Raw genomic sequence first — 57,671 nt, 5'->3', positions numbered from 1 at the left:
TCCGCTTCTGGAATCCAGAAGCGGATTTTTTTTTCTACTTAGGTTCAAAGAAGTAAAGGCGCAAAAAGTCAAAGTTTTTTTGGAACAAATAGCCTTGTAACCCAATAACTCTACCCCTTTGCACCTCAGAACCTCAAAACCTTTAAAAAACCTATTTTTCGGACTGTATCGTGATTGGCAGACGATATTGCACCCTAACTGCTTTACCTTGTTGAGTTGCTGCTGTCCATTTTGGTGAAAGCTTCAAGACTCTGGTCACCTCATTCCCTATTCCATAGCCAACATCTTTAATTGTTTTAATATCCGAAAGACTACCATCTTTTTCAATAGTGAATTCCATATACGTTTTTCCTTCAATTTTATTTTTCCCAACTGCCGCCGGCATTTTGAAATTCTTTCCTATAAACTTATAAAATGCTGTCATACCCCCTGGATATTCAGGCAATTTCTCGACATCTTCCAGAACATAAAGGTCTTTCTCTTTGATATCGCCTTTGATTGGCGGTTTTTGAGCCATTGTTTTAGTACTAAAAACAAATAATAACAAGGCATAAATTGCACCTACAGTAAATACTTTAAACACAATTTTAATCGGAGATTCTTTTTTGGTCATCATAAGTAAACGTTTTTTAGTTATTAAATAGTTGATGTTGCTCGCCAAAGCAACCGTATTTTTATTGGAAGCAAAATCAAGCAATAAATATTGATAGCTTTTAACCGACTCAAACTGCACATTTACAGCTTCATCAGCCAGAAATTCATGATTCAGTTTAATCGCTTTTTTATACAGAAAAAGCAACGGATTGAACCAAAAAACAATCTGCAGCAGCTCAATAAAAAGAACATCCAAAGTATGCCTTTGTCTTAAATGCGCATTCTCGTGTGCTATTAATTCTGACGGAATCTTACCATTTTCGAGTTCTGTTTTATTGACAAAAATTGATTTCCAGAAAGAGTATGGCAAGCCCGGTTCCTGAACCAGCACTATCTTTTGTCCATTTACAAACTGTACCTCATTGCTCTGTGTTTTCTTAAAAAATGAAATAAGATTCCATATAAAGCGAGCCATCAACATACAAAACACAGCACCATAAAGCACTACAATCAAAACCAACAGGAAGTCATTGGCTGAGATTGTGTTAAGCCGTTCAGTACTTCGCTTGAGTACAATTTCATTCAATTGAACCAACCCAATTCCATCTGTAACAAAAGATCCAATCGAGATAATTTGCAGCGGAATTACAAAGCTAAAAACCAAACTCACCAGCAAATAAGCGCGATTAAAACGAAACATTTTTTCGTTTTCTAATACCATTTTATATACTGCATAAAAAATCAAAAGCAGCATTCCCGATTTTAAAAGATAGCTTATCATTTTTTCTTTTTTTGAATCTGTGAATCAATTATTTTTCTGAGTTCTTCTAATTCCGATGTTGACAAATCGGTTTCCGTTGTAAAAAACGAAGCAAATTGAGAAGCCGAATTATTAAAAAAATTACTAATTAACCCGTTGACATGTTTAGAAAAATAAGCTGTTTTTTTCACTAACGGATAGTATTCTCTTGAATTTCCGAATTCATTATAGGCTACGAATTTTTTGTCGATCATTCGTTTCAAAAGCGTCGCAACAGTTGTTGTTGCCGGTTTTGGCTCCGGATACGCTTCGAGCAAATCTTTCATAAAAGCCTTTTCAAGCTTCCAGAGATGCTCCATTAATTGTTCTTCTGAGTTTGATAATTGCATTTTTTTCTTTTTAAGGTTCTGAGTTACTAAGATTCTAAGTTGCTGAGTTTTTTTTTTGCCACAGATTGAAATGATTTCAATGATTCCCCTGTATGCCACACTAATTCTATATTCTATAATCTTTATTCTATTCTCTTTACTCTATTCTCTTTGTTCTTTGTTCTTTGTTCTTTGTTCTTCTGCCTACTCCACCATCCGTTCCGAAATCAACTGACCGCTATCGTATTTCTTAACTTCGACTAATTTCCCTTTATCCGAATAAAACTTCCAATCACCGAAATAAAACCAGTGCGTTTCTACCGAATTGACTTCGATTTTTGTTTTTCCTTTGGATTGTACTTTTCCGTTTTCGTAATAATATTTTACAAGGCAGATTCCGTTTTTATATTTCTCTGTTTTATAAATTTTTCCGTTGATATATGATTTCCACTTTTTTGTGGGTTCTCCGTGTTTGTAATACTCAAACGATTTATAATCCGTACTGTCCTCTTTGTAATTGTCAATCCAGGCACCTTCCCTTTTCTTATCCACAATCTGATTGATCGGTTTGCTTTTGCATCCAAAAAGCATTACTCCACAAAATAACAAGAATACCAGTTGCTTCATCTGACTATTTTTATTCTACAATTATAGATGTTATTCTACAAATGTAGAGTTATTTTTTTAATATGCAAGATTTTTTTTTGAAAGGTGATGAGATTCTAAGGCACTAAGGTTCTGAGGGTTTATCTTTTGAGGTTCAAAGCGGCAAAGGTTCAGAGGTGCAGAGAGACAAAATCTGAATTGCCTCCAGCTTCAGCTGGAGATTGGAGAAATACAGGCATTTATTGGCTTTAGCCTAATTTTACACAACGATTTTAAAATACAAATCTGAAATTTATTTGGCTAAAGCCAATTATCTCATCCCACTAAACCTAAACTACAGCTGAAGCTGTAGGCTAATTATTACATCTATATTTATGACGATCTGAGCTTTAAAACAAAAAAAAATCCGCTCATTTCTGAACGGATTTATATAAAAACTTTGTGCCTCTGAACCTCTGTCCCTTTGCACCTTTTTAGACAACTACTTCGAAAGCTCTACAAAATATTTGTAAAACAACGGAATAGTTTCGATTCCTTTTAAGTAATTAAAGATTCCGAAATGCTCGTTTGGCGAGTGAATGGCATCACTGTCTAATCCGAAGCCCATTAAAATGGTTTTACTTTTTAGTTCTTTTTCAAACAAAGCTACAATCGGAATACTACCTCCTGAACGAACCGGAATTGCAGGCACTCCAAAAGTTTCTGTATAGGCTTTGTTGGCCGCCTGGTATCCAATACTGTCAATTGGCGTTACATAACCCTGACCTCCGTGGTGCGGCGTTACTTTTACCGTAACTCCGGCCGGAGCGATGTTTGTAAAATGCTTAGTGAAAAGTTCTGTGATTTCTTCCCAGTCCTGACCCGGAACCAAACGCATCGAGATTTTAGCAAAAGCCTTACTCGCGATAACCGTTTTAGCACCTTCACCGGTATATCCGCCCCAGATTCCGTTTACATCTAAAGTTGGACGAATAGAATTGCGCTCGTTCGTTACATATCCTTTTTCACCGTAAACATCGTTTAGATTTAAGGCTTTTTTATATTTTTCTAAGCTGAAAGGCGCTTTTGCCATTTCGGCTCTTTCTTCAAGAGATAATTCCTGTACTTTATCATAGAACCCAGGAATCGTAATATGATTGTCTTCGTCGTGAAGCGCAGCAATCATTTTGGCCAGAATATTAATTGGGTTCGCTACAGCTCCACCATATAAACCGGAATGCAAATCACGGTTTGGTCCTGTAACTTCAACCTCAACATAACTCAAACCTCTTAAACCTGTCGTGATCGATGGCTGTTGATTCGAAATCATTCCCGTATCTGAAATTAAGATCACGTCGTTTTTCAGTTTTTCCTGATTGCGTTCTACAAACCACGCTAAACTTGCTGAACCTACTTCTTCTTCCCCTTCGATCATGAATTTTACGTTACAAGGCAATACATTGTTCTGAACCATGTATTCCAACGCTTTTACGTGCATGTACATCTGACCTTTGTCGTCACACGCACCACGAGCGAAGATCGCACCCTCAGGATGAATCTCTGTCGTTTTGATCACAGGCTCAAAAGGTGGTGAAGTCCATAATTCTAATGGATCTGGCGGTTGAACATCATAATGTCCGTAAACCAGGACCGTTGGTAAATTTGGATCGATTATTTTCTCTCCATAGATAATTGGGTACCCCGGAGTGTCGCAAGTTTCGACAAAATCGCAGCCTGCTTTCGATAAACTTTCTTTTACTGCTTCGGCAGTATCAATAACATCTTGGGAGTATGCAGTGTCGGCACTTACCGACGGAATCTTTAATAATTCGATCAATTCATTGATAAACCGATCTTTATGTTGTTGAACGTAGGACTTAATATTTTCCATTTAAATTATTTTTATAGAAATCCAAAAGTACAAAAAAGAGAATTAATATTTTTTTCGAAATTTTTCATTTTTTTTCTTTGAATATTCGAAAGTATGTCTATCTTTGCACCCACAATAGCCGCGGATATGGTGAAATTGGTAGACATGCCAGACTTAGGATCTGGTGCCGCAAGGCGTGTAGGTTCGAGTCCTATTATCCGCACCGAAAAAAAGCTTCTGAGAAATCAGAAGCTTTTTTGTTTTAGTAAATATCTTCCTTCTAAAAGCGATCAGGTGCAAAAATACCTATCAATAACAAAGTAATTTCTATCCGAAAACTTTACGACTTTACTTTATCAAAATAAATATCAAGCTTCCTATTTTAATACACAAACCGATGTAAAACACGCAAACACATCATTATCTTTGTTTTAACATTTTTTAATTAGAAAAAAACTTACTTTTACATGTGTTTATTAACCTTGACTTTAAGCCTTTTTTTATGAATAAAAATCCAAACCGAATAAGATTATTCCTGAGAATAATCGGCACATTATCAATAATGATCTTTTTTGTTTCAAAAGCACTTGAAATTGACAACAAATTCACTAACTGCCTATTGATTTTAAGCGTACTATGCTTTTCAATAATTATAGCATACGCCTTAATAAAGTATTTAAAAAACAATTACTTTGTTAAATAAATCAAATCATAATACTCTCTATGTCATTCTAAATTTACGCCCCAAATTAATCTCAATGACAAAGAATCTTGGAGCAGGAAAGAATTCTTAAATACTCTCAAAAATGCGAAAGTCTCTACATTATGAGATTTTCGCATTTTTTTTTAGTTTATCTCTTCATAAAAAATGAAGACACCTAAAGCATCACTTTCTTTTCACTCCGCATCCAAATAAGGATCTAAAATCTCTGCCAATTTATTCAGCCAATAAAAATTATCATCAATATAAGGTAATTCAGATTCTATGGTTTCGCACCCTCGCATTGAAGAGACCGACAGCGCGTAATTTACCTGTCGTAACATTCTCGCCATATCTTTAGGTTCGATAAAATCCTTAAAAAAATCTCTTAATCTAGTTTCAACATCATTCGAAATACTTTCTGTAGCCATAATCTTATTTTTTATTTGAGGCAAATATAATAATTTGTAGGCGAATTAGCCTACGTGAACAAAATAAATCTTTTCACTTTTGGAATATGAATATTTCAGAAGAAACTTTTCTCGTTAATCTTGGTATTCACGTCAGACAATTACGTGAAAAGAAAGGCTTATCCCAACAAGGTTTAGCTGACGACTGTAATATTAACAAATCTCAAATAGCAAGATTAGAAATAGCTAAAGTAAATACCGGCATAAAAACCCTTATAAAAATCGCCAATGCTTTAGATATTGAACCTAAAGAATTACTTGATTTTCCTATTAAGTAAATACAAAAATCATTTATAAAAATGCCATTATCAAAACAAAGAAAAACAGAAATCCTAATTTTTATTTTTTTGATATTAATTGGCTCCTCTTTTTATCTAAACTTTAAAAACATACACATCAAGTTCTATAATAAAACCGGAGAAAACATTGATTCATTGGTTATAGGTAAAAATTTAATCGGAAATCTTAAAAACAACAATTCTACAAAACATATTGATTTTAAAGAATTTGCCTTTGATGGTAACATACCGTATGAACAAATCAGCGGAAGAATAAATAATAAAAACATAAATCAACTTTATTGGAGTTGGTGCGGCACCAACCATAATAAAAAATCTGAAGGCTCTTATATTTTTGATATAAAAAAAGGGCTAGACGAAAAAGGCAATCCTTGTTTATACCTAACAAATCATAATGAAAAAATGTTTTGGGAATAAAACAATAACACACACAAAAGCCCGTGTAATCAGTACGGGCTTTCATCATCATCAATCGAAAAAAAGTCAGGATCATCACTCCCTGACTATGAGGTTATTTTAAAGACATTCTCAACCAATCCAAATCTTCTTTTCACACACTTACAATTCGACAAAGATTGACGACATTTGGAACGGAGTTTCTTGTGCGATTCCTCCTTCGTCGGAATGACAAGATTGCGTAGAAACTTTGCGCAAAAAAACTCACTTCTTACATCTCAGAATTTACATCTCACAACTCAGAACTCAAAACCCTTAGCCTATCCAGATTTTACTTTTCACCAAAGTCATGGTTTGTCTCAAATGCTGATTGCAGGCAATGAGGAAGATCAAAACCAAAAGACTATAACCCATAATGGTATAAATCTCCATATCAGCCAGTAAAGTAGCTTGTTTGGTAACGGTTCCGAAGATCTTTTTCATGGCTAAAACATTGGCATTGTCTGCCGAATATCCTTTGGCGATAAAACTTTGTGTTGTTGCGGCAATCGTTTGCTGCGCTTGAGGGTTATCACCTGTTACAAACTGACTGAGTTTTAAAAAGTGTTTTTTGTTTAAAAATACGGTCGCATTCTGCATCACGCAAAAGCCAATGGTACTTCCCCAAAAACGTCCCGAAACCCCCACAATTCCAGATGAAGCCGCCATTTTTGAAGGAACCGAAGAAGTCGTAAACAATATTAACGGAACAAATAAAAATCCCACTCCAATGCCTTGTAAAACATACGGAATGATAATATCCGACAACGCCACATCGGGCACAAAAAGAAACGTAAACCAAAAATGAAACAACGCAATAAGCGAAAAGCCAATTATAAAAATGATTTTAGTCGAAACGGACCTCATCAGAAAAAAAGCCGCTAAAACAAGTCCGATTACATTTCCTAATCCGTTAATGTATTGCACGCCCGCCACACGCGACGGATCCCAATTCCAAATTGAATACATCGCCGAATGGCACAGACTCAGCGTTGCCCTGCTGATGTAAAAAAGAAAAAACAGCAAAAATCCGATGCGCAGATTGGCATATTTAAAGACTTCAAAATTAAAAGTGGGTCTTTTTACCAAAAGCTCCTTAAAGACAAACAACCCTCCAGAAATCAGTGCCATGATAAGCGTTAGCACCATTTGAGAAGAATCGAACCAATATTTTTTCTCGGCATAGACAAAAAAGTAAGCACCGCAAAGAATTGCAGTTAAAACCAAAAAATAACTCATCCAGTCGATTTGATACAACGGGATTTTCTTTGTGATTCGGTGCCCACGAAAAGTAACTAAGATTAAAAAAACATTCAAAACCTGCAATCCGCCCGAGACATACAGCATGTATTTCCAGTCGTAATGATCCAGAAACCAAACGGCAATATTCATTATAAAAGGTGTCGACAACAACAACGCTCCATAATAAAACGAAAAACCTATGATGATGGCACTTTTAGAATTGAACTGTTCAATCAACAATTGCCTGATGGTAATAACGGGAAGCGCCATCAGGATTCCTTCGGCAATTCTCATAATTAAAAAAAGCGAAAAATTGGTAATATAGGCCGAAGAAACAATCGTAATTCCAATCAAGGAATACACCGCCATGAGGTAATTTTTAGCAGGGAAAAAGCTCGAAAACCTCGCTTCGATTAAAATGGTCGCGAGCAGCGTCCCGTAAGTAACACACATGGCGAACTGCAGGTCTTCGGGTTCAATATCGAGAAAACTTGCCGCATAGGTCACATTTGACGTATAAACCCCCAATAAAATCATAGAATGCAGAAGACAGACAAACAAAATAATAATGATTGCCCACTTTGGAACCCAGGATTTAAAAATACTTTTATCTTCCATTTTAGTGTGCTGCAATCACAGTAATATTCATTCCCGCTCTTAAAAAATCGATTTGTTTGTCGTTATCCTTTAACTGAATTCGAACCGGAATTCTTTGTTCGATTTTCACGAAGTTTCCGGTTGCATTATCCGGAGGAAGCAATGAAAATCTTGCTCCACTCGCAGGCGATAATGACGCAATTGTTCCTATAAATGTTTTATCACTTACCGCATCGGCTTTGATTTCGACATTCTGCCCAACGGTTAAATACTGCAATTGCGTTTCTTTAAAATTGGCCGTAATCCATTTTTCCTTACTTACAATCGAAAGCAGGGACTGGCCTTCTTTTACCAATTGTCCTGGCTGCAAAGTTCGTTTCCCGATCCAGCCATCGTAAGGTGCTGTAATTATGGTATACGAAAGAAATAAAGCCGCATTATCTGCCGTGGCTTGTCTTGAAGCGATATTGGTTTGTGTGGTTGGCACATTTGCCTCAGCCACCGAAGTACTTAAAGCCGAAGTATGGATTCTGTTTTTCATCTCCTGAAAATGCGCTTGTGCCGACTCGTAATCTGCCTTCACTTTTTCTAATTGCTGAGAAGTTGCCGCTTCTTCACTTACCAAAGCTTTGTACCTTTCGTACTCTAATTTGGTTTTCCAAAGATTCGATTTTGCAACCTCTAATTGCGCTTCATTAATAGCTGTCGCACTTGCCGTGTTAACCGCATTTTTCTCGGCAACCAGGCTGTTTTGCTTTGCGTTCTGAACATCGGCAAGAGCCACATTCAATTTCGATTGATATTCTCTGTTATCAATAACAACCAAAGTATCTCCCTTGTGCACAAACTGATTTTCATTAAAACGAACTTCCTGCACATAACCCGTAATTCTCGACATAATTGGCGTTACATATTGCTCGACCTGAGCGTCATTAGTTTCCTCGTGATTCCTGTTGAAAACATAAAACCAAATTCCCAAAATAATACCGCTTACCACCAATACACTTGCGATAATTGTTATTAACACATGAAACGTTCTGTTTCTTCTAGTCTCATTTTTAATCTTAACCATATTTTTGTCTATTCTCTATATTCTATTTTCTATTTTCCAACATCTAACATTTAACATCTAACCCTACGGAAGCATTCCCGCCGTACGCAAGAGTTCGTAATGTTTTAAAATCGCATCCAGTCGTGTGGCAACTTTATTGTATTTTGCCTGAAGCAAAGCATTATCAGCATCGACCATTTCGGTTATTAAAACCAGTTGGTTCATATATTTCAACTTTACAATACGGTAATTTTCATCGGCCAAATCCAAAGCTTTATCCACTACAACAAACTTTTCAAGAATCTCCTGATACTGTGTATGCTCTTTAAAAAGTTTGTCCTGAATTTCGTCTTTCAGAATCTCAGATTGCATTTCCTGCCATTTGATTTTGGTATTTGCCTGATCCATTTTGGTCTTGTTTTTATACAGAGACGAAAGATCGAAAGCGGCTTCAACCCCTACTTGCCCCAGTGTGTACAAATATGGATTGGGCGGAAAGAATTTGTAGTTCGGATAATAAAAACCATAATTCCCAAAAAAATGAACCGTTGGCAGATAATTCCCTTTAACCAGCTTCAACTCTGTTTTGCTAATATTCAGCTCCTGACTGGCAATTCGCATCTCCTCATTATTCAAAGCCTTATTCAGATAAAAATCATACGGATCTAAACCGTTCATTTCATCCAAACTGGCCGCCGTATCGATGGCTATTTCTTCGTTTTCCGGAAGTTGAATTAGAGTTTTCAGATCGTGAAGCGCAATTTTTATGTTTTTGGAATTTGTAAGCGCATTTAATTCACGATCCGAAAGCTGTAATTCGGCCCTGATAACTTCATTTTTAGTCACTGCCCCATGTTTTCGAAGTGATTGTACTTCTCTCAATCGGCTTTTCTCTTCTTTGATGTTTTCTTCAAAAATCTTTTGCAGCTCCATCATCTTGTAAATCGCCAGATAGTTTGCCACCACTTCGAGTTCGACATCATTTTCGACCTTTTCTGTTTTTATCTTGGCAATTTCACTCTCCTGATTGGCAATTTTGATGGCGTTATTTATTTTATTTCCGGCGTAGATTGGCATTTTAAAACTCGAATTCACCTCATAGAGTTCCGGAATCGCCTTTGTAACTTCTTTTCCGTTTAAAAACCCGTTTCCTTTGAATTCGGTAATATTGGTAATTCTGGAATACATTCCACTTAGTTGCACATCAGGCAATCGGAGTTCTTTTCTTTCTTTGATATTTTGCTCTGAGAGCGTAACCTCAAGTTGAGATCTGAGGATTTTTTTGTTGTTTTCTTTGGCCAGCTTCAAAGCTTCTTTCAGTGAAACCGAATGAACTTCCTGCGCTTTTATGCCGTTAAATGCTAATACAAGTAAAAATAAGAGCAGGATTTTAGGAAAACAATCGTTCGTAGAATTTGTTGTTTTAAGGAACATGAATACATAAATAATTTAAGCTGCAAAGTTCCTTCATTTTTCTCATTGACTGATAATTCTAAAAAGTCAAAAACATATTCATTTCGGACAAATGTTAAAATCGGATTTTTCGAAAACGTTATATTAAAATACTGAAAAACAATTTATTACAAAACAGATTTGGATTGTGATTTTTCACGCAGATTTTAAAGGATTTAAGCTGATGAAGCTGATTTTTATTTTTCCCTCTTGCAGATTCCGCAGATTGAGCAGATTATTAAAGAGTTAAAAAAAATCTGCGGAATCTGCGAGAGAAAAATTTTTAGCGTGAAATAACGAAATCTGCCAAATCAGCCTAAATCTGTCAAATCAGCGTGAAACAAAATTTTTACTTTTGCTCCAAAATCTCCTCACCGTTTAAGTAATCGGAAGGTCTTTGTCCTAAAATCTTAAAAAAAGTATTACTGAAAGTTGGGACACTATTATATCCAACTTCTTCGGCGACCTCTTTCACCGAAAGCTTTCTTTCTAATAATAATTCGATTGCCTTTAAAATTCTTCGAATAGTATAATATTGAATGAAGGACATTCCAAGATCTTTTTGAAACAAGCGATACAAAGAGCGTTCGCTATATCCGAATTCATGCGCTACATCAGCAAATAAAATCGTTTCTCCCAGATTATTCTCGATATGACGTAAAATCTTTCCAAGTCGTTTGTCTTTTGGCTGCGGTAATCCCAAAGGCAAATTCGTAGTACATATTTGAGGCAGAATCGCTTTTATAGCTTTGGCGATGGTAAAGTTTGGAGTTCCTTTCTCAAGATCGCCATTCCATCGATTCGTAAAAAGCATCATTTGAAGCAGCAAATTATTGACTGGATAAATTCCCTCGTTCTTGTAAAACTCATTTTCGTCTTTTTCAACCGGAAAATACAGGTTTCGCATCGTAACATTTTCCGACTTTGGTTCAATGCTGTGCTCCACCCCGCTCGGAATCCAGATAAAATGACGTGCCGGCAAAAAATAGGTTTTGGTTTCGGTCGTTACAAAAACAACATCTCCTTCGGCATACAACAACTGTGCTTTGTCGTGTTTATGTGTAGGCACAAACAACTCCCCCATCAAATCGTGGTGACAGTAAATGCTTTTTTTATCGGCATCTACTTTTTTGATGTAATACTTATCTAATTTCTGACCTGAATATTCCATTGGAGTTTAACGCAATGTTTTCGTAACTTTAAATATAAGAAAATTAAATTCCAATTGTTTGAAATATCAAATTCCAAAGCTGAACCATTAAGACTTAACCGCAAAGTCCTCAAAGAAAAAAACGCAAAGTTCGCAAAGCTAAATTAAAACTTTGCGAACCTTGCGTAAATCTTAGCACTCTTTGCGATTAAATACAAAAAACAAAAAAGCCTTTCCGTTAAGAAAGGCTTCTTCCAATATTGCGGTCTGGACGGGACTCGAACCCGCGACCCCATGCGTGACAGGCATGTATTCTAACCAACTGAACTACCAAACCGTGCGTTATTGCGAGTGCAAAAATACAACAGAATTTCGTTTCTGCAAGCATTTTTTACGAATAAATTTCAATTAATTTTTAATCAATTAAATTCCAATATTTTAAAATTTGACCATAAAACCAAAAAAGAAGAATTTACTTTCTTTTCAACCTCAAAGACTACGGACCTCAAAGCACAAAGTCTACAAAACCTATAAAAAACTTTATGAACTTTCCGTAAATCTTAGCGCATCTTACGGTTAAACCAAACAAATAAAAACCAAAAAAATCCACAAAGCTCATAAAAAACTTTGTGGACTCAGCGTAAATCTTAGCGTATCTTACGGTTAAACCAAACAAGTAAAAACAAAAAAGTCCACAAAGCTTATAAAAAACTTTGCGGACTTTGCGTAAACCTTAGCGAACCTTGCGGTTAAAATCAGAATAGCCTTAAATCAAAAAAGCCATCCACAAAAGTGGAAAGCTTTTCATTGGTCTAACTACTAAACCAGCTACGAGTTACAAAGTCGTAGCAAAACAACACAACTAATCTTAGATACCGTATTTGGGCAAAAAAGCCTTTCCGTTAAGAAAGGCTTTTCCCAATATTGCGGTCTGGACGGGACTCGAACCCGCGACCCCATGCGTGACAGGCATGTATTCTAACCAACTGAACTACCAAACCTCTGCGTTATTGCGGTTGCAAAGATAGTACAGAATTTCGTTTCTGCAAGTGTTTTTGTAAAAAAAATTAAATAAATTTTAAATTATTTAGCCAAAGTTTTGTTTTTCAACTAAATATGTCGTCAATATTTTTTCAAAATTGTCGCCTACATTTACCGGAACGTACTTAATATGGTTCTTTGCACAAGTTAAAGCCAGATTTTTAAAATAGCCTTCTACCCTTTTTTCATATTCCGCTTTTACATTATCCGCAAAAATCGATACTTCTTCACCTGATTCCAGGTCAATAAATTTGCGCGGCGTGTTATCAAAGTCAAATTTCAATTCGGTTTGATCGTCAACTACGTGAAACAGTACTACTTTATGTTTGTTGTGTTTCAGATGCTGTAAGGCGTTAAAAAGCTTCTCATCCTCTTCGGCCTGAAACATATCTGTAAAAAGAATAATCATCGAACGACGATGCATTTTCTCTGCAATCTGATGCAAATACGTAATTGTATCTGTACTTTTTTTGCTTTTTGGCTGTTCCAGTAACTGTTCTAATTTATTGAGCAGCATTCTGTGATGGCGATCACTTCCTTTCTCGGGAGCATAATATTCATAACTGTCCGAGAACACGCTCAAACCAACAGCATCACGTTGTTTTTTAAGGATATTCATCAATACAGCAGACGCCAGAACAGAAAACCCAATTTTCTTTTCGTAAAAGGGCTGATTTGATTTTAGTTCAGGATAATGCATAGACGATGAATTATCGACAATAATATGACACCTCAAATTGGTCTCCTCCTCAAAACGTTTGGTATACAAACGATCTGTTTTGGCAAACAGCTTCCAGTCGATGTGTTTGGTACTTTCTCCGGCATTATACACTTTATGCTCCGCAAATTCGGCCGAAAACCCATGAAACGGACTTTTATGCATCCCCGAAATGAACCCTTCTACCACCTGATTCGCCAGCATTTCGAGATGTTGAAAACTAGAGACTTTTTCTATTTCCGATTCAATTTTCATTCGGTTTCTTTTTTAATATTTTGTGCGCGGTACAAACCGTCGGTTGCCTGCATTAATTTTCTTTTCAGAATGGGACTAAAATTAGGATTCTCTTTTAAAAATCGCTGTACCTCATCAAAAGCATATTTCGACGAATATTTCCCAATGGTATTGTTCAGCCAGTCTTTTGGGAAAAAGATATCTCCCGTTCTCTGAATTTCATCAACCAAATCTAGTGAAAATCTAATATACCTCTGAGCACTTTCCTGACGTAATGGATGATTTATATTCGCTAAACCAACAGAAACCCATGCTTCTTTTTCTCTGTTGGCATCGTCTTTTAAAGATTGTACAAAAGCATCACGTACCCCTTCGTCTTTGGATAATGAAGGAAGCAGAAATTCAAATCGTTTTTGCTTGTCGGGATTACTAATCGAAGTTTTGGTCTTATTCAGAATCTCATCTGCTTTTTCATGCTTAAAAATTGCCAGATTCATGGCCATGTTCGTATAATCGTCTTCGTTTAATTTCAAACCTGAAATTACCGTTTCTTTACTCCAAATCGCATATAGTTTTACCTTTCCTGAATCTGAATAAGCAATCGAACTGAACAAATTAAACAATGTTTTCTTGATATTGCTAGGCAAATTGGTCTTCAAACGATCGAAAACTACTTCTTCAAGCTGTTTTTGTGCTCTATTTTGCTGTTTTTGCGTGAGATATTTCCAAAAAACAGCACTGGTTTGATTCGTAATTATTTTCAGCACCAATTCGTTTTGCTCCTGCTGAATTCCTTTCACAAAACAATCGAAAGCTTTTGCCGGAGCCACATTTCCCGTTAAGGTATTTTCATAAATATTAATGTAAGTCGAAGCTCTTGCCACCTCATCCTTTAGACTTAAAACAGAATCTAAATTACTCCCGTCAAGCGGAAAAACACCATACCCAAAACCATTATAATTGTAAATAACAGCTATTGGTTTTTCGAGTCCAATTGCTTCTTTCAGTGACAGACTTTTGTCTTTTATAGTAGCACTGATCACTTTTACGCTGTTAGGATAAATCAAACCAATATCAAAAATCTGAGGCCATACGTTAGCCGAACGATCTTCTGCCTGCTGTGTAATTTCAAAGCTCGAAATTCGGTTTTGAGCATCGTAGGCAATCTTATCCGTAAAAATGGCTCTCCCTGATTTATTTACCCAGACTTCGCTCCATTTTTTCATATCCAAAGGTGTTTCGGCATCCAGAATTTCTACCAGATTGTTCCAGTCAGCATTGTCGTTAGCGTACTTTTTAATATACTTTTCGATCCCTTTCTGAAAAGCTGTTTTGCCCATCGAAGCTTCTAACTGACGCATCATAATAGGTGCTTTATTGTAAATAATGGCTCCGTAAAGTGATCCTGCATTTTTAAGATTGGCAAGATTTTGTTTGATTGGATGCGTACCCAACGAACGATCCTCGCCATACGCATTAGGATAGTGTGCCGTTAAAAACTGTAAATTATGGTTGACTTTAGGAAAAATCGGATTCATGATTTTGTCGGCCATGAAATTGGCAAAAACCTCTTTCATCCAGACATCGTCAAACCATTTCATGGTAACCAAATCTCCAAACCACATGTGTGAAGTTTCATGCGCAATTAATTTGGCACGATCGAGTTTCTCACTGTCTGTAGCACTATTATCCAGAAACAAAGTTGATTCTTTATATTGTATCGCTCCAACATGCTCCATTCCGCCATACTGAAAAACGGGAATCGAAGCAAAATCTAACTTCTGAAACGGAAATTTATAATGCGTATATTTTTCTAAAAAATCTAAGGATTGCTGATTCAGTTTAAAGATAGTATCAGTGCTGCTTTTTAGTTTTTCTGCATTGTTTTCGCGGTACAACATGGTCATTTCTAAACCTGGTTTCTCCGTGATGCTTTTAAACTTTCCTGCTACAAAAGAGAACAAATAAGTACTCATTTTATCGGATTCTCCAAAGGTGTAACTTGTAAAATCATCTTTTTCAAACTTCTCCTCTACATATGCCCCTGCCAGAACCGACCAGTCTTTTGGAACCGTTAGCTTCAATTTATAAGTTGCTTTAATATCCGGCTGATCCAAACACGGAAATAAAGTGCTGGCACGATCGGGAACCAGTAAAGTATACAAGAAATCATCGTTTCGGTTTAAAGACAAGTCACCTGCAATAAAAGAAATTGCAATCGTATTTTTTCCTTTTACCAAACCCTCTGCAGGAATTATAATATGCCCTTTTTGATGCACAATTGGGATATTTTTCCCGTTTGCTGTAACTGATTTAATATTTTGAGTCTTCTCTTTAAAATCGAGATACAAAGGCTCGCTACCGTCAGCAAGAACAAGATCCAGCACCAATTCGGCATTAATGGATTGCGCTTTTTTCTCCGGAATTTCAAAAGACAAGCCATAAGTGAGTTTAGAAATCTGCTTTTTTCGAAAATGTGCTAACTGCTCTGAAACACCGTCCTCTAAAATTAATTTTTCTTTTTGTTTCGACTGGGAAAAACCAATTGTAGTAAACACAAAAAAGCAGAGTAAGCTATAGGAAATTTTCATTTTTAAAGGAATATAAGATTCGTTAAAAATAAAAAAAGTTTGCCACTAATCTCACGAATTAGCATGAATTAAAATTCTTTTGCCACAGATTACACAGATTAAAATGATTTTCCAATCTGTGAGAATCATTCTAATCTGTGGCAACCTTTTATAAACACTATTAAAATAAATAATTCGTACTAATTCGTGAAATCACTTCGCCAGTTTGCTATCGCTCAGGTCGTGACAAAAAAACAAATAAAAAAGGTCCGACTTTCGCCGAACCTTCTTTATATAAATTATAATCTTTCGATTACAACAAAGCGTCTAAACTATCTGCGTAGGTTTGTTTAGGAGCAACTCCTACTTGTTTTCCTACTACTTCACCGTTATGAAAAACCAAAACAGTTGGTATATTACGAACACCGTATTTTGCAGCAAATTCCTGGTTAGCATCTACATCTACTTTACCTACTACAACTTTACCTGCGTATTCGTCGCTTAATTGGTCAATGATTGGACCAACCATTCTACAAGGACCGCACCATGCTGCCCAAAAATCTACCATTACCGGTTTATCTGACTTCAAAACTACTTCATCAAAAGTAGCATCTGTAATTGCTAATGCCATAATTTTTTGTCTTTTAAAATTATTGTCTGAATTGTTTCGTTTCAAACTAGACCACAAATTTAAAAATTAAATACAAATGAAACACCATAACCAAATTAGTTTTCATTATAAATGTATTGTCATTAATTATATTCATTCAAAAAACAAAAATTATAAGTTTTAACCTACTCAAGTCTGAATTGTATCTTTTAAAAAAACCTCCATATTTTACCTTATCTTTAAGGATTCAGAAAATTCTTCCCGATGAAAGCCGCTTTACTCCACATCAAAAACTTTTTTCAATCGCTTCATTTAAAAAAATATGCCAGACGTTTTTGCTTTTTCATATTAGGAATCATTGCTTTACTCCTTCTTGCTTGTGGCGGATTGTCTATTTATTTTAATCGGAATAAAGCCGAAATCATTACCAAGATCAACACTAAAATCAATGAAAACATCAACGGGAAATTTCATATTGAAGATTTTCATTATAAGTTTCTGACTGGTTTTCCCAACTTTACCCTGGCTTTAAAAGAAGTTGAAGTCAAAGACAATCAATGGGCCACGCACCAACACACTTTACTGAAAGCACAGGAAATAGAAGTACGCCTGAACGTTTGGAGTTTAATTCAAAACGAAATCAATATTCACAAAATCCTCATCAACGAAGCGGCTATCTATGTGTATAAAGCACCTAACGGTTATTCGAATGCCAATATTTTTAAGCCGAAAAAGAAAAAAGCACCGGAAGACCAATCAGATACCGAAACTACAATTGACCAGATTGAACTAAACGGAGTTCACTTTACTTTAAACAATTTGCTTGGGCATAAATTGTTTGATTTTGATGTCGATCGCTTACAATCGAAAGTAGAGCATGACGGCGACAACTGGCAAACCGATGTTTATCTAAACACCCAAATTAAAAGTCTTGCCTTTAATACGGTACACGGAAGTTTTGCAAAACAAAAAGAACTCAAAGGTACTTTTGCAGTAGCTTACTCCGCTCCAAAAGAAAGAATTGACGTGGTAACTAAGGACCTAAAAATTGGAACAGACGCTTTTGATATCATCGCTTTTTTTAATCTGGCTAAAGGAAATGCACTTTTCGGAATCAATATCAGCACAGCTATTTTGTGGCAAAATGCGTCGAATTTATTATCGGCAAACATCAGTTCTAAGCTTAACCGATTTAATCTGAAAAAAGAAATTGAGGTAAATTGCGACATCAAAGGCGACTTTAATGCCGAAGGTGATCCCAGAATTGTTGTTCAGGCGATTGCCAAAAACAACGAACTTTCTATACCAGACGGATTGATTAAAGACTGCCATTTTAAAGGCATTTTTACCAATAATTTTAAACCAGCGGCCGGTTATAACGATGCCAATTCGGCTATTATTTTAACGAAATTTACGGGGGAATACGAAAACATTCCGCTTACCATTCCGCAATTGTCGATCAATAATCTCGAGAAACCGCTGGCCACCGGAAATCTAAGTTCTGATTTCGACATTGAAAGACTCAACCAAATAAGCAACGACAAGTGGATTCAGTTTACAAGCGGTCATGCCAAAGCCAACCTGGCGTTTCAGTTTGACATTGTTGACCTGTACATTACCAAACCGCGTTTTATTGGTAAAGTAGATGTTGACAACGCCTCGTTTCATTATATTCCGAAGAATGTTCGTGCCGTAAAAACCAACATTCATCTTGACTTTACCGAGAAAGCTCTACTGATCAAACAAATTGCTTACAAACACAATAAGAATACGATTTTCATCGAAGGGGAAATTGACAATTTCCTGAACCTCTATTATAATGCTCCCGAAAAAATGATTGTCAACTGGAAAATCTATTGCCCGAATATCGATCTCAAACAATTTCTGGGCGTTCTGGCCAGTTCACAAAAAGTAAAAGGCCCGGCCAAGACTGCCAAAAGCCCCACGATTTCGAATCATCTGAGAAGTGTAATCGACAAATGCTCGGTGGTGATCGATATCAAAGCCGACAAAATCAATTACAACAAACTCGTTGCCACCAATACCACCGCCCGAATTCAGATGCTGGACTCGAAACTGGTCATCAAAAACGGTTCGCTGCAAACGTCCGGAGGCACTATTACTTTTGACAGTGAAGTGGTGCCCAACGGAAAAAACTATGCTTTCAGTTCGAATGCTCAAGTAAACAAGGTCGAAATTGCAAGCTTTCTGAAATCGTTTAACAACTTCGGGATTCAGTCATTTAGTCCCAACAACATCAAAGGAAAACTAACGAGTAAAGCCAGCGTAAACGGTTTTATCAATAGCCGTGGCGAATTGATTAGCAACTCGATGCGCGGAAAACTGGGGTTTAAAGTCAATCAGGGCGCTTTGGTTAACTTTGAGCCTATTGTGAAAATCGGCAAGTTTGCCTTTCCGTTTCGCGATGTCGAGAACATCACCTTTAGCGATTTGTCCGGTCAGCTCAATATGCGCGGAGAGCAGATCGACATTAACAATCTCACTATAAGTTCTAACGTGTTAAACATCGATGTCAACGGAATCTACTCTTTTGGCCAAGGCACCAATCTCGCCCTCACCATCCCCCTCCGAAACTCCAAAAACGACGCCAAACTCGCCACCCAAGCCGAACGCGACGCCGTCCGCGAACGTGGGATCGTCCTTCATCTACTTGCCGTTGACGATAACGGAAAAATGAAAATTAAATGGGGGAAGAGGGAGAAGTAATCTGTAAACCTTTATACAATTATAAAACGTCAATCAGGAAACGATTGGCGTTTTTTTATGGATAGAATTTAGTTAATATCAAGTTGAAAACTTTAAACGCTACGAGGCCAATTGTCCTCGGGTCAATTGTATGCACAAAACTATTTTTATACACTATGAATATCAAAGAAAAATTCGGACTTAAAGTCAAAGAACTCCGAGAACAAAAAGGCCACTCAATCGAGTATTTAGCCAATATTTCCAACGTTGACCGCAACTATATTTCAGACATCGAAAAAGGTCAACGCAATGTTTCCATAGAAATAATAGAAAAAATAATTACTGCTCTCGATACTGATTTTGGAGCTTTTTTTAATGATAATAATTTTAAGAAATGAAAATGAAAGAGCAAATTTCAATTGAAGAATTTGATGGGAAAAAATTCAAAATTAGAACTGTAGAAGAGAACGATAATAAAAAAGCCGTTGTAACACATTATCTGCATAATTATCATAATGGAGTAAAAAAACATTACGAAAAAGAAGCCGTAAAATATCTAAACGAAATTGTTGAATATAAAAATGAAGAAGAAAATCTAAATATGGTTTCTGATTCTGCATTACAACAATTACTGTTTGAAGTTGAGAATGTCCCTTTTCCGACTCCGGAAAATTATACTTTTCAATTTATCGATCTTTTTGCAGGAATCGGAGGATTTAGATTAGCTCTACAAAATTTAGGCGGAAAATGCGTCTTTACATCAGAATGGGATCTCAATGCAAAAAAGACTTACAGAGCAAATTTTGGAGAAATTCCATTTGGGGACATAACAAAAGAAAAAACTAAAAATTATATCCCTGAAAATTTCGATATTCTATGCGCAGGTTTTCCTTGTCAAGCATTCTCAATCGCTGGAAAAAGAGGTGGTTTTGAAGATACAAGAGGAACATTATTTTTTGATGTTGCTAAAATCATCAAAGACAAAAAACCAAAAGCAATTTTCTTAGAGAATGTAAAGGGCCTAAAAAGTCACGATAAAGGAAAAACTTTAGAAACAATTCTAAATGTTCTTAGAAATGATTTAGGATATTATGTTCCTGAACCCGAAATTATGAACGCAAAAGAATTTGGAGTTCCTCAAAACAGAGAGCGTATTTACATTGTTGGATTTAGAAAAAACTTAAATATTGATTCATTTCAGTACCCTGAACCTTTTGAAGAAAAAGTAACATTCAAAAGTGTAAAAGAGAAAAAAGTTGTTCCTACAAAATATTATTTATCAACTCAATATTTACAAACTCTAAAAGACCATAAAGAAAGACACGCCAATAAAGGAAACGGATTTGGATATTCAATTATTAAAGATGATGAAATTTCAAATTCAATCTTAGTTGGAGGAATGGGTCGTGAAAGAAATCTAGTGGTTGACAACAGAATAAAAGATTTTACTCCAACGACACATATAAAAGGAGAAGTAAATCGTGAAGGAATTAGAAAAATGACGCCTCGCGAATGGGCTAGATTACAAGGCTTTCCTGATAATTTCATAATTCCTGTTGCGGATGCTTCAGCTTACAAACAATTTGGAAATTCTGTTGCCGTCCCTGCCATTCAAGCTACAGCAGAAAAAATTATTGATTTGATAAAGGATAAATTATGATTAAAGGAAATCGTGGAGAATGGAGTGAACCATACGTCTTACTAAAATTATTAGTGGATGGAGAACTATACTTAGGAGATGAAAATTTCAACAAAATAAAAGGTGTATTTTACCCAATTATACAGGTTATACGTCATGAAAAAAATCGAAATGTAAATTTTAACATTGATGGAAATATTATAGTTATTTCTGATGGTCTTTTATTATTCAACATTCCCATTATTGATTTTATTAATAATACAAAGCTCTGTTTTGATAAAATAAAATCCTCTAAAAAAGGAAAAGGTTCATTCGAAATACCTCAGATAGAAAACTTTTTATCATCATTCTCAATAACTAGCCTTAAGGCAAAATCTAAATTGAAGAATGATATTACCATACAAATACAAGATTCAAAATCTTTAATCACACCGACCTTAGGCTTTAGTGTAAAATCTCAATTAGGGGGGCCTTCAACTCTTGTAAACGGGAGCGGAGCAACTAACTTTACATATTTGGTAGAAAATAAAATTCTTTCAGACAAGGAGATAGTAGAAATAAATAATAAAAAAGAATTTTCAGAAAAGATGAAACTTCTTACAAATTATGGAGCTACGCTTTCTTTTGAAAAAGTTGACAACCGTATATTTGCTTCAAATCTGCAAACAATAGATTATCATTTTGATAAAATTTTATCTGAGGTTCTATTACATTTTTATACTAATAGTATTGCTAAAGAAAATACAGTAGCTAAATTTATCGAAAAAGTTACTTTTACTAATTCGATTGGGTATGACTTAACCATAAATCCAAGCATGTATGAGATGATAATGAAAAAATTCTTAACTGATTATGCCTTAGGAATGAGAGCCGCGGAAGTTTGGAAAAGAAATTATCAAGCAACTGGCGGTTATTTAATCGTAAAAGATGACGGAGAACTAATCTGTTACCATTTTTATTTCGCCAAAAATTTTGAAGACTATTTATACAACAATACAAAACTCGATACTGCTTCATCACGAAATAATTTTGGACAGATATATGAGGAAGGAGGCCAGCAAAAAATAAAACTAAATTTACAAATACGATTTATTAAATAATTCTTATTCATAAAAAATACATAGTTACTAAACATGGATCGTATAACACCACAACAACGTTCCAGGAACATGCAGGCCGTTCGCAGTACTAATACCAAAGAAGAAGTTCGTTTAGCAAAAACATTATGGCATCTGGGTTACAGATATCGAAAAAACAACAAAACAGTTTTCGGCAAACCCGATTTTACTTTTAAAAAACTAAAAATTGCCATTTTTGTAGATTCAGAGTTCTTTCATGGAAAAGATTGGGAAACGCGAAAAAAACCACAAACCAATCCTGAATTCTGGATCAAAAAAATCGAACGAAATATGCAACGAGATATTGAAGTTAATACGCACTTAAAATCTCAAAACTGGAAGGTTTTACGTTTCTGGAGTAATGATATCAAAAAGAATTTAGACGCTTGCATTTTTGAAATTCAAAAGGCAATTGCAGAAAGACCGGTTTGATAATTGATACGGGACTTCGACTTCGCTCAGTCTAACAACATTGTGTGATTTCTCATTCTTCGAAACAACAAATTAAGCGGAACAAAAGGAACGGAAATAAAAAAAGCCACTTTCACAGTGGCTTTTCTCTTTTAAATTATTCAACATCCAGATACGGATTTAAGATTTCGGCTAATTGATTGAGCCAGTAAAAACCATTTTGGAGGTTTGTTTTCTCGGATTGTAGGGATTCGTGTTCCTGCATTACGCTTAAGGCAAGCGCATAGTTTACCTGACGAATGGTTTTTGCCATCGTTGAAGGATCAATCGAATTGCTGAAAAAATCAGTTAACCTTAATTCGGTTTCTTTGGAAAGGGTGTTTGTACTCATAATCTTTGTGTTTAGGAAATATAAAACCCGAATGGGTTAGGTGTCCTACGCCACAAAGAGCGTTGCAGTTGTTTCCAATACCGCCACCGTACCACGCGGGCAAAAGTTTTTCTGAGTTCATGATCTTTGTGTTTAGGACTGCGAAGATATAAAAAGCAAAAAAGTTATGGAGGGTTTTCTTAGTTTTTAACTTAATGGCTGGGGCTTCGACTTCGCTCAGCCTGACACTGGGTGTGACACTCTACATGTCGCTCAGCCTGACATTTCTAAATTTAATAGCCACAGATTGCACAGATTTTTGTAATCATTTTAATCTTATAATCTGTGGCATTTTTTCTAAATTGAGAGTGAGGGCTTCGACTTCGCTCAGCCTGACGCTTGGTGTGACACTCTGCATGCTGCTCAGCTTGACGCTCAACTTGATATTCGGTATTACAAACTAGGCGGAGTTTCTGGTGTGATTCCTCGTGCCTCGGAATGACAAACTGAGCGTAAAAAAAGCATAATTTATTTCTTAATGTTTTATTAACCTACTTGTGTTTTTGTCTAAAAAAAGATAGCTTTGAGAGACAATCATTAAATACAAACCAATTATGAAAATTCAGATCAATACCGACAAGAACATCGAAGGACACGAAAGATTAGAAGCTTATTTCTCTGGTGAATTAGAAAAAGGCCTGAAGCGTTTTGAAGATAAAATTACCCGCGTTGAAGTTCATTTTGGAGACGAAAACGGGGAGAAATTTAGCCTGCACGACAAAAAATGTGTGATTGAAGTTCGTACTGCAAAATTACAACCAGTAACCGTTACAGACCATGCCGATACGCTTGAAAAAGCTTTTATTGGTGCATTGGCGAAGGCAAAAAAATCTTTAACGACTACTTTCGAAAAAATGAAAGCGTATTAATTTATATCCCATCCATAAAAAGGACCTTATCTCTAATCCGGATAAGGTCCTTTTTTATTTTAACAAAGTCGTCATTTCTTCCCAATGCAGTATTTTTACTTTCTGATCTAATTGCTCTGCACTTTTTACCATTGCTTTGGCGATATCTTCGGCCTCTATTCCTCTATATTTATTTAGCCCTCCCACAAACAACGGATTGATCAATTTGAATATTCCAATGAATACTTTTTCCATAGGTCGGCTTTCTTTTCGGTCTCCCAAAATCATCGAAGGACGAAAGATATAAGTATGCTCTAAATTCAGACTGATAATACCCTGCTCGGTTTCTCCTTTTAATTTGGTATAAAATATCGACGATTTCGCATTTGCACCAAGAGCCGAAACCAGAAAAACTGCTTTTGCTCCGTTTTCTTTCGCCACTTTTGCTGCCAGAATTGGGTAATCGTGATCGATTTGATAATATAACTTTTTGTCCGGTGTTTTCTTCTGTGTGGTACCAAGAGCTATAAAGACTTCATCAACCTGAATGCCTTTTATTACTTTGGATAAGGAGTTAAAATCACCTATCAGCATTTTTAGTTTGGGATGCTGGATGTTTAAACCTCTCCTTACTACAATTATTACTTGCTCATAAGTAGCGTTGTTCAACAAATTTTCGAGAATAAAGGAACCTACTAGTCCGCTTGCTCCGTACACAATTGCTTTTTTCATAAGTAAGGCGATTTGTTTCCTCGAAGTTACTTTTTTTGCCACAGATTTCACAGATTAGAATGATTACTTTTTTTGTTTCTCGCAGATTAGGCAGATTTTTTCTGTGCCTTTTTTTTGAACACATAGAGACATCGAATTTATTTCTTTAGAAAAAGTGAAAAAAAATCGCCACGAATTCACGAATTATTATAACCCAATAATTCGTGAATTCGTGGCGAAAAACAACTCTATTCTCCCGTAGATTGAGCAGATTGCTTCACCTGCTCATTATCGTTTGAGCAAGCAGATTATTCCTGAATCTTTTTAATCTTTGAAATCTGTGGCAAAAAACAACACTACAACTTCTAATCTATGTTTCAATGTGTTTAAATAAAAATACGATTAACATAATAATAACGCTTTTTGGAATTGTAAGAAGTAATTTTGCAATCCCAAAAATGAAGCTTTGAAACAAACGCATAACTGGGATTATTTACTATAAATTATTAAAAATTACCCTCATGAAAAAGCAACTACTTGTATTATTAATAGCCGTTTTTATAGGTCTTGGTTCAAATGCACAAGTAAAATCAGCTGAAACAAATGTGCTGGTTTTGATCTATTCTCAAAACGGCGGAACTTATAAAATGGCCAAGTCTATTGCTGAAGGAATTCGGGAATATCCCAATGCAAAAGCAATTATAAAACGTGTTCCTTCGATCAATTCAAAAGAAAAATTGAATGCTGATGTAGAAAAATTACCCATTGCAACTATCGAAGAATTGGCCAATTATGACGGAATCGCATTTGGAAGTCCTGTTCATTTTGCCAATATTAGTGCCGATATGAGTTCCTTCTTCAGCCAGAGTATTCCGCTTTGGACTTCAAGAGCTTTAGAAGGAAAACCAGCCACTGTATTTATGTCGGCAGGATCTGGAGCAGGAAAAGAAGCTGCGATTTTATCGTTCTGGAATATCCTTGCGTCTCACGGAATGGTGATCGTGCCTACCGGGATTATGGGAACGGCCACTTTAGACAAAACAGTTCCACAAGGAAATACTCCGTTTGGAGCTACTTCATTGGCAGGATCTGTTGGAACACGTCCGTCACAAAGCGAATTGAATTTGGCTAAAGAACAAGGAAAAGCGTTGGCAAGAGTGGCATCGGGATTGAAAAATACTGAAACGATTAAAGCCGTAAAAACAACTGCCATTGAAGCTAAAAGCGATATCAACAAAACCTTAAAAGACAATAATATTGTTCTTCCTGAAGCTCCTAAACCGGTTGGAAATTATGTTCCGTTTACGATTTCAGATCATAAAGTGTACATTAATCAGGTGGCTTTAAAAGATGGTAAGATTCTGAACCCGGGTAAAGTTGGAGCGACAGTTACCGAAGATCAGGCAAAAGAAGCTACCTACCAAACGATGCTAAATGTAATTGCGGTTTTGAAAGAGGCTTGCGGTGGCGATTTGAACAAAGTAAAACAATGTGTACAGTTGACCGGATATTTTAATACAACACCGGAATATACACAACATGCAGCACTTATGAATTCGGCTTCAAATTTAACGGCTTTGGTTTTTGGAGAAAAAGGAAAACATGCCAGAGCAACTATTGGAGCGGCTTCGTTACCAATAAATTCGGCTGTAGAAATTCAGGCGATTTTTGAAATTGAATAAAACAATCTTTTATACATTGTCACCCTTCGACTACACTCAGGACGACAAAATTAGAGTAAAAACTGAGACTGAAACTGAAAACCGTCTCGCGTGAGGGATAGAGCTAAGCTACCGAAGTAGCAGCGAAAGCCCGACAGCAATATAAAAAGGGGCGACTAAGCGATTGCAATAGTCAGCCCCTTTTTATATTGGTGGCACGCCCAAATTATTATTTATACAATTCTTAGCTTCCTTATGATTTCGGTAATGGTGCACCCACTGCAATATCGCAGCGATGCCCCGGTTTTCCATGTGCGGGATTTTTTCCATCGGCTACAGTTGCTGTTTCTGTACTTAACAAAGCCGGAACAGCATTGTCTGTCGCCGGAGGTGTTACAGTAAAGGTTTGCGAAGTAGTTCCGCTTTGTGCTGTATTGGCAGCAACAGGCTGTTTGGCAGCAGCCGGAGAATTTAAAGGAGCTCCCACCGGAATATCGCAGCGGTGTCCGGGTTGTCCGTGGGCAGGGTTCATGCCTTTAGCCACTTTTGTTGGCGTAACAGTTGTTGTAGTCACTACATTTTGCTGACCTGGTTTTACCTGAACGGTTTGTGCAGGCTGTGTCGTTGTGGTTTGTCCTTGTGTAGGAGCCGAATTTAAAGGCGCCCCAACAGCAATATCGCAACGATGTCCGGGTTGTCCGTGTGCAGGATTCATTCCGCCATTCGCACTCAAAACTGTATTTGGATTTGCGGCAGTAGGAGCCTGAACAACAGGGGCTGCTTTTGTCGTATCTTTTGCCAATCCCAGTTTTACCAATTCAGAATTTGGTGTGTTTTCCTGAGGTTCTAATTCCTTTTTGCAGGAAGTTAAAAAGATAGAGGAAAGTACTAATGAGGTAATGAGTATTTTTGGATTCATGATGTATCGATTTTAAAGCTATCAAATATACTAAATCCTATTATACCATATAAGTGATGTAAGATAATTTAAGTTTTACTTGGCTATTTAGGCTCGCAATCACAAAGAGTTATCATTTCACGCAGATTTAAAAAAGATTTAAGCAGATATACGCAAATCCAATCTGCTTAAATCTGCCGAATCTGCGTGAAACAAAAATCCGATTAATCCTTTTTTAAGTTTTCTCTTTAAATAAAAAACTTTGCGACTCTGCGTCTTTGGGAGATTACACTATATTTTTTGCTAACTTTAAATCCAAAACAAACCACTTATGAAAAAACCAATCTTACTTTTATTATTTGTTACCTTTTTTGCAAACGCACAGACTTCTGAAAAAGACAAAGTCAACCAAACTATTGATGCCTGGCACAAAGCAGCCGGTGAAGTAAAATTTGATGCTTATTTTGATTTAATGGCCGAAGATGCTATTTTCATCGGAACTGATGCCACCGAAAACTGGATCAAAAAAGATTTTAAAGTTTGGGCCAAACCCTATTTTGACAAAGGAACGGCCTGGAATTTCACAGCTTTAGAACGTCATATCTTTTTCGACAAAACCGGAAAAATTGCCTGGTTTGACGAACTGTTAAATACTCAGATGAAGATTTGCCGCGGATCGGGGGTTTTGGTTAAAGTAGGGAAAGAATGGAAAATTCAACATTATGTGTTATCTATGACGGTTCCTAATGAGGAAGTAAATGCAGCGATCAAAATTAAGGCTCCTATCGAAGACGTTTTGATTGCAAAGCTTCAAAAAAAATAAACATTTTTGGACTTTCTTTTTACAATCCTAACTTTTTACGCCCTTTACAGTACACTTTGCCAATTTTATTATAATACAATTGGCAATTTTGTCTCTTTTTTAGAAGTGCAAAATAAAATACCCTCAAAAAAACAGGGTGTATTTTATAAAATCCACTAAAATAAAAACAACACCTCTGTTTTTACACCCCTAAAAACCATAATATTCATTTTTTCATAACTTTAACCCTAAAAAAATAGGGACACATAAAGTATTTGAAAAATGAAAATAGAAAAACGCTGGATCATTTCCTTTATTATCATCAGTATTGTTTGCGTTACTGGTGCTTTTTGGCCAACTATAACCGAAAATAGTTACGTATTATCTGAATTTGGCACAACCGATCATATCGTTCCTGCCGATGTCGCCTGGATGTTAACGTCCTGCTGTCTGGTTTTAATTATGACTCCGGGACTGTCTTTTTTTTACGGCGGAATGGTTGGCAAGAAAAATGTAATTTCGACCATGTTGCAGAGCTTTATCTGTTTGGGAGTTGTCACGCTTTTATGGGTTGTAGTGGCCTTTAGTCTGGCTTTTGGCGATCCTGTAGGGCTAAATTTAGGAGGTCACTTTTATAGTTTCTTTGGTGATCCAACCACTTTTGCTTTTATGGATTATGTGGGAGTTCTGCCTCATAAACAATTGGCCAGCACGATTCCGTTTATGCTTTTTGCATTGTTTCAAATGAAATTTGCGATTATTGCTCCGGCTATTATCACTGGTTCTTTTGCAGAGCGTGTTCGTTTTATATCGTATTTACTTTTTATCAGTTTGTTTACTCTTTTTATTTATGCACCATTGTGCCATTCTGTTTGGTATCCAACAGGCATTTTAGGCAGTTATTTTGGTGTTAAAGATTTCGCCGGAGGAACCGTTGTACACATGAGTTCAGGATTTGCGGCTTTGGCGGGAGTACTGGTTTTGGGAAAAAGAAAAAACAATCAGCACATTCCAACCAATATTCCGTTTGTACTATTAGGAACCGGAATGCTATGGTTTGGATGGTTTGGCTTCAATGCCGGTTCGGCTCTTGCAGCCAATGGAACTGCCGCAATGGCTTTTGCGACAACTACAACCTCATCCGCGGCAGCTATGTTAACCTGGGTATTCTTTGACCGAATGAACGGCCGAAAAGTTTCGGCTCTTGGCGCTTGTATTGGAGCTGTGGTAGGCCTGGTTGCCATTACACCGGCTGCAGGCTATGTTTCAGTTCCTGAAAGTATGTTTTTTGGATTTATAACCGCTTTGGTTTCTAATTCGGTTGTAAATTGTCGCTTATCAAAAAAATTCGATGATACTCTTGACGTTTTTGCCTGTCACGGGGTAGGCGGAATTATGGGAATGATTCTAACTGCTATTTTTGCTCATGGTGAAGATGCTAGTTTGTTACACGGAGGCTGGAATGTATTTGCACATCACATGATGGCATTGATATTGGTTTCTATTTTTACTTTTTTCGGAGCGTACTTTTTATTTAAGGTAACCAATTTCATTATTCCGTTGCGTGTTTCTGAGGAGAACGAACATATCGGATTGGATTTATCCCAACACGATGAAACACTTGACCCTAAATTAAAAGCTATTACTGAAGTCCATTACGGTTAATTCTTTTGCCACAGATTTTATGGATTAAAATGATTTTTCAATCTGTGCTAATCCATAAAATCTGCGGCTAAAAAAAGGTTGCCACGAATTCCACTAATTTACACTAATTTTTTCCGACCAAACCGCTTAAATTAATTCGTGAATTCGTGGCGAAAAAAAATATCCTTGATGAAAATTCGTAGCGGAAAACTTTTAAAGCTAATTGTGCTATTTTCATTCGTTTATATTCCTTAATTTTGCTGAAAATTTTTGTAAAAGTGGGAAGTAAAAATAAACTAAAAAGATTCAGAGAAAACGAAACATTTCAAAACGTTTTTCAACCAACCAGAGAAGAAGTTGTAGGCGATTTAATGCCTTTGAAAGGAAAATGGAATTCTGATTTCTTTAAAAATGATAATCCATTAGTTTTAGAATTGGGATGTGGAAAAGGAGAATATTCTGTGGGATTAGCAGAAAGATATCCGAACAAAAATTTTATCGGAATTGATATTAAAGGAGCCCGTTTCTGGAGAGGTGCCAAAACCGCTGTTGAAAACGGATTACACAACGTTGCATTTGTTCGAACTCAAATCGAACTGATCAATCATATTTTTGCCGACAATGAAGTGGATGAAATCTGGATTACTTTTCCGGATCCGCAAATCAAATACAAGAGAACCAAACACCGTATGACCAATTCGGAGTTCTTGAAATTATACAAAAGAATCCTTAAAAAAGACGGTGTCGTAAACTTAAAAACCGACAGTGAATTCATGCACGGTTACACGCTGGGATTACTTCACGGTGAAGGTCACGAGGTTTTATACGCCAATCATAATGTATATAAAAATGAAGGAAGCCCTGAAGAAGTTACGGCATTCCAGACTTTTTATGAAAAACAATATTTAGAGATTAACAAGGCAATTACGTATATTCGTTTTAAAATTAAAGACTAATTTAATTTTAAAAACTTTTTCATAACCCATCAATCAACTGAATGGCATTACTTACCCCATTACTTTCAGGTTTTCTTGCCGCTTTCATTGGGATTATTCCACCAGGTTTAATCAACATGACGGCAGCCAAAGTAAATTTGAAAGAGGGGAAAAAAAATGCTTTATGGTTTGTTGCCGGAGCTGTCTTAGTGATCTTTTTTCAGGTTTCCTTAGCCGTTTTTTTTGCACGGGTCATCGACAATCGTCCGGATGTAGTGACATTGTTACGCGAAGTAGGATTTGTTATTTTCTCTGTTTTAACCGTTTATTTTTTGTTTATAGCCAAAGAACCGAAAGCCAAAAAATCGAAAATAAAAAAAACCAGTAAAAAAAGTCGTTTCTTTCTGGGAATGCTGCTTTCCGGACTTAACTTCTTCCCTATTCCGTATTATGTGGTTGTAAGTGTTACTTTGGCCTCTTACCACCTTTTTGCATTTGAAAACAACATTATTTTTACTTTTGTATTCGGATCTGTTTTAGGCTCATTTGCCGCTTTATACAGCTACATTGGTTTCTTCGGAAGAATTGAGAAGAAAACAGACTATCTGATGAAAAACATGAATACCATTATTGGAAGCATCACAGGATTAATTGCCGTACTCACGCTTTTTAATATTTTGACTTACTATTTCAGCTAATACAATAACAGCCACAGATTACCCGGATTAAAATGATTACTTTTATCATGATGAAAATACTATAATTTTCAGGCAGATTTACGAGTAAAGTGAACAAAAAAATCCCTTTAATCATTTTCATCTGTGGCAAAAACTAATCTATGGCAGAAGATAATTTTTTTGAAAGAGTTTATACAATCGCAAGACAAATTCCGTACGGAAAAGTAACTTCTTATGGCGCAATTGCCAAAGCTTTAGGAACAGCCCGCTCTGCCCGAATGGTAGGCTGGGCCATGAACGCCTGTCACAACATGGATGATGTCCCCGCGCATCGTGTGGTAAACAGAAAAGGGCTTCTCACCGGAAAACACCATTTTGACGGAACCAATTTAATGCAACAGTTACTCGAAAGCGAAGGCATTAATATTGTAGACAATCAAATTATAGATTTTGAAAAACATTTTTGGCAACCTGAAATCAAACTTTAAAGTTTTTTATTTAACCGCAAGGTACGCGAGGAAGGCGCAAGGGTCGCATAATTTAAAATAACCTTACACTTTTCTCTTTATCCTGTCTTTTAAAGTTCGACAGTAGTTTTATTTCGATTGTTATTTTACTTTTTGACGCTTTAATCAAATCAGGCAAATTACAAAACTGGTTTTGTCCTCATCGGTTTGGTAACTCAAATACCCTCCGTGCGCTTCAATGATATTTTTAGAAAGTGTTAGTCCAATTCCGGCACCATCTTTTCTGGTGGTGAAAAACGGCAGAAAAACTTTATCTCTGATCTCGGTATCAATTCCTTTTCCGTTATCCGAAATGATAATAAAAAAGCGATTGTTTTCAGTATAGGATGACAAGAACATCTTCTTTTCGCTCTTTTCTTTCAAAGCATAAATACTATTGGTAATCAGATTGATAATTACCTGTTCTATCTGACTTTTATCAATTAAAATCGATCTTGAACTATTAATTTCGTTTACCAGTTCGATATTTTCCGTCTTTAAAATTGGACTCATTACCCGAAGACAGTCTTCAAAAAGAACTTTTATAGGAGTCATTTTTTTAGTCGGAGTCGGCAGCATGGCTAGTTTTCGATAATTTTCTACAAAAACCTGCAAATGATCGCTTCGATTGATAATGGTCGAAATACTACTTTTAATATCTTCAAAATCATCCTCTTCTAATTCGTCCTGATCAACTATTTGCAGTAAATTTTGCGAAAGTGCACGGATTGGCGTTAGCGAATTCATTAACTCGTGCGAAATAATTTTCATCAGATTGATCCAGGCTTCCTTTTCTTTTTTCTCGATAACACGCTGAATGCTGTCCAGCAGAATAATAAAATATTCTTTGTCATACATTTTCGTATGCGAAGTCTGAAGCACAAAAGTCTGTAAGTCCTGATCTTCGATCTTGATCGAAATAGCCGTTTTCAATTCTGTAAAATTGGTCTTTTCGATTTCCTCACAAAGAGACGGCAAATAGTTTTTAAGATACTTCCACTGGCTTACTTTTGGTACTTTGAATAAGTTTGAAAAGCAATCGTTCATTAAAAAGAGATTCCAGTCCTCACCTTCTTTCTCCAGAATTAAAGTAGCGGTGTCGATATTATTTAAAATGGACTGATAGATACGCTCTTTTGACGTCTGTTCCTGTCGTTGAACCTTTAATTTATCATAAAGCAAAAACAAGTTTCTGAAATTCTCCTTTTTGCTTTCTTCCGGAAAATTATTCGAAAAATCATCCTGCAGGATCGACAAAAGCATTTTATCGTAAAACAAAATTTGCCCTTTAACAAAAAAATACATTTCAGACAACAATAGAAAAACGACAAAACCAACCAGAATCGCATTGTAATACAGTTCTTTGTAAATCAAAAAGACACAAAAGAAAAAGGGAATCATCACCAACAGAATCCTTGCAAACAAAGCATTATAAAATTTCCAATTCTTCATTGTTTTATTTTTTATTCCGACAGATTCAAAAGTTTAATATTCAACAAGAATCTTTCAAAGTCGTTCGAAACTATTTTTTAAGTTTAGATGTTTCTCAGATCGTATTTTTCAATTCTTCTGTACAAAGCCGCTCTTGAAAGCCCAAGTTCTTCGGCTGTTTTGCTGATATTTCCATTATTCTTAAACAATGTTTTCTCGATGGCGCTTTTTTCCATTTCAGACAGTGGATTTTCGTCATTTTCCTGAAGTTCTTCGAAATCCAAAATATCCAGATTGGTTACCGAAATAGTATGATTATCGGCCAAAATTAAGGCACGCTCAATCTTATTCTCTAATTCCCTAATATTTCCTTTCCACGGATACTTTTCTAAATAGGGTCCGACATTATCATCAAAACACCAATTTTCCTGATTGTATTTTTCAGCAATTTTATCCAAAATAAAATTAGCCATCGGGATAATATCGTCTTTTCGCTCACGCAAAGAAGGTAAATGAATCTCCATGGTGTTGATTCGGTACAGTAAATCTTCCCTAAAAGTTTTATTTTTTACTTCTGCTTTTATATCAGCATTGGTAGCCGCAATGATCCTTACATTCAGCGGTCTTGCTTTGCTTTCGCCCAAACGGGTTACGGTTTTGGTTTGCAAAACATGTAACAGTTTGGATTGCAGATGTAACGGAATATTCCCTATCTCATCGAGAAAAATTGTACCGCCCGAAGCGGCTTCAAATCTTCCCGCAGTATCTGTTTTAGCATCTGTAAAAGCCCCCTTGGCATATCCAAAAAGTTCACTTTCAAACAAGTTATCACTCAGTGACCCCAGATCGACATGTACAAAAGGCTGCTCTTTTCGTTCTGAATTCAAATGGATGAACTCGGCAAAAACATACTTTCCTGTTCCATTTTCACCTAAGATTAAAACATTAGCAGCTGTTTTGGCAACTCTCTCGGCAATACCGTATGCCTGCTTAATTTTAGGAGAAGTTCCTGTAAAATAACTTTTGGTTGATTTTTCTACTACTTCTTTTTTACTATTCTTTCGGCTCTCTACTACAGCCTTATCAATGATTTCCAGCAGCTTTTCATTGTTCCAGGGTTTCAAAACATAATCAAAAGCCCCAATTTTAATTCCTTCAACCGCAGTGTCAATTTTACCAAAAGCAGTCATTAAAATCACAACAGTCTTTGGCGAAAGTGTTTTAATTTCCTTCAGCCAATGGATTCCTTCGCGCCCATCTTCAAAACCAATTCGATAATTCATGTCCAACAAAACCACATTTATTTCATTCTCGTTTAAAATGGAGATGATTTTTTTGGGACTGTTGGTCGTAAAAATGGTTTCAAAATGTTTTTTGAGAATCATTTTTGCCGAAAAAAGAATTTCTTCCTGATCGTCGACGATTAAAATATGGGCTTGTTTCTTTCGCATGCTGTCTTTTTTTGTCCGATTCTGAACGGTCAACTGTTCATTTCCGAACACTTCTTTTTTAGGTGGTTTTTAAAGCTTCTTTAAAATCAATACTTTACAGATTATACTTTTTATGGCACAGTATTTACCTATTGGTAATCAGTAAATTATTAAAGAAATGGACAAGATAATTCCTCGTAAAAATAGAAAATTTAGATATCTCACAATAGCAATTGGAGTTTTTTTAGTTTTGGCAACAATTGTATTTTTCTCGTTTAACACCAAAAGAAGTTTAAATGTAAAAGCCGATGAACTTAGCGTTCAAAAAGTAGAAAAAGCTTTCTTTGAAGATTTTGTTGTTTTTCAGGCCAAAGTAGAACCTCTTAACGTAATGCTCGTAAATGTTACCGAAGGCGGATCTGTTAAAGAGATTTTTGTTGAAAACGGCGCAATGGTTACCAAAGATCAGCCCTTAGCACGTTTGTTCAATCCGAACACAGAACTGAATTACCTGACTCAGGAAACCGCTATTATCGAGCAAATCAATAATTTAAACACCGGAAAACTGAACATCAGAAATCAGGAGCTGAACTTAACCAAGGATCTGGTTTTAATCGAACACGATTACAATGACGCCAAAAGGTTGTATGACGTGAACGCGAAATTATTTGAAAAAGATGTGATTTCGAGAAATGACTGGAATAATTTTAAAGAAAGCCTTCGTTTTCAGGACGAGCGTAAAAGAACGATCCAACAAAGTATTCAAAAAGAAAAACAAACCAATCAGGTTCAAATTTCTCAAATCAACCGTTCAATTCAGACTATGGAGAAAAGTCTGGATATTTTAAGAAACAATAAAAAGAACTTCTTAATTACAGCACCGGAATCGGGGAGATTAACTTCTTTTCAACCTGTTTTGGGAAAAACGTTTCAGGCAGGTGAAAGTATCGGAAAAATAGATTCTAAGCAAGGTTACAAATTAGCAGCCGATGTAGATGAATTTTATTTGGAAAAAGTACGCGAAGGATTGAAAGGTCAGGTAGAATTTCAAGGGAAAAACCTGGAAGTTATAGTTACAAAAGTAATTCCGGAGGTAAAAAGCGGACACTTTAGAGTGGAACTGGCTTTTATATCCAAAGAAAATATCACTTTACAAGACGGTCTTAGTTTTGGTGTAAAACTGATTCTGTCCGAAAAAAACAAAACACTTGTGGTTTCAAAAGGAAGTTTCAATCAGGAGTCTGCAGGAAAATGGATTTTTGTAGTAAAAGGAAATAAAGCAGAAAGAAGAAATATAAAACTAGGCAGAGAAAACCCATCGTATTATGAAGTTCTCGAAGGCTTAAAAGAAGGAGAATCGGTTATTACTTCATCGTATACCGATTATAAAGACATTGAAGAATTATCGATTAGTTCTCAGTAGTAGTTTCCAGTCGCGGTTTTCAGTCACAGTAAACGGTCACAGTATACAGTCGCAGTTTACATTTTACATCTTACAATTCACAATTCACAAAGTTTCAATCATCAATCATCAATCATCAATCAAAAAATAGAATTAACAACCACTAAAATTTCAAAACTTATGATAACAATTCAAAACCTAACCAAAGTTTTCAGAACGGAAGAAGTAGAAACAGCAGCTTTAAGCGGGATTTCTTTAGAGATTAAAAAAGGTGATTTTTTAACCATTATGGGACCTTCAGGCTGTGGAAAATCAACTTTACTTAATATCATAGGTCTTCTGGACAGCGCTTCAGGCGGGAGTTACAAGTTATTAGATCAGGAAATGATTGGTTTAAAAGAGAAAGGAAGAGCAAATGTCCGAAAAGAAAACATTGGCTTTATTTTCCAAAATTTTAACCTGATCGACGAACTTTCGGTTTACGACAATATCGAATTGCCTTTGATCTACAACAATGTAAAAGCAACTGAGAGAAAACAAAAAATCGAAGCTATTGCCGAGAAACTGAATATCTCTCACCGCCTTAAACATTTCCCACAGCAACTTTCAGGGGGACAACAGCAAAGAGTTGCCGTTGCAAGAGCTTTGGTAAACGATCCTAAAATTATTCTGGCCGATGAGCCAACCGGAAATTTAGATAGTAAAAACGGTAATGAGGTAATGGAACTCTTAACCGATTTACACGCTAAAGGAGCTACCATTTTAATGGTTACCCACTCTGATTATGATGCTTCGTTTTCGCAAAGAACGATCCATATGAAAGATGGTGTGGTATTCTCTGAAAAATTCAATCAACGAAATGTTGATGTTTTTATGGACGCTAAATAAAAGTAAAATGATCAAATTCATCGTAAGTGCAATCATAATCCTGATGGGGTTTGTTTGCAAAATACTATCCGGCCTATAATGCCTTACAGATTATAAAACCTGTAAAACTATTTCAAAACCAACTGTAACAACTATAAAAAAATAAAACATGATTTTTAACTGGTTTAAGATATTTATATATCATTTGAAACAAAACAAACTGTTTTCGTTTTTAAATATCCTGGGATTAAGTATTGGAATCTCTGGAGTAATTTTCGCCATTTTATACTGGAATAACGAAAATGCCTATGATCAATGGAATCCTGAAAAAGATAACGTTTATCAGGTTTTGAATAAAATTGGAGCAACAGGAGATACCTGGGCCTCCAGCAGTATTCCTTTCGGAAGAACTTGTAAAGCAACAATTCCCGAAATAGAATCGATCTGTTTTTTTAATTCCTGGTACAGCAATGATATGATTAAATATCAGGGGCAAAAATTCTTTCATAAAAAGATTGCAGTTTCCGACAATGGTTTTTTTGATATGTTTCCGCTGCCTATCGTAAAAGGAGCCAAAACCAATATCCTGAAAGAAAAAAACAGTGTGGCATTATCAGAAGAAACTGCAAAATTACTTTTTAAGAACGAAGACCCAATTGGCAAATCAATTACCTATAATTACAAAGATTACACGGTAAAATCGGTTTATAAAATTATAGCGCCTTCAGCTTTTGAACCCAATTACGTTTTTAGCGGAGTTGCTCGTGATGGCGACGAGCAAAGTTGGGGTAACTTTAATTATGGCTTAATGATTAAAGTTAAAAAAGGAACTGATATTGCAACTGTTTTAAAGAAAATACAAAATGTAGATTACGTTAACCGAACTTTGAAAGATGCCAAAGCCAACGGACAGACTCCGGAACAATATGTAAAAGAAAATGGACAGACAACTGTAATATTAGATAAATTAAGCGATACCCGTTTGCACGGTACAAAATCATCGCAAGGGGCAAATCTTCCGGAAGGAAAAGGAAATCTGCAATTGCTTTACATTATGGTCGGTCTCTCTATTTTGATTCTGGCGCTTTCTTTGGTCAACTATATCAATTTAGCGACCGCTTCAGCAATAAAACGCGCTAAAGAAGTGGGCGTTCGTAAAATTGTGGGAGCCACTAAAAAGCAGATCGTCCTTCAGTTTATTTTCGAAACCGCGATAATAGTAGTTTTAGCCATTATTTTTGCTCTGGCAATTGTAGAACTTTCTCTGCCGTACTACAATACTTTTTTGAAAAAATCTCTGACTATGAATGGTAGTGAATTTTACCTGCAGCTCCTTTTTATATTTGGATTAGTAATCGTTCTTGCAGGTGTTTTTCCTGCCGTTTACATCTCAAATTTTGAAACGCTTAAGGTTTTAAAAGGAAACTTCTCCAGAAGTAAAAGCGGCATCTGGATTCGAAATTCGATGCTTATTTTCCAGTTTGGTATTGCTGCTTTTTTTATTATTGGTGCTTTAATCGTGAATTCACAGGTAAGCTATATGATGAACAAAGATCTTGGTTTTAGCGGAGATCAGGTTATCAAAATTCCTTTTAATTATCAGGAATATGACAAGAAATTCCTTAAATATCAAACCACAAAACAAGAACTTTTAAAAATGCCTGGAGTTACAGATGTATCCACCTTTGCCGGTACTTTTGGAAACAGCACCAACTCCAGTTCAGGATTTACACACAATAGTATTTTTGTACAATCCCGAAATGTCGAAATGGATTTTGGCTTTCTGGATATGATGAAAATCAAAATTGTTCAGGGACGCGATTTATCTCCGAAATTTGCTTCGGATACCATTGACAATTGGCTGGTCAACGAAACTCTTGTTAAAACATTAGGCCTTAAAAAACCCCTTAATACTGTAGTAACATCAGGCTGGGGAAATGAAAAAGGCAACATGAAATTTAAAATTGTGGGGGTTGTAAAAGACTTTCATATCACAGGTTTACAGGACAAAGTACCTCCAATGGTTTTTATCAATCTTAGAACTCTAAAGTGGAATAATTTTGACAATATCTATGTAAAAGTTTCTCCAGATAATCTGGCCGGAACCTTAGCAAAACTAGACAAATACTGGACGAAAAGCATCAATCAGGATTATCCTTTTGAATATGAATTTGTCAATAAAGGTTTTGCCAGAACGTATCAGGAACAGGTAAAACAGAAGAATTTGTTTTTCATTCTAAATCTTGTGGTCATCATCATCGCTATTTTTGGATTGTTTGCTTTGGCCTCTTTTTCAATGGAGCGAAGACTAAAAGAAATTGCCATTAGAAAAACATTGGGCGCTGAAACTGACGCTTTATTAAAAGAATTATCCAAGCAGTATGTTGGTTTCTGTTTACTTGGATTTGTGATTGGTATTATTCCGGCATACCTTTTGCTACAAAAATGGCTGGAAAACTTTGCCTTCCGAATTGGAGTCTCGGTAATTCCATTCAGTATCGCCCTGGCTTCCCTATTGGCTTTAACGCTTGTCATCGTTTTAGCAAAAGCCTATCAGGTAACTAAGATTGATATCTTAAAATATTTAAAATACGAATAATACCGATTGTATATTCAATATAGTCCAATTGCATTGTACTATTTTCATATTACATCGGCATTATATCAGAAAACATTGAACTAAAATGTAAGTAAATTTGATATAAACTTGTAGACCATTTTTTTTAAAACCCGCCAAATCATATTGATCTGGCGGGTTTCTTTTTTTATTTCGAAACAACTGAATCGGAATACAATAACTTATCCAGTTGTTTATCTCTGTCATAAACATCCGGATAAAAACCAATTTCTCCGTCATCCGTTACCCAGGCCGTAAAATATCCAATATAAATTGGAATTTTGGTTTTCAGCATACAAGTGGTTTCTTTTTCACCGCTCATCGCTTTATCGATTTTATCTACCGGCCAGTCGGGATTGTCTTTCAAAATAGCCAAAGCCAATGGTTTTGCCTCTTTAACATTGATACAGCCATGGCTGAAAATACGTTTTTCGAAATCAAACAAACTTTTTGCAGGAGTATCGTGCAGGTAGATGTCATTTGGATTTGGAAACATGAATTTAACTAATCCTAAAGAGTTTTTAGGTCCCGGTTTTTGTCTTACATTTCCACCGTTCCATTCCATATTATGATCGGCCAGATAGTTTTTATCCTCTGCCATTTTCAGTTTCAGCTCATTTTTGATGATGCTCTGCGGAACATACCAATACGGACTAAATACAATTCGATCCATATTACCGCTAAAAATTACGGTCTCGGTCATTCGGGTTCCCACAAAGACATCCGAAACGAGTTCATATTTACCGTTTTTCACATAAATCAGCCTGAAGGACGGAATATTAACCATTATGTACTCGCTGGCCTTTGCTAATGAGGCGGGTATCCATCGGCAGCGCTCCATATTCAGCATGATCGTTTTGATACGATTACCAATGGGTTCATTCATCTGATTGATATGATCACGGGTTAAGGTATAATTCAGTTTAAGTCCGTACCTTTTTTTATACTTCAAAACTCCGGCCATCATCTCCTCGTCATACACATCTCTTTTAGAATCTTGTGCCAGATCTCCCACCACAAACAATCGCTGTCTGATTTGTTTGATGGCAACACCACTATCAAAAGGTTTCAGGTCTTTATAATTTATGCTGTCAATATCAATTTTTGTCCATTGATTATTTTTCTCAATGTTTCTGTATCTTTTCAATACCGATTTAAGTTTGTAGTACTGTCCAAACAAAAGGTCCTCGTCTTTATTCAATCGACCGGGGTCAACCATAAGAGAATCTAATATTTTAGAGTAAGAAATACTTTTTGCAGGCAGAAACCATCCTATTTTCTTTAATGTTGCCGGATCAACTCCTGAGTAGACGTTGCTTGCGTAAAACACATACATATTAGACAACAACAATTCTGTATCAATTTGCGGAAGATCATTCGTTACGTTTTCGTTAAAAACATCATCTACCAGATTCATATAAGGCATCGTAGCTTTAATTCCCTGCTCATTTAACAAGCGTACCTTATGATACAACAGTGCTCCAAATTCGCTCACACTTTTATCATCGTACCAGATCATTTTGTATTCCTTTTTCTTATACAGGTCTAAAACGTCATTCTGATATTTTTTCAGATTGGGATATTTTTTATAAAACTGACTGATTGCTGCCGCATCAACAGCGGTTTTAAAAAGGTACCTATTCGATGCAGAAACATTATCAAACTCTTTGAATTTGTGGTTTGCATCGCTCTCTTTAGCGGAAGATCCGAAAGAAAACAGCAAAAAACTAACGGTAATAATTACAGAAGAAGAAGTAAAATTTCGCATATTTTTCAGATTTAAATTTTAAGATTAAATTCTATTCAGAAAATACCAGAAACCTATAATTGTCCCCCAAAGACAAGTTCTCGTATATTTTTCAGAATATTTGGAAATCGCAAATTTAGGGTACTCAAATATAGCTAAGATTATTGATATTTTAACGATCATATTCTTAAATTTTACCTGTTTACCTGTTATGTTTTCCCCATTTTTTTATTTCTAAATAAAACACAATCTCTCGTTTTTCAGATTACGGAATCAAAAACTAGGTGTAAGAATCATTTTGAGCAATCTCAATATCAATAAATACAATTTAAAAAGGGTTTGAATCCGAACATAATCTGTTATCTTTGCAGTCTGAAATCAGTTTAAATTAACACAATACTTTAAATCGATTTCGATCAATCGAAAATAGTCCATTAAAATGAAATTAGACAGAAAAGAAATTCTTAAAGCTCTAGAAACAATTACTATAGCGGGAGAAGGAAAAAATATGGTTGAAAGCGGCGCTGTTGCCAATGTCATTACTTTTGGTGATGAAGTTGTGGTAGACCTGGTGTTGCATACGCCAGCAATGCACATTAAAAAAAGAGCAGAAGATGATATCAAAAAAACAATCCATGAATTGGTATCTCCAGAAGCAAAAATTAAAGTAAATATTAAAGTAGAAACTCCGGAGAAAAACGAAATTAAAGGTCGTGCTATCCCTGGAATCAAAAATATTATTGCAGTTGCTTCCGGTAAGGGAGGAGTTGGAAAATCGACTGTTACCGCAAATCTTGCTGTAACACTTGCCAAAATGGGCTTTTCAGTTGGTGTTCTTGATGCTGATATCTACGGACCATCGATGCCAATTATGTTTGACGTTGAAAACGAAAAACCGGTTTCGATTACTGTTGACGGAAAATCAAAAATGAAACCTATTGAAAGCTATGAAATCAAAATACTTTCTATCGGCTTCTTTACAGCACCAAGTCAGGCTGTGATCTGGAGAGGTCCAATGGCTGCAAAAGCACTGAATCAAATGATTTTTGATGCCGATTGGGGAGAATTAGATTTTATGTTAATCGATTTACCTCCGGGAACGGGAGATATTCATCTTTCGATCATGCAATCGCTTCCTATTACAGGAGCTGTAGTAGTAAGTACTCCTCAGGCTGTGGCTTTAGCCGATGCTAAAAAAGGAGTAGCGATGTTCATGCAGGACAACATTAATGTACCTGTTTTGGGAATCATAGAAAATATGGCTTATTTTACACCCGAAGAATTACCTGACAATAAATATTATATCTTTGGACAAGAAGGAGCAAAAAATCTTGCCGAAGACTTAAACGTTCCTTTTTTAGGAGAAGTTCCAATTGTACAATCTATTCGTGAAGCTGGTGATTATGGTCGTCCGGCTGCTTTACAAACTGCTTCGGTAATCGAAACCGTTTTTGAAGGAATTACACGAAATGTTGTACAGGAAACTGTAAACAGAAACGATAGTTTACCTGCGACTGAAGCCATAAAAATTACAACTATGGCGGGATGTTCAGCAGTTAAAAAAAATTAATATAATGAGATAATGAGAAAATTAGATAATTAGATAATGCACAAAATTGTCTAATTATCTAATTGACCAATTTTCTAATTGATAAAATTATGACAACAGAAGAATTAACAAGCAACGTATTATTAGCTCTTGATGAAATCAGACCTTTTTTAAATTCTGATGGAGGAGACATTACGCTTATTTCTATAGAAGATGACAAACATGTTAAAGTTCGTCTTGAAGGAGCATGTATCAGCTGTAGTGTAAATCAAATGACGCTAAAAGCGGGAGTTGAGACCACTATAAAAAAATATGCCCCACAAATAGAAACGGTGGTTAATATAATGTAATAAAAACGCGATTTTTCTCAGCAATTCGATTTCTTCGATTTAACAAGAATATTAGCGCTTTATATCGTTTAATTTATAATTTCGCAAAAAAACAGTGCTAAATAAATGGGTTGTTGCATTTTTAGCAAAATATAATACAAATATTTAAGAGTTTTAGTTAAGGAATTGTCACTTATTTAATTAAATTTGTCACATAACCCTTAAATCTTAAATTTTATGAAGAAGTTTTACGCTCTGTTTTTATTATTATTTTGTGTTTCTGTAAATTATGCGCAACAAACCACTCAAACGTTAGTTGTTGACAAAGCCTGGCTAAATGATTCTGAAGAATGGTCGGATTTTAAATACACAGGTCAGATTGTATTTTCGACTAATGCCAACGAAGAAGAAGGAAGCCTAAGAATTGGAAACTATGACTTTCTGTTCGACATTTGTGGAGGAAAAGCAAAGTTTGCCAACAAAGCAACTTATAGTGTTGCACAATTCTCTCACCCGAGAAAAGTATCTGTTACCACAGACAAACAGGGAGTAATGAATTCAACTTATGAAGGAACTTTGGTTTTTCAATCTGATAAAGATTATTATTCTGTAATTGCTATAGTAACGATATTAGAGAAAAACGGAAATACTCTTGGAGTAAAAATGCACCTTAAAGAAGGCAGCAAAAAAGAATACGCATTTAGTATCAAAAACAGTTAATATAATTTAAGGATTTTTTCACGTTATAAAATCCGAACCAGTAAAATTCCACTAATTAAAATGGATGTATTAATAAAGATTAAAGATCGAGAAGGAGTTATACACGAATTACAGGCTCCGACTGATATGGCAATGAACATAATGGAGTTATGCAAAGCATACGAACTTCCTGTTGAAGGAACTTGCGGAGGAATGGCGATGTGTGCCTCTTGTCAGTGTTACGTTCTAAATGATGTTGCATTACCGGAAATGGGAGATGAAGAAGAAGCTATGCTTTCGGAAGCGTTTTATGTTAAATCTAATAGCCGTTTAGGTTGTCAGATCCCTATTACTGAAGAATTAGAAGGCCTGGAATTAGAACTGGCCCCGGAATATTAAATACAAAAAAGCGAGAATTTTACTTCTCGCTTTTTTTATGGTTGTCAATTAACCAGACCCGACAAGTTTTAAAAACCTGTCAGGTTTGCTTATACAATTATTCTGTAATTTCTCCTGGATTAAATGGCTCAAAATTCCTTTCAGAAAATGCTTCTGTCAGGATTCCCGACGAACACAGCCAGGTTATCGTTTCTTCAAGTGTAGTTCCTGCCTTATAGATCATTTCACTATGTCTTGGCAATACAAAGTATTTGTTTTTTAAAAGAACAATCTCATCGCCGTCGTACGTATCCCCTATTCTTACTGAACTCAAAACTTCTTCTTTCGTAAGCACATCTTTTCCTTCATCCCAGAACCAATATTCCGTTATACGATTTCTCCACTCGTCGAGCGTCAGCATTATGGTTTCGGGAAGATAAATTCTCACGTAGGTCCCTCCAAGTATTCCACTTCCGAATTCTGAAACATACGCTTTGTAATCTTCGTCGAAAAGAATGTTTAAGGTTTTCTCACAAGCCAGAATATCTTCTTCATCCGCTACAAACAAATCTGTTTTATGGGTATTGTAATTGGCTATTATTTTATAATTATCGAAATTCATATCATTGATTTTTACAACAGCTAATTTATGATTTTTAAATTTATGCATCAAAAAAACCGCAACTGCATTACTGCAATTACGGCTTTCTCTTTATAACAATTTAATTTAATCTCTAGTTTATACCAAACCTGCCGCGATTAAATACTCAGCGATTTGAATCGTGTTGGTTGCAGCTCCTTTTCTAAGGTTATCAGCAACAATCCATAGGTTTAAAGTATTTGGCTGGCTTTCGTCACGACGAATTCTACCTACAAAAACATCATTTTTACCTTCTGCAAACAATGGCATTGGGTAAGTAAAAGTATCTAAGTTATCCTGAACTACTACTCCATCTGTATGGTGTAAAATTTCACGTACTTCATTTACATCAAAATCATTCGTAAACTCAACGTTTACCGCCTCACTGTGTCCGCCAACAACCGGTACACGAACTGCAGTAGCTGTTACTCTGATCGTATTATCGCCCAGAATTTTTTGAGTTTCACGAACTAATTTCATTTCTTCTTTAGTGTATCCGTTTTCCTCAAAACTGTCGCAATGTGGAATGGCATTTCTGTGAATTGGATACTTATAAGCCAATTCGCCCTGAACTCCGGCGTACTCATTTTCTAACTGTCTTACCGCTTTCACACCCGTTCCGGTGATCGATTGATACGTAGAAACGATAATTCTCTTAATATTGTATTTTCTGTGCAATGGAGCCAAAGTCAACACCATTTGGATAGTGGAACAGTTTGGGTTTGCAATAATTTTATCTTCTTTGGTTAAAGTCGAAGCGTTGATTTCAGGAACCACTAATTTCTTAGTCGGGTCCATTCTCCATGCTGATGAATTGTCAATAACAGTTGTACCTGCTGCAGCAAATTTTGGAGCCCATTCCAGTGAAGTTTCTCCTCCTGCCGAAAAAACAGCAATATCAGCCTTCATATCCACTGCTGTCTGCAGTCCTACCACTTTGTATTTTGTTCCTTTATATTCAATTTCTTTTCCTACTGATTTCTCAGAAGCTACCGGAATTAACTCTGTAACAGGAAAATTTCTTTCTGCTAAAACTTTAAGCATTACTTCGCCAACCATACCAGTGGCACCTACAACTGCTATTCTCATTTTTATATGTTTAGTATGAATTAATTTATTTTATTATGCAAAAGTATACATAATAAAAGTCAAAACAACGTGCTTCACAAAAAATAACAAAATGTTACAAAACAAACAAAGTAAATATTCTGTATTATAACTAACCCAATAAATTTGTTCTTAATTCATCTTTTGCACATCCAACTACAAATTTATCAAAGTGATTTAAAAAGTTGGTTTCCAGAAGCTCCTTTCCTTCTTCCTCTCCAAAATAAAAGGAGAGGCTAATAATTTTTTGAAGGGCTATCAACAAATCACCATCACTGCGTCGATCAAGTGAATATTTGATCTCCGAAATCTTCTTAATTTCATCTATCAAAGGATTCTTCATTTTATAATCAAATTCCAGTATCAATCCTGGGTTATGAAAAAAAATGTCAAAAATCAAACAATACGAAGTTTCTATACTTGGATTACCAAATTCATAATATAATCTAGTAAGTTCAGTAAGGGTTTCAATCAATCCAGTACTTATTATTTCTTCTTCTTTTCCGTCAAAATTATAGGTACTATATAAAATTTCGAGAATAGAATTTAATGCCTTTATATCTTCATTTTTTAAGTTCTGCTTTATCAAATCTATTATTGCTAATGATTCTTTTGTATTAAAGGCATTAATTTCTATTTCAATCTTCTCAATTAGTTCAATAGAATAAACACTACATTCTAGCAATCTCTGAATTTTAGAATTTAAAATTTGAATATCTACCATTTCTTATTTAATTAAATCACTTCCTAATCAACAAAAAAACCGCCCCAATTAAGGAACGGTTTAGTTAGACTTAGTGTAGCGGAATTATTTTTTAAGCAAATCTCTAATTTGCGTAAGTAGCTCTTCTTGAGTTGGTCCGGCAGGTGCTGCCTCGACTACTGTTTCTTTTTTCTTCGCTTTATCTGCAGCTCTTAGTACCACAAATACAAAAAATGATATAATTACAAAGTTAATGATTGCCTGAACCAAATTTCCATAGGTAATTACTGCGGCTCCGGCAGCTTTAGCAGCGGCCAAATTTGGATAACTATTACCATCGAGCGTAACAAATTTTTGAGTAAAATCAATTCCTCCCGTAAGCAAACCAACAACTGGCATAATAATATCGTCTACAGCAGAACCCACTATTTTTCCAAATGCGCCACCAATAACAACTGCTGTTGCTAAACTCAACACATCACCTTTCAGCAAAGAAGCTTTAAAATCTGCAAAAAATCCCATAATCGATTATTTTAGTTTATACTTAATTGATTTTCGAAAATACGTAATTTTATTGACAATTTGTTAAAATTATCTAAAAAACACTCTTTTCACCCGCTGTGATATGCTGGTCATAATTTCATACGGTATTGTTTTTAAAGCAGTTGCCATTTCAATAACCGTTGGACTTTCTCCAAAAACAATTACTGAGTCACCTTCTTTACAATCGATATCGGTGACATCAACCATGAGCATATCCATACAAACACTTCCTAAAATAAATGCTTTTTGATCCTTAATCACCACATACCCTACTTTATTTCCCCACAAACGCGAAATTCCATCTGCATATCCAATAGGTATGGTGGCAACTCTGGTTTGTTTATCTGCCATAAAACGGCGTCCGTAACCAACACTATCTCCCGCCGGAATTGTTCGTACCTGAGAGATAATTGATTTCAGAGTACCTACATTTTCCAGATATTTTTGCTCAGCAGGATCGTTCGAAACTCCATATAAACCAATTCCTAAACGTACCATATTGTATTGCGCGTCGGGAAAATTACTTATTCCGGAAGTATTCAGTATATGACGAATCGGATTAATATCCAGAGCCGTAATCAATTTTAAGGACAAATCTTCAAACAGACGAATCTGGGATCTCACAAAATCAAAATGCTTCACTTCATCACTTGTTGCCAAATGCGACAGCACACTTTTTACTTTTACGGTCGAATTTTCTCTGAGAGTTTCAATCAGTTCCTCCAGTGTATTTTCTTCAAAGCCCAAACGATGCATTCCCGTATCCAGCTTTATGTGAATTGGAAAATCTTTGAGGTTCTTTTCTCTTGCAATTTTCAAAAATGCTTTTAGTCCTTTGATACTATAAATTTCGGGTTCTAAATGATACTGTATAATTGAAGGAAAGCTGGTCGATTCTGGATTCAGCACCATAATTGGTAATTTTATTCCACCATTTTTAAGAGAGATTCCTTCATCGGCAAAAGCCACCCCCAAATAATCTACTTTGTGATGTTCGAGCAGTTTCGCGATTTCAAGTCCACCGTTTCCATAACCAAATGCTTTCACCATCACCATTAGCTTAACGTTAGCCGCTAATTTCGATTTATAGTAATTCAGATTATGGCTAATCGAATTCAGATTGATCTCCAGAATCGTTTCATGCGTTTTTTCTTCGAGTAATGACACAATTTCTTCAAACTGAAACGATCTCGCTCCTTTGATTAAAATGGCTTCATTTTCGAAATTCAGACTCTCTATTTGCGTAATAAATTCAGCTGTATTTGGAAAAGTAATACAGTTTGAGAATTTAGCGGCAAAGGAAGAAATCGTTTCTCCTATTCCTATAACACGGTTTATTTTATTATCGGAAATTAATTGTGCTACTTTGGTGTACAATTCTTCATTTGAAAATCCGCTTTGAAAAATATCCGACAGAATAACTGTTTTTGATGCATTCTTTTTCTGCTGGCTTTCTAAAAAATCCAACGCTATCTTGAGTGACTGAAAGTCTGAACTGTAACTATCGTCAATAATACTGCAATTGTTGATTCCGTTTTTTACCTCCAGACGCATTTGCACGGGGTATAAATTTTGAAATCGATTCTGAATGGTTTCGGCATCGTACTTCATGTAAAGCAAAACCAAGAGACAGGAAATCGCATTTTCTATGGAAGCAGAATCACTGAATGGGATTTCCAAATCAAAAATTTCATTTTTATAACGGGCCTGAATACTGGTCGTTTCATCCTCATTAATACGTTTCACGACAAAAACATCTGCCGACTCATCAGTAAAACTCCAAGAAAAAAGTACTCGTTCCGGTAAAAAATAGTCCAGACTTAACTTTGCAAGACATTCGTCTACAAGCTTGTTGTTCTGATAAATAATGACTGTTGAATTTTTAAAAAGCAATGACTTTTCGTCTATTTTCTCTTCCAGATTTTTAAACCCTTCATCATGTGCCGAACCGATACTGGTTAAAACTCCAATATTAGGTTTAATGATTCTTTCGAGTTTCACCATCTCATTAACCGTAGATATTCCGGCTTCGAAAATTCCCAGATTATGTTTTTCATTAATGGCAATTACAGATAACGGAACGCCAACCTGAGAGTTATAACTCTTAGGGCTTCGGATAATATTATAGTCCGGACTCAACAAGAAATTAAGCCATTCCTTTACTATCGTTTTACCATTACTTCCGGTCAATCCGATAATAGGAAAATGAAATAAATCTCTGTAATAACCTGCAAATTCCTGCAAAGCCTGTAATGTATTTTTGACCACCAAAAAACTGGCTTTTCCTTTTACATCTTCAGGAATATGCTGTACTACAAAATTCTGGACTCCTTTTTCTATCAATTCTGCAATATACAAATGAGCATCATTATTAATCCCCGAAAGGGCAATAAACAAAGTTTTCGAACCGTTTTGTAGAGAACGGCTGTCGATCGAAATATGGTCAACAAAAACATCGGAATCTGAACCTGTCCATTCGGCATTGAGAACCGGGATAAGGCTTTTTATATTTATGCTCATTAAGATTTTCTTTTTGTCAAATTTAAAAAAAGGTTTACCATGAATTTCACAAATTTTCACTAATTCTTTGTGGCACTTTTTGCCACAGATTACTAAAAAGTTTGCCGCGAATTGCACGAATTTTAACTCTTGCTAATTCACACGATTCGTAGCAAAAAAACAATATTTGTTTATATTTGCTTAACACCACTAAATACAACGTTTTGAAAAGAATCCTGCCTATATTCTCCTATATCTTTCATCCGATTTTTATATCGATGTACGCCACCTTATTTTATCTTTTCTTCAAACACGATCTCTTTAGTACTCAGGAAAAATATTATGTGCTGCTTCAAATTCTCATCATCACCATTTTAGTACCCATATTATTTTATCTTTTACTACGTTCGACGGGGCGTGTGAATTCTATTATGATTCACGAAACTTCACAACGCAAAATCCCTCTGATTTTACAGTGCTTTTTGTATATTTTACTGGTAAAACGAAGCATCGTCATTAGCCGTTATCCTGAATTGCATTTCTTTTTTCTGGGCGCTTTGTTCAGTACCATTCTGGCTCTGATTTGCTCGCTGTTCAAAATAAAAGCAAGCTTACACATGATGGCCCTTAGCGGATTCACCATTTTTGTGATTGGGCTGAACACACATCTTCAATTGCAAAATCCTTACTGGAGTGCTTTCCTGATTTTAATGACGGGAATTGTCGCTTCATCACGCTTAGAAATGGAAGCCCATTCACCTAATGAGTTAGTAATCGGAACTTTTATTGGAATTTTACCGCAGTTATTGTTTCTGAATTTGTGGCTATAAAATGTAGAAAATCAATCCCGCATTCAGCGTTCTTACATTAATGTTTTGTCCTGAAACCGTTGTTACATTTTTAAACAAAGGATTTAGTCCATAATTAAGGTAAAGATTCCAGGTGTTATAACCAACGGCCATGTATACACTGTACTGAAGTCTGTTTATATCAGAATTGTTCGAAATTTTATGAGACTCTTCTCCGGTGTCTAAAAGAGACTTATTAGAAAAAACATAGCTTAGTTTAAATCCTCCATAAATCCTCCAGAATCTATAACTTTCGTAGGTCGAATTTCTCCAACGAAATTCTATCGGAAGATCAACCATATACTGTTTGTATCGGTTTGATTTGATGTCATTGTAATCGGTTACTTCATAAGTCAACTTACCGTCTGCATCTTTAGCAATCGTCAGGTTCTGGTTATAATTTTGATAACTCAAACCCAAACCCGTTGCAATGGCAACCGTTCTGCTTTTATTGATTGGCATATCACGCAGAAAACCGGCAGAAAGTCCGACAGAGAATTTATTTTGTTTAAGTCCTTGTGGAACCTGGGTCAGAAGATTATAGGTAACCGAAAAATAAAACTGATCTTCCCGATACAATGAATCTATTTTAACAACAGGCTTCACTTCCGGTTTGACCTCCGGCTTTACTTCCTGGGCAAAAGAATTAAAAAACGATACTAAAAACAAACAGCTAAATAGTAGTCGCATATCGTATTTTGGTTTTAAAGAGTTTTTCAAGTAAACGTTTTTTAGGGTAGTTTTATTTCAATTACAAATATAATATAATGCCAGTTCAGGATACCATTTGAATGTAATTATTCGCTTTTCGATCCAAAAAAAATGTCTTTTCTAAACTTTTTTCAATGAATCGCTAACAGAATCTAAAAAATAAATCTATTTTTCTTCTATCTTTTATACCTTTGTGTGTAATGAAAAGAAAACAACTCATATTAAGTGTTTCTTTGGTTCTGATGATATTGTTCTCAATATTCTTTCAGTCCATACACAGTTATGAGCATATTGTAAAGCAGCTTTCAGAAAAACAATGCCACCACGACTACAATGATCCAAGTGGCGAAATAACGCACCAGCACCATAATTATGACTTATGTTATGTTTGTCATTTTGCTTTTGGCAGTTATATTGTTCCGGAAGAAATTGCGCTTCAGTTTCACCATTTCGATAACGAAATTCCGTACTTCTTTACTCTTTCAGAAAGATTATTTTCGTTTTCAGAGAGTGCCTATTTACTAAGGGGGCCTCCGCAAGCTATAGTTGCCTAAATTTCGTAATACACGAAATAAATTTAAACTCTTTTTAATCTAATTCTAAAAAATTGGTGAATTTCCCCATCCTGAAACTTTCAGGTTCGGCAGGTTGTACCGTTGATTTTAGTTTCAGATTGCAAGACAAATTCAATTAACTATAGCATCATTTTCAAATGAAAAAACTAATATTGGCCCTTATTTTAGGGTTTACGGGCATTCTTTCTGCTCAAAATTCGGTATCGGGAACTGTTATCGATCTTCAAAACAAACCCTTAGCCGGCGTATCTGTTTATGCAGCTGAACTACACAAAGGAACAACAACAGATGAAAACGGAAAATACGATTTTAAGAATCTTCCAAACGGTAGTTTCCGACTTTCTTTTACACTTATTGGTTATACTACACAAAGCAAGACCATTTCTAAACTATTAAAAGAAAACACTCTAGACATTACACTTACGGAATCTGTTTTTGAAATGGATGAAGTTGTGGTTTCAACTCCTTTCAACAAATTGCAATCGCAAAACGTAATGAAAGTAGAACATGAAAGCATTAAAACATTACAACAAAAAGGAACTTCAACTTTAATCGAAGGTCTGGCAACTATTCCGGGAGTTTCTCAAATTTCTACGGGAACTTCTATTGGAAAACCGGTTATTAGAGGTTTAAGCGGAAATCGTGTTTTAGTGTACTCGCAAGGAGTTCGTATCGAAAATCAACAATTTGGAGACGAACATGGCCTGGGACTTAATGATGCCGGAATAGAAAGTGTCGAAGTAATCAAAGGGCCTGCTTCTTTATTATACGGATCTGATGCTTTAGGTGGTGTTTTGTATTTTAATCCTGAAAAATTTGCCGACGCAAATACCTTCAAGGCTAATTTTAGTCAAAAATACTTCACCAATACACAGGGAAGTAACTCTTCTATTGGCTTAAAAACTTCAACAGACAACTGGAAATTCTTAGCCAGAGGAAGCTTCAACACTCATTCTGATTATAAAATTGCCGACGGTGATCGTGTGACCAATACCCGCTATAATGAAACCGATTTTAAAACCGGAGTTGGATACAGCAACTCTAGTTTCTCAAGTGTTTTACGTTACAATTACAACAAGCTCGACATTGGTATTCCCGAAGAAGGAATCGCAGAGCAGTCATCAAGCAAAAACACATTGTTCCCAAGACAAGGAATCTTCAACCATTTATTGAGTTTGAACAATGTGATCTTTTTTCAAAACTCTAAACTGGATGTTGATTTAGGCTACATTGCGAATGACAGAAGTGAATTCGAAGACAGTAATGTTGCTGCACTTCATATGAAACTGAATACTTTTAATTACAATGCCAAATATCATTTTCCAAAATTCGGTAAAATTGAAACGATTGTTGGTGTTCAGGGAATGCATCAGACTAATAAAAATTCCGGGGAAGAATATTTAATTCCGAATGCGACTACAAATGACTTTGGTGCTTTTGGAACTGCAAATTACGAATGGAATAATAATGTTTTACAAGCCGGATTACGTTTTGACAATCGAAAAGTAACTTCTGAAGCTCACGGTACCGAAGGTGAAGAAGGCTATTTTCTGCCTTTAGACCGTTCCTTTGATAGTTTTAATGCTTCTTTGGGATATAAAACCAAACTTGCAGAACCTTTAACACTGAGACTGAATGTAGCAACAGGTTTCAGAGCACCAAACTTAGCCGAGCTTACGTCAAACGGGGTTCACGAAGGAACGAACCGTTATGAAGTTGGAAATTCTAATTTAAAAAACGAGCAAAACGTTCAAACCGATTTAAACTTAGAATATAAAAACACACACTTTGAGTTTTTCATCAACGGATTTTACAATCATGTGAACAACTACATTTACACTTCACCAACAGGCGAAGTACGTGATAACAACGATGTTTTTGCTTATGTTCAGAATGACGCCAAATTATACGGAGGTGAAGCAGGTTTACACTTTCACCCTCATCCGCTGGACTGGCTGCATTTTGAAACCAGTTTTGAAACGGTAACCGGTAAAAAACAAAACAATGATTACCTGCCTTTAATTCCTGCTAATAACTGGAATAATACTTTACGAACTGAATTCAAAATCAAAAATTGGTTTGAAGAAGGTTATGCTTCTCTAAATGTTTCTTCTACTTTTAGCCAAAATAATGTAAGCGGTTTTGAAACTGCTTCAAAAGGATATACTTTAGTGAATTTAGGTTTTGGTGGAACAGTAAAACTAGGCAAACATGCTTTTGATGTTAACCTAAACGGAAACAATTTATTGGATAAAAAATATATTGCTCACCTGTCAAGATTAAAAACGGACGGTATACCAAACATAGGACGAAATATTGTCCTTGGAGTTAACTTCAATCTGTAACATTTTTAAACCATATACGACATATAGCTAAGATTAGTTAATACCTGACTAAGCAAGCTTGTACGCCTTATATGGTTTAACTTTTTATCATTATTATTTCACAACAAAAATGCTATTTTTGCTACAATCGTTAAACAAAAATTATGAAAAAAACATTTCTTCTAATGGCAATCACAACTGCAGGAATTTCGTTCGGGCAAGGCAAAATTCAGTATCCCCAAACTAAAAAAGGCGAAACGGTTGATGTGTATTTTGACACTAAAGTAAACGACCCGTATCGTTGGCTTGAAGACGATAAGTCGGCTGAAACTGGAGCCTGGGTAAAGGCTCAAAATGAGGTAACTTATGGTTATTTAGACAAAATTCCATTCCGCAATGAACTTAAAAAGCGCATGGAAAAACTATGGAACTATGAAAAAATCAGTGCTCCGTTTGTAGAAGGAAAATTCACTTACTATTCTAAAAACAACGGACTTCAGAATCAATCTGTAGTTTATAGAAAAGGAAAAGACGGTAAAGAAGAGGTTTTCTTAGATCCGAATACTTTTTCTAAAGACGGTACCACTTCTCTTGGAGGATTAAACTTCTCGAAAGACGGATCAAAAGCAGCTTATGCTATTTCTGAAGGAGGAAGCGACTGGAGAAAAGTAATCATTATTGATGCTATCACTAAAAAAGTATTGGAAGACACCATCGTTGATGTAAAATTCAGCGGGGTTTCATGGCATGGAAATACCGGTTTTTATTACTCCAGTTATGATAAGCCAAAAGGAAGTGAACTATCTGCAAAAACCGATCAGCATAAATTGTATTTCCACAAACTGGGAACTTCTCAAAAAGAAGACAAAGTGATTTACGGAGCTGATCAAAAACGCAGATATATTGGCGGATATGTTACAGAAGACGACAAATATCTGGTAATTTCTGCAGCCAATTCTACTTACGGAAATGAGTTGTTCATCAAAGATTTAACGAAACCTAATAGTCCGATTGTAACGATTGTAGACAATTTCAACAGCAGCAATCAGATTATCGAGAATGAAGGAACTAAATTATTTATCGATACAGACTTAAATGCACCAAACTCACGTGTAGTTACTGTTGATATCAGCAATCCAAAACCGGAAAACTGGAAAGATTTTATCAAAGAAACTAAGGACATCCTATCCCCTACAACCGGTGGTGGATTCTTCTTTGCCAATTATACCAAAGATGCAGTTTCATTTATACAACAATACGATTACAATGGAAAACTAATCCGTGAAATCAAACTTCCTGCAGTAGGTAGCGCCGGTGGATTTGGAGCCAAAAAAGAGGATAAAACATTATACTACAGCTTTACCAATTACACGACTCCCGGAACGATCTATTCATTTGAGCCAAAATCAGGTAAATCTGAAATCTATCAAAAACCAAAAGTTGATTTTAAAAGTGAAGATTACGAATCCAAGCAAGTGTTCTATACTTCAAAAGACGGAACAAAAATTCCGATGATCATCACATATAAAAAAGGATTAAAATTAGACGGTAAAAACCCAACTATTCTTTATGGATACGGTGGATTCAACGTTAGCTTAACTCCTAGTTTCAGTATTGCAAATGCCGTTTGGTTAGAAAACGGAGGCGTTTATGCTGTTGCCAATTTAAGAGGTGGTGGTGAATACGGTAAAAAATGGCACGATGCCGGAACTAAATTGCAAAAACAAAATGTATTTGACGATTTTATAGCGGCTGGCGAATATTTAATTGCACAAAAATATACTTCTTCAGACTTCCTTGCTATTCGCGGAGGTTCTAACGGAGGTTTATTAGTGGGTGCGACTATGACACAGCGTCCTGATTTAATGAAAGTTGCTTTACCAGCTGTTGGTGTAATGGACATGTTACGTTACCATACTTTTACTGCCGGTGCAGGTTGGGCTTATGATTACGGAACAGCACAGGACAACAAAGAAATGTTTGAATACCTAAAAGGATACTCACCGGTACAAAACGTAAAAAAAGACGTTAAGTACCCTGCAACGATGGTAACTACCGGTGATCATGATGACCGTGTGGTTCCTGCGCACAGTTTTAAATTTGCTGCTGAGCTACAAGAGAAACAAACAGGTGAAAATCCGGTATTAATTCGTATTGATGTAAAAGCAGGTCACGGTGCAGGAAAATCTGTTGCCGCAACCATTCAGGAAAATGTAGATGTTCAGGCGTTTACACTTTACAATATGGGAATTAAAGCTTTACCAAAAAAGTAAATCTTTAAACCAAATTTATTTAGCCACGAATTCACGAATTATTTTGTGAGTTCGTGGCTTTATTTTTTTGCCACAGATTAAAAAGATTAATATGATTTTTAATCTGTGAGAATCATATTAATCTGTGGCTAACTTTTATAAATCTGCATGAAAAATAATTCGTGAATTCGTGGCAAACTTTCTAAATTTGAAAAACTAAAAAACTAGAAAAATGAAAATTGTAAAATGGGGAATCATAGGCTGCGGCAATGTAACGGAAGTTAAAAGCGGTCCTGCTTTTCAGAAAGCTTCAAATTCAGCTTTAGTTGCTGTTATGCGCAGGGATGCTGCTCTTGCCGAAGATTACGCTAAACGTCATAATGTTCCGAAATGGTACTCCAACGCCATCGATTTAATTAATGATCCTGAAGTTGATGCCGTTTATATCGCTACGCCTCCATCTTCTCATAAAGAATATACCATTTTATGTGCCAAAGCCGGGAAACCTGTCTACGTAGAGAAACCAATGGCTTTAAATTTTGAAGAATGCAACGAAATGATCAGCGTTTGTAAAGAACACAATGTGCCTTTATTTGTAGCTTATTACAGAAGAAGCCTTCCAAGATTCCTGAAGATAAAAGAACTAATAGAACAAGGTAAAATAGGAACTGTCAGACATGTAAGTTGTGTTTTATATCATCCGTTTGAGAAGCGTTACGACGACGAAATCAATTTACCATGGACGGTTTTACCACACATTTCCGGTGGCGGAATATTTGTCGATTTGGCTTGCCACACCTTAGATTTTCTTGATTTTGTATTTGGCCCGATTAAATCAGTCCGCGGGCATGCGAGTTCACAGCTCAAAGCTTATCCGGCCGAAGATTCGGTTTCGATGTCATTTTTATTCGAAAACGGAATCCACGGAACCGGTTTATGGAATTTTGCCAGTTTTGAGCGTTACGACAATACTGATATTGTAGGCGATAAAGGTAAAATTTCGTTCTCTACATTCGGTAATGACGCAATTCATATTCAATATCCAAATGGTGAAAAAGAAAGCATTACAATCGAAAATCCGCTTCACATTCAATTACCACTTGTTGAAACTGTTGTTGCTGAAATTTTAGGCAAAGACGGTTTCTCACCATCAAAAGGAACCTCTGCTGCCAGCACGACCTGGGTGATTGATGAAGTATTGAAGGAGTTTAGAAATTCAAAATAAGAGACTGGCAATCTTGTTGCACGCAGATTTTTTCTGCTATCCTTGTCATTTCGACTGAAAGGA

The 57,671-nt window shown here is 35.8% G+C and carries 50 protein-coding genes and 3 tRNA genes; 27 read left to right on the top strand and 26 right to left on the bottom strand.

Annotated elements, in window-relative coordinates:
* Nucleotides 1-151 precede the first annotated feature (151 nt).
* The 4 genes from B0A80_RS06515 to B0A80_RS06500 all read right to left on the bottom strand — a co-directional run bounded on the left by B0A80_RS06515 (nt 152) and on the right by B0A80_RS06500 (nt 4,198).
* On the bottom strand, nt 152-1,375 hold the full coding sequence (locus B0A80_RS06515; protein WP_089076783.1) for a M56 family metallopeptidase: 1,224 nt from the start codon (nt 1,373-1,375) through the stop codon (nt 152-154).
* Complete coding sequence (locus B0A80_RS06510; protein ID WP_017494735.1) at nt 1,372-1,743, bottom strand: BlaI/MecI/CopY family transcriptional regulator; 372 nt, start codon at nt 1,741-1,743, stop codon at nt 1,372-1,374. Before B0A80_RS06510 ends, B0A80_RS06515 begins: the two co-directional genes overlap by 4 nt.
* Before the next feature lie 183 nt (nt 1,744-1,926).
* Nucleotides 1,927-2,349: a toxin-antitoxin system YwqK family antitoxin gene (locus tag B0A80_RS06505; RefSeq protein ID WP_233430717.1), complete on the bottom strand. Its 423-nt coding sequence runs from the start codon at nt 2,347-2,349 to the stop codon at nt 1,927-1,929.
* A gap of 460 nt (nt 2,350-2,809) precedes the next feature.
* Nucleotides 2,810-4,198: a dipeptidase gene (locus B0A80_RS06500; protein WP_017494733.1), complete on the bottom strand. Its 1,389-nt coding sequence runs from the start codon at nt 4,196-4,198 to the stop codon at nt 2,810-2,812.
* A gap of 120 nt (nt 4,199-4,318) precedes the next feature.
* On the opposite strand from B0A80_RS06500, the gene B0A80_RS06495 reads away from it, so the two are divergent.
* A tRNA-Leu gene (locus B0A80_RS06495) sits at nt 4,319-4,400 on the top strand.
* 674 nt (nt 4,401-5,074) lie between these two features.
* On the opposite strand, the gene B0A80_RS06490 is transcribed toward B0A80_RS06495, so the two are convergent.
* Nucleotides 5,075-5,308, bottom strand: coding sequence for a hypothetical protein (locus B0A80_RS06490; protein WP_089076781.1), 234 nt, complete (start codon nt 5,306-5,308; stop codon nt 5,075-5,077).
* An 86-nt stretch (nt 5,309-5,394) separates the two neighbouring features.
* On the opposite strand from B0A80_RS06490, the gene B0A80_RS06485 reads away from it, so the two are divergent.
* Nucleotides 5,395-5,625 (top strand): helix-turn-helix domain-containing protein, encoded by a 231-nt coding sequence (locus tag B0A80_RS06485; RefSeq protein ID WP_089076780.1) that lies wholly within the window; start codon nt 5,395-5,397, stop codon nt 5,623-5,625.
* A 21-nt stretch (nt 5,626-5,646) separates the two neighbouring features.
* Entirely contained in the window at nt 5,647-6,063 is a 417-nt protein-coding gene (locus B0A80_RS06480; RefSeq protein ID WP_089076779.1) for a hypothetical protein, read from the top strand.
* A gap of 294 nt (nt 6,064-6,357) precedes the next feature.
* Here B0A80_RS06480 and B0A80_RS06475 read toward each other — a convergent pair whose 3' ends face one another.
* The 9 genes from B0A80_RS06475 to trxA all read right to left on the bottom strand — a co-directional run bounded on the left by B0A80_RS06475 (nt 6,358) and on the right by trxA (nt 16,767).
* A complete protein-coding gene (locus B0A80_RS06475; protein ID WP_089076778.1) occupies nt 6,358-7,941 on the bottom strand; it encodes an MFS transporter in 1,584 nt (527 codons plus the stop codon).
* A 1-nt stretch (nt 7,942) separates the two neighbouring features.
* The gene (locus B0A80_RS06470) at nt 7,943-8,992 is read right to left on the bottom strand and encodes an HlyD family secretion protein (RefSeq protein ID WP_089076777.1); all 1,050 of its coding nucleotides are present in this window, start codon (nt 8,990-8,992) and stop codon (nt 7,943-7,945) included.
* A 63-nt stretch (nt 8,993-9,055) separates the two neighbouring features.
* Nucleotides 9,056-10,405 (bottom strand): TolC family protein, encoded by a 1,350-nt coding sequence (locus B0A80_RS06465; RefSeq protein WP_089076776.1) that lies wholly within the window; start codon nt 10,403-10,405, stop codon nt 9,056-9,058.
* Nucleotides 10,406-10,772: 367 nt separating this feature from the next.
* Nucleotides 10,773-11,594 carry a helix-turn-helix transcriptional regulator gene (locus tag B0A80_RS06460; RefSeq protein ID WP_017494712.1) on the bottom strand — a complete coding sequence of 274 codons (822 nt, stop codon included), beginning with the start codon at nt 11,592-11,594 and terminating at the stop codon, nt 10,773-10,775.
* A 242-nt stretch (nt 11,595-11,836) separates the two neighbouring features.
* Nucleotides 11,837-11,910, bottom strand: a tRNA-Asp gene (locus B0A80_RS06455).
* Between the two features lie 590 nt (nt 11,911-12,500).
* Nucleotides 12,501-12,574, bottom strand: a tRNA-Asp gene (locus tag B0A80_RS06445).
* A gap of 86 nt (nt 12,575-12,660) precedes the next feature.
* Nucleotides 12,661-13,587: a DUF58 domain-containing protein gene (locus B0A80_RS06440; protein ID WP_070906033.1), complete on the bottom strand. Its 927-nt coding sequence runs from the start codon at nt 13,585-13,587 to the stop codon at nt 12,661-12,663.
* The gene (locus tag B0A80_RS06435; RefSeq protein ID WP_089076774.1) at nt 13,584-16,157 is read right to left on the bottom strand and encodes a M1 family aminopeptidase; all 2,574 of its coding nucleotides are present in this window, start codon (nt 16,155-16,157) and stop codon (nt 13,584-13,586) included. Before B0A80_RS06435 ends, B0A80_RS06440 begins: the two co-directional genes overlap by 4 nt.
* Nucleotides 16,158-16,449: 292 nt before the next feature.
* Nucleotides 16,450-16,767 carry a thioredoxin gene (gene trxA / locus B0A80_RS06430; RefSeq protein WP_012023423.1) on the bottom strand — a complete coding sequence of 106 codons (318 nt, stop codon included), beginning with the start codon at nt 16,765-16,767 and terminating at the stop codon, nt 16,450-16,452.
* A 243-nt stretch (nt 16,768-17,010) separates the two neighbouring features.
* Here trxA and B0A80_RS06425 point away from each other — a divergent pair, with 243 nt between their 5' ends.
* The 5 genes from B0A80_RS06425 (at nt 17,011) to B0A80_RS06405 (ending at nt 22,641) form a co-directional block, all read left to right on the top strand.
* Complete coding sequence (locus B0A80_RS06425; protein WP_089076773.1) at nt 17,011-19,473, top strand: AsmA family protein; 2,463 nt, start codon at nt 17,011-17,013, stop codon at nt 19,471-19,473.
* A gap of 155 nt (nt 19,474-19,628) precedes the next feature.
* Nucleotides 19,629-19,850 carry a helix-turn-helix domain-containing protein gene (locus tag B0A80_RS06420; protein ID WP_089076772.1) on the top strand — a complete coding sequence of 74 codons (222 nt, stop codon included), beginning with the start codon at nt 19,629-19,631 and terminating at the stop codon, nt 19,848-19,850.
* A complete protein-coding gene (locus B0A80_RS06415; RefSeq protein ID WP_089076771.1) occupies nt 19,847-21,112 on the top strand; it encodes a DNA cytosine methyltransferase in 1,266 nt (421 codons plus the stop codon). The genes B0A80_RS06420 and B0A80_RS06415 overlap by 4 nt, the downstream gene beginning before the upstream one ends.
* A complete protein-coding gene (locus B0A80_RS06410; RefSeq protein ID WP_089076770.1) occupies nt 21,109-22,191 on the top strand; it encodes an HpaII family restriction endonuclease in 1,083 nt (360 codons plus the stop codon). The genes B0A80_RS06415 and B0A80_RS06410 overlap by 4 nt, the downstream gene beginning before the upstream one ends.
* A gap of 33 nt (nt 22,192-22,224) precedes the next feature.
* The gene (locus B0A80_RS06405; protein WP_089076769.1) at nt 22,225-22,641 is read left to right on the top strand and encodes a very short patch repair endonuclease; all 417 of its coding nucleotides are present in this window, start codon (nt 22,225-22,227) and stop codon (nt 22,639-22,641) included.
* A gap of 136 nt (nt 22,642-22,777) precedes the next feature.
* Here the strand turns inward: B0A80_RS06405 and B0A80_RS06400 are convergent, their stop codons facing one another.
* Nucleotides 22,778-23,011 (bottom strand): hypothetical protein, encoded by a 234-nt coding sequence (locus B0A80_RS06400; RefSeq protein WP_089076768.1) that lies wholly within the window; start codon nt 23,009-23,011, stop codon nt 22,778-22,780.
* A gap of 593 nt (nt 23,012-23,604) precedes the next feature.
* Between B0A80_RS06400 and B0A80_RS06395 the strand changes: the two genes are divergently transcribed.
* Nucleotides 23,605-23,919, top strand: a complete 315-nt coding sequence (locus B0A80_RS06395) for an HPF/RaiA family ribosome-associated protein (RefSeq protein ID WP_070906039.1) — start codon at nt 23,605-23,607, stop codon at nt 23,917-23,919.
* A gap of 54 nt (nt 23,920-23,973) precedes the next feature.
* On the opposite strand, the gene B0A80_RS06390 is transcribed toward B0A80_RS06395, so the two are convergent.
* Nucleotides 23,974-24,630, bottom strand: coding sequence for an oxidoreductase (locus B0A80_RS06390; protein WP_089076954.1), 657 nt, complete (start codon nt 24,628-24,630; stop codon nt 23,974-23,976).
* A 500-nt stretch (nt 24,631-25,130) separates the two neighbouring features.
* Here B0A80_RS06390 and wrbA point away from each other — a divergent pair, with 500 nt between their 5' ends.
* Nucleotides 25,131-26,291, top strand: coding sequence for an NAD(P)H:quinone oxidoreductase (gene wrbA / locus B0A80_RS06385; RefSeq protein ID WP_089076767.1), 1,161 nt, complete (start codon nt 25,131-25,133; stop codon nt 26,289-26,291).
* A 232-nt stretch (nt 26,292-26,523) separates the two neighbouring features.
* Here wrbA and B0A80_RS06380 read toward each other — a convergent pair whose 3' ends face one another.
* The gene (locus tag B0A80_RS06380) at nt 26,524-27,189 is read right to left on the bottom strand and encodes a hypothetical protein (RefSeq protein ID WP_070906042.1); all 666 of its coding nucleotides are present in this window, start codon (nt 27,187-27,189) and stop codon (nt 26,524-26,526) included.
* Nucleotides 27,190-27,499: 310 nt separating this feature from the next.
* On the opposite strand from B0A80_RS06380, the gene B0A80_RS06375 reads away from it, so the two are divergent.
* The 5 genes from B0A80_RS06375 to B0A80_RS06355 all read left to right on the top strand — a co-directional run bounded on the left by B0A80_RS06375 (nt 27,500) and on the right by B0A80_RS06355 (nt 31,714).
* Nucleotides 27,500-27,991, top strand: a complete 492-nt coding sequence (locus tag B0A80_RS06375) for a nuclear transport factor 2 family protein (RefSeq protein ID WP_089076766.1) — start codon at nt 27,500-27,502, stop codon at nt 27,989-27,991.
* 261 nt (nt 27,992-28,252) lie between these two features.
* Complete coding sequence (locus B0A80_RS06370; protein WP_089076765.1) at nt 28,253-29,635, top strand: ammonium transporter; 1,383 nt, start codon at nt 28,253-28,255, stop codon at nt 29,633-29,635.
* Nucleotides 29,636-29,892: 257 nt separating this feature from the next.
* A complete protein-coding gene (gene trmB / locus B0A80_RS06365; protein WP_026109789.1) occupies nt 29,893-30,570 on the top strand; it encodes a tRNA (guanosine(46)-N7)-methyltransferase TrmB in 678 nt (225 codons plus the stop codon).
* Between the two features lie 41 nt (nt 30,571-30,611).
* Nucleotides 30,612-31,247 (top strand): LysE family transporter, encoded by a 636-nt coding sequence (locus B0A80_RS06360; protein WP_070906045.1) that lies wholly within the window; start codon nt 30,612-30,614, stop codon nt 31,245-31,247.
* 140 nt (nt 31,248-31,387) lie between these two features.
* A complete protein-coding gene (locus B0A80_RS06355) occupies nt 31,388-31,714 on the top strand; it encodes an MGMT family protein (protein ID WP_089076764.1) in 327 nt (108 codons plus the stop codon).
* Between the two features lie 144 nt (nt 31,715-31,858).
* On the opposite strand, the gene B0A80_RS06350 is transcribed toward B0A80_RS06355, so the two are convergent.
* Complete coding sequence (locus tag B0A80_RS06350) at nt 31,859-33,184, bottom strand: sensor histidine kinase (protein ID WP_089076763.1); 1,326 nt, start codon at nt 33,182-33,184, stop codon at nt 31,859-31,861.
* Nucleotides 33,185-33,267: 83 nt separating this feature from the next.
* On the bottom strand, nt 33,268-34,614 hold the full coding sequence (locus B0A80_RS06345; RefSeq protein WP_089076953.1) for a sigma-54-dependent transcriptional regulator: 1,347 nt from the start codon (nt 34,612-34,614) through the stop codon (nt 33,268-33,270).
* 157 nt (nt 34,615-34,771) lie between these two features.
* Between B0A80_RS06345 and B0A80_RS06340 the strand changes: the two genes are divergently transcribed.
* The 3 genes from B0A80_RS06340 (at nt 34,772) to B0A80_RS06330 (ending at nt 39,461) form a co-directional block, all read left to right on the top strand.
* Nucleotides 34,772-36,016, top strand: coding sequence for an efflux RND transporter periplasmic adaptor subunit (locus B0A80_RS06340; RefSeq protein ID WP_089076762.1), 1,245 nt, complete (start codon nt 34,772-34,774; stop codon nt 36,014-36,016).
* Between the two features lie 159 nt (nt 36,017-36,175).
* A complete protein-coding gene (locus B0A80_RS06335; RefSeq protein WP_017494695.1) occupies nt 36,176-36,883 on the top strand; it encodes an ABC transporter ATP-binding protein in 708 nt (235 codons plus the stop codon).
* A 148-nt stretch (nt 36,884-37,031) separates the two neighbouring features.
* Nucleotides 37,032-39,461: an ABC transporter permease gene (locus tag B0A80_RS06330; RefSeq protein WP_089076761.1), complete on the top strand. Its 2,430-nt coding sequence runs from the start codon at nt 37,032-37,034 to the stop codon at nt 39,459-39,461.
* 166 nt (nt 39,462-39,627) lie between these two features.
* On the opposite strand, the gene B0A80_RS06325 is transcribed toward B0A80_RS06330, so the two are convergent.
* Complete coding sequence (locus B0A80_RS06325; RefSeq protein ID WP_089076760.1) at nt 39,628-41,247, bottom strand: L,D-transpeptidase family protein; 1,620 nt, start codon at nt 41,245-41,247, stop codon at nt 39,628-39,630.
* A gap of 418 nt (nt 41,248-41,665) precedes the next feature.
* Here B0A80_RS06325 and B0A80_RS06320 point away from each other — a divergent pair, with 418 nt between their 5' ends.
* From B0A80_RS06320 to B0A80_RS06305, 4 genes are all read left to right on the top strand, one after another.
* A complete protein-coding gene (locus tag B0A80_RS06320) occupies nt 41,666-42,796 on the top strand; it encodes an Mrp/NBP35 family ATP-binding protein (protein ID WP_017494692.1) in 1,131 nt (376 codons plus the stop codon).
* 89 nt (nt 42,797-42,885) lie between these two features.
* Nucleotides 42,886-43,125 carry a NifU family protein gene (locus B0A80_RS06315; protein ID WP_017494691.1) on the top strand — a complete coding sequence of 80 codons (240 nt, stop codon included), beginning with the start codon at nt 42,886-42,888 and terminating at the stop codon, nt 43,123-43,125.
* Between the two features lie 216 nt (nt 43,126-43,341).
* Nucleotides 43,342-43,824, top strand: coding sequence for a hypothetical protein (locus tag B0A80_RS06310; protein ID WP_017494690.1), 483 nt, complete (start codon nt 43,342-43,344; stop codon nt 43,822-43,824).
* 60 nt (nt 43,825-43,884) lie between these two features.
* Nucleotides 43,885-44,202, top strand: coding sequence for a 2Fe-2S iron-sulfur cluster-binding family protein (locus B0A80_RS06305; protein ID WP_012023404.1), 318 nt, complete (start codon nt 43,885-43,887; stop codon nt 44,200-44,202).
* Between the two features lie 97 nt (nt 44,203-44,299).
* Here B0A80_RS06305 and B0A80_RS06300 read toward each other — a convergent pair whose 3' ends face one another.
* The 5 genes from B0A80_RS06300 to B0A80_RS06280 all read right to left on the bottom strand — a co-directional run bounded on the left by B0A80_RS06300 (nt 44,300) and on the right by B0A80_RS06280 (nt 49,694).
* Nucleotides 44,300-44,803, bottom strand: a complete 504-nt coding sequence (locus B0A80_RS06300) for an SMI1/KNR4 family protein (RefSeq protein ID WP_089076952.1) — start codon at nt 44,801-44,803, stop codon at nt 44,300-44,302.
* A 117-nt stretch (nt 44,804-44,920) separates the two neighbouring features.
* The gene (locus B0A80_RS06295) at nt 44,921-45,910 is read right to left on the bottom strand and encodes an aspartate-semialdehyde dehydrogenase (RefSeq protein WP_017494688.1); all 990 of its coding nucleotides are present in this window, start codon (nt 45,908-45,910) and stop codon (nt 44,921-44,923) included.
* Nucleotides 45,911-46,040: 130 nt separating this feature from the next.
* A complete protein-coding gene (locus B0A80_RS06290) occupies nt 46,041-46,652 on the bottom strand; it encodes a hypothetical protein (RefSeq protein ID WP_089076759.1) in 612 nt (203 codons plus the stop codon).
* Nucleotides 46,653-46,736: 84 nt separating this feature from the next.
* Complete coding sequence (gene mscL, locus B0A80_RS06285) at nt 46,737-47,153, bottom strand: large conductance mechanosensitive channel protein MscL (protein WP_017494687.1); 417 nt, start codon at nt 47,151-47,153, stop codon at nt 46,737-46,739.
* A 69-nt stretch (nt 47,154-47,222) separates the two neighbouring features.
* Nucleotides 47,223-49,694, bottom strand: coding sequence for a bifunctional UDP-N-acetylmuramoyl-tripeptide:D-alanyl-D-alanine ligase/alanine racemase (locus B0A80_RS06280; protein ID WP_089076951.1), 2,472 nt, complete (start codon nt 49,692-49,694; stop codon nt 47,223-47,225).
* A gap of 203 nt (nt 49,695-49,897) precedes the next feature.
* Here B0A80_RS06280 and B0A80_RS06275 point away from each other — a divergent pair, with 203 nt between their 5' ends.
* Nucleotides 49,898-50,503: a hypothetical protein gene (locus tag B0A80_RS06275; RefSeq protein ID WP_026109783.1), complete on the top strand. Its 606-nt coding sequence runs from the start codon at nt 49,898-49,900 to the stop codon at nt 50,501-50,503.
* Here B0A80_RS06275 and B0A80_RS06270 read toward each other — a convergent pair.
* Nucleotides 50,498-51,211: a porin family protein gene (locus B0A80_RS06270; protein WP_089076950.1), complete on the bottom strand. Its 714-nt coding sequence runs from the start codon at nt 51,209-51,211 to the stop codon at nt 50,498-50,500. The genes B0A80_RS06275 and B0A80_RS06270 overlap by 6 nt on opposite strands.
* A 221-nt stretch (nt 51,212-51,432) precedes the next feature.
* On the opposite strand from B0A80_RS06270, the gene B0A80_RS06265 reads away from it, so the two are divergent.
* From B0A80_RS06265 to B0A80_RS06250, 4 genes are all read left to right on the top strand, one after another.
* Entirely contained in the window at nt 51,433-51,786 is a 354-nt protein-coding gene (locus B0A80_RS06265; RefSeq protein WP_089076758.1) for a hypothetical protein, read from the top strand.
* Nucleotides 51,787-51,944: 158 nt separating this feature from the next.
* A complete protein-coding gene (locus B0A80_RS06260) occupies nt 51,945-54,152 on the top strand; it encodes a TonB-dependent receptor (RefSeq protein WP_017494682.1) in 2,208 nt (735 codons plus the stop codon).
* A 143-nt stretch (nt 54,153-54,295) separates the two neighbouring features.
* Nucleotides 54,296-56,404 (top strand): prolyl oligopeptidase family serine peptidase, encoded by a 2,109-nt coding sequence (locus B0A80_RS06255; protein WP_070906055.1) that lies wholly within the window; start codon nt 54,296-54,298, stop codon nt 56,402-56,404.
* A gap of 211 nt (nt 56,405-56,615) precedes the next feature.
* Nucleotides 56,616-57,608 carry a Gfo/Idh/MocA family protein gene (locus tag B0A80_RS06250; protein ID WP_089076757.1) on the top strand — a complete coding sequence of 331 codons (993 nt, stop codon included), beginning with the start codon at nt 56,616-56,618 and terminating at the stop codon, nt 57,606-57,608.
* The last annotated feature ends 63 nt before the right edge of the window (nt 57,609-57,671 follow it).

Source organism: Flavobacterium tructae (assembly GCF_002217475.1).
GTDB lineage: Bacteria > Bacteroidota > Bacteroidia > Flavobacteriales > Flavobacteriaceae > Flavobacterium > Flavobacterium tructae.
This window is presented reverse-complemented; position numbering and strand designations above follow the sequence as displayed.

Excerpts from the sequence above, each read along its gene's own strand:
- B0A80_RS06345 (WP_089076953.1), bottom strand. The coding sequence starts at position 34,614 with ATGCGAAAGAAACAAGCCCATATTTTAATCGTCGACGATCAGGAAGAA.
- B0A80_RS06370 (WP_089076765.1), top strand. The coding sequence starts at position 28,253 with ATGAAAATAGAAAAACGCTGGATCATTTCCTTTATTATCATCAGTATT.
- B0A80_RS06300 (WP_089076952.1), bottom strand. The coding sequence starts at position 44,803 with ATGAATTTCGATAATTATAAAATAATAGCCAATTACAATACCCATAAA.
- B0A80_RS06295 (WP_017494688.1), bottom strand. The coding sequence starts at position 45,910 with ATGAGAATAGCAGTTGTAGGTGCCACTGGTATGGTTGGCGAAGTAATG.
- B0A80_RS06250 (WP_089076757.1), top strand. The coding sequence starts at position 56,616 with ATGAAAATTGTAAAATGGGGAATCATAGGCTGCGGCAATGTAACGGAA.
- B0A80_RS06510 (WP_017494735.1), bottom strand. The coding sequence starts at position 1,743 with ATGCAATTATCAAACTCAGAAGAACAATTAATGGAGCATCTCTGGAAG.
- B0A80_RS06330 (WP_089076761.1), top strand. The coding sequence starts at position 37,032 with ATGATTTTTAACTGGTTTAAGATATTTATATATCATTTGAAACAAAAC.
- B0A80_RS06320 (WP_017494692.1), top strand. The coding sequence starts at position 41,666 with ATGAAATTAGACAGAAAAGAAATTCTTAAAGCTCTAGAAACAATTACT.
- B0A80_RS06380 (WP_070906042.1), bottom strand. The coding sequence starts at position 27,189 with ATGAATCCAAAAATACTCATTACCTCATTAGTACTTTCCTCTATCTTT.
- B0A80_RS06420 (WP_089076772.1), top strand. The coding sequence starts at position 19,629 with ATGAATATCAAAGAAAAATTCGGACTTAAAGTCAAAGAACTCCGAGAA.
- B0A80_RS06350 (WP_089076763.1), bottom strand. The coding sequence starts at position 33,184 with ATGAAGAATTGGAAATTTTATAATGCTTTGTTTGCAAGGATTCTGTTG.
- B0A80_RS06340 (WP_089076762.1), top strand. The coding sequence starts at position 34,772 with ATGGACAAGATAATTCCTCGTAAAAATAGAAAATTTAGATATCTCACA.
- mscL (WP_017494687.1), bottom strand. The coding sequence starts at position 47,153 with ATGGGATTTTTTGCAGATTTTAAAGCTTCTTTGCTGAAAGGTGATGTG.
- B0A80_RS06500 (WP_017494733.1), bottom strand. The coding sequence starts at position 4,198 with ATGGAAAATATTAAGTCCTACGTTCAACAACATAAAGATCGGTTTATC.
- B0A80_RS06305 (WP_012023404.1), top strand. The coding sequence starts at position 43,885 with ATGGATGTATTAATAAAGATTAAAGATCGAGAAGGAGTTATACACGAA.
- B0A80_RS06390 (WP_089076954.1), bottom strand. The coding sequence starts at position 24,630 with ATGAAAAAAGCAATTGTGTACGGAGCAAGCGGACTAGTAGGTTCCTTT.
- B0A80_RS06505 (WP_233430717.1), bottom strand. The coding sequence starts at position 2,349 with ATGAAGCAACTGGTATTCTTGTTATTTTGTGGAGTAATGCTTTTTGGA.
- B0A80_RS06425 (WP_089076773.1), top strand. The coding sequence starts at position 17,011 with ATGAAAGCCGCTTTACTCCACATCAAAAACTTTTTTCAATCGCTTCAT.
- B0A80_RS06265 (WP_089076758.1), top strand. The coding sequence starts at position 51,433 with ATGAAAAGAAAACAACTCATATTAAGTGTTTCTTTGGTTCTGATGATA.
- B0A80_RS06310 (WP_017494690.1), top strand. The coding sequence starts at position 43,342 with ATGAAGAAGTTTTACGCTCTGTTTTTATTATTATTTTGTGTTTCTGTA.
- wrbA (WP_089076767.1), top strand. The coding sequence starts at position 25,131 with ATGAAAAAGCAACTACTTGTATTATTAATAGCCGTTTTTATAGGTCTT.
- B0A80_RS06375 (WP_089076766.1), top strand. The coding sequence starts at position 27,500 with ATGAAAAAACCAATCTTACTTTTATTATTTGTTACCTTTTTTGCAAAC.
- B0A80_RS06315 (WP_017494691.1), top strand. The coding sequence starts at position 42,886 with ATGACAACAGAAGAATTAACAAGCAACGTATTATTAGCTCTTGATGAA.
- B0A80_RS06415 (WP_089076771.1), top strand. The coding sequence starts at position 19,847 with ATGAAAATGAAAGAGCAAATTTCAATTGAAGAATTTGATGGGAAAAAA.
- B0A80_RS06440 (WP_070906033.1), bottom strand. The coding sequence starts at position 13,587 with ATGAAAATTGAATCGGAAATAGAAAAAGTCTCTAGTTTTCAACATCTC.
- B0A80_RS06325 (WP_089076760.1), bottom strand. The coding sequence starts at position 41,247 with ATGCGAAATTTTACTTCTTCTTCTGTAATTATTACCGTTAGTTTTTTG.
- B0A80_RS06355 (WP_089076764.1), top strand. The coding sequence starts at position 31,388 with ATGGCAGAAGATAATTTTTTTGAAAGAGTTTATACAATCGCAAGACAA.
- B0A80_RS06260 (WP_017494682.1), top strand. The coding sequence starts at position 51,945 with ATGAAAAAACTAATATTGGCCCTTATTTTAGGGTTTACGGGCATTCTT.
- B0A80_RS06395 (WP_070906039.1), top strand. The coding sequence starts at position 23,605 with ATGAAAATTCAGATCAATACCGACAAGAACATCGAAGGACACGAAAGA.
- trxA (WP_012023423.1), bottom strand. The coding sequence starts at position 16,767 with ATGGCATTAGCAATTACAGATGCTACTTTTGATGAAGTAGTTTTGAAG.
- B0A80_RS06485 (WP_089076780.1), top strand. The coding sequence starts at position 5,395 with ATGAATATTTCAGAAGAAACTTTTCTCGTTAATCTTGGTATTCACGTC.
- B0A80_RS06400 (WP_089076768.1), bottom strand. The coding sequence starts at position 23,011 with ATGAGTACAAACACCCTTTCCAAAGAAACCGAATTAAGGTTAACTGAT.
- B0A80_RS06290 (WP_089076759.1), bottom strand. The coding sequence starts at position 46,652 with ATGGTAGATATTCAAATTTTAAATTCTAAAATTCAGAGATTGCTAGAA.
- B0A80_RS06470 (WP_089076777.1), bottom strand. The coding sequence starts at position 8,992 with ATGGTTAAGATTAAAAATGAGACTAGAAGAAACAGAACGTTTCATGTG.
- B0A80_RS06515 (WP_089076783.1), bottom strand. The coding sequence starts at position 1,375 with ATGATAAGCTATCTTTTAAAATCGGGAATGCTGCTTTTGATTTTTTAT.
- B0A80_RS06465 (WP_089076776.1), bottom strand. The coding sequence starts at position 10,405 with ATGTTCCTTAAAACAACAAATTCTACGAACGATTGTTTTCCTAAAATC.
- B0A80_RS06475 (WP_089076778.1), bottom strand. The coding sequence starts at position 7,941 with ATGGAAGATAAAAGTATTTTTAAATCCTGGGTTCCAAAGTGGGCAATC.
- B0A80_RS06460 (WP_017494712.1), bottom strand. The coding sequence starts at position 11,594 with ATGGAATATTCAGGTCAGAAATTAGATAAGTATTACATCAAAAAAGTA.
- B0A80_RS06335 (WP_017494695.1), top strand. The coding sequence starts at position 36,176 with ATGATAACAATTCAAAACCTAACCAAAGTTTTCAGAACGGAAGAAGTA.
- B0A80_RS06410 (WP_089076770.1), top strand. The coding sequence starts at position 21,109 with ATGATTAAAGGAAATCGTGGAGAATGGAGTGAACCATACGTCTTACTA.
- B0A80_RS06360 (WP_070906045.1), top strand. The coding sequence starts at position 30,612 with ATGGCATTACTTACCCCATTACTTTCAGGTTTTCTTGCCGCTTTCATT.
- B0A80_RS06255 (WP_070906055.1), top strand. The coding sequence starts at position 54,296 with ATGAAAAAAACATTTCTTCTAATGGCAATCACAACTGCAGGAATTTCG.
- B0A80_RS06270 (WP_089076950.1), bottom strand. The coding sequence starts at position 51,211 with ATGCGACTACTATTTAGCTGTTTGTTTTTAGTATCGTTTTTTAATTCT.
- B0A80_RS06405 (WP_089076769.1), top strand. The coding sequence starts at position 22,225 with ATGGATCGTATAACACCACAACAACGTTCCAGGAACATGCAGGCCGTT.
- B0A80_RS06280 (WP_089076951.1), bottom strand. The coding sequence starts at position 49,694 with ATGAGCATAAATATAAAAAGCCTTATCCCGGTTCTCAATGCCGAATGG.
- B0A80_RS06490 (WP_089076781.1), bottom strand. The coding sequence starts at position 5,308 with ATGGCTACAGAAAGTATTTCGAATGATGTTGAAACTAGATTAAGAGAT.
- B0A80_RS06435 (WP_089076774.1), bottom strand. The coding sequence starts at position 16,157 with ATGAAAATTTCCTATAGCTTACTCTGCTTTTTTGTGTTTACTACAATT.
- B0A80_RS06480 (WP_089076779.1), top strand. The coding sequence starts at position 5,647 with ATGCCATTATCAAAACAAAGAAAAACAGAAATCCTAATTTTTATTTTT.